43 protein-coding genes, 1 tRNA gene and 1 pseudogene (1 of these 45 cut by a window edge) are annotated in these 57,671 nt (G+C 36.9%); 22 read left to right on the forward strand and 23 right to left on the reverse strand.

The features are described from left to right. Positions 1-656 carry the 3' portion of a peptidoglycan editing factor PgeF gene (gene pgeF / locus ACFINI_RS02120; RefSeq protein WP_375645500.1) on the forward strand. The gene continues 136 nt to the left of window position 1, outside the view, so the window shows 656 of its 792 coding nt (coding positions 137-792); its start codon lies off the left edge, out of view; it ends in the stop codon at positions 654-656. A gap of 473 nt (positions 657-1,129) precedes the next feature. Next, complete coding sequence (locus ACFINI_RS02125; RefSeq protein WP_375620696.1) at positions 1,130-2,062, forward strand: ribose-phosphate pyrophosphokinase; 933 nt, start codon at positions 1,130-1,132, stop codon at positions 2,060-2,062. Here ACFINI_RS02125 and ACFINI_RS02130 read toward each other — a convergent pair. Next, positions 2,059-3,558, reverse strand: coding sequence for a helicase HerA domain-containing protein (locus ACFINI_RS02130; RefSeq protein WP_375645501.1), 1,500 nt, complete (start codon positions 3,556-3,558; stop codon positions 2,059-2,061). The two genes, ACFINI_RS02125 and ACFINI_RS02130, sit on opposite strands and share 4 nt — an antisense overlap. A gap of 292 nt (positions 3,559-3,850) precedes the next feature. Here ACFINI_RS02130 and ACFINI_RS02135 point away from each other — a divergent pair, with 292 nt between their 5' ends. Both ACFINI_RS02135 and pth read left to right on the forward strand, forming a co-directional pair. Further along, the gene (locus ACFINI_RS02135) at positions 3,851-4,480 is read left to right on the forward strand and encodes a 50S ribosomal protein L25/general stress protein Ctc (protein WP_375611180.1); all 630 of its coding nucleotides are present in this window, start codon (positions 3,851-3,853) and stop codon (positions 4,478-4,480) included. Between the two features lie 75 nt (positions 4,481-4,555). Further along, entirely contained in the window at positions 4,556-5,137 is a 582-nt protein-coding gene (pth, locus tag ACFINI_RS02140; protein ID WP_375631640.1) for an aminoacyl-tRNA hydrolase, read from the forward strand. A gap of 221 nt (positions 5,138-5,358) precedes the next feature. On the opposite strand, the gene ACFINI_RS02145 is transcribed toward pth, so the two are convergent. Continuing rightward, a complete protein-coding gene (locus ACFINI_RS02145) occupies positions 5,359-6,102 on the reverse strand; it encodes a L,D-transpeptidase (RefSeq protein WP_375638071.1) in 744 nt (247 codons plus the stop codon). A 265-nt stretch (positions 6,103-6,367) separates the two neighbouring features. Between ACFINI_RS02145 and ychF the strand changes: the two genes are divergently transcribed. Next, entirely contained in the window at positions 6,368-7,471 is a 1,104-nt protein-coding gene (gene ychF / locus ACFINI_RS02150; RefSeq protein WP_375634283.1) for a redox-regulated ATPase YchF, read from the forward strand. Positions 7,472-7,630: 159 nt separating this feature from the next. Here ychF and ACFINI_RS02155 read toward each other — a convergent pair whose 3' ends face one another. From ACFINI_RS02155 to petA, 4 genes are all read right to left on the reverse strand, one after another. Then, positions 7,631-8,071 (reverse strand): PRC-barrel domain-containing protein, encoded by a 441-nt coding sequence (locus tag ACFINI_RS02155; protein ID WP_375611176.1) that lies wholly within the window; start codon positions 8,069-8,071, stop codon positions 7,631-7,633. A gap of 110 nt (positions 8,072-8,181) precedes the next feature. Continuing rightward, complete coding sequence (locus ACFINI_RS02160; RefSeq protein ID WP_375645502.1) at positions 8,182-9,078, reverse strand: cytochrome c1; 897 nt, start codon at positions 9,076-9,078, stop codon at positions 8,182-8,184. Then, positions 9,072-10,328 (reverse strand): cytochrome bc complex cytochrome b subunit, encoded by a 1,257-nt coding sequence (locus ACFINI_RS02165; protein ID WP_375645503.1) that lies wholly within the window; start codon positions 10,326-10,328, stop codon positions 9,072-9,074. The genes ACFINI_RS02160 and ACFINI_RS02165 overlap by 7 nt, the downstream gene beginning before the upstream one ends. A 4-nt stretch (positions 10,329-10,332) precedes the next feature. After that, positions 10,333-10,881: a ubiquinol-cytochrome c reductase iron-sulfur subunit gene (gene petA / locus ACFINI_RS02170; protein ID WP_375620691.1), complete on the reverse strand. Its 549-nt coding sequence runs from the start codon at positions 10,879-10,881 to the stop codon at positions 10,333-10,335. A 725-nt stretch (positions 10,882-11,606) separates the two neighbouring features. Here petA and ACFINI_RS02175 point away from each other — a divergent pair. Further along, entirely contained in the window at positions 11,607-12,083 is a 477-nt protein-coding gene (locus tag ACFINI_RS02175) for a tRNA (cytidine(34)-2'-O)-methyltransferase (RefSeq protein WP_375606355.1), read from the forward strand. Between the two features lie 485 nt (positions 12,084-12,568). Here the strand turns inward: ACFINI_RS02175 and ACFINI_RS02180 are convergent, their stop codons facing one another. Continuing rightward, the gene (locus ACFINI_RS02180) at positions 12,569-13,822 is read right to left on the reverse strand and encodes a CCA tRNA nucleotidyltransferase (protein ID WP_375611172.1); all 1,254 of its coding nucleotides are present in this window, start codon (positions 13,820-13,822) and stop codon (positions 12,569-12,571) included. Positions 13,823-14,067: 245 nt separating this feature from the next. On the opposite strand from ACFINI_RS02180, the gene ACFINI_RS02185 reads away from it, so the two are divergent. The 5 genes from ACFINI_RS02185 to ACFINI_RS02205 all read left to right on the forward strand — a co-directional run bounded on the left by ACFINI_RS02185 (position 14,068) and on the right by ACFINI_RS02205 (position 22,380). Beyond that, positions 14,068-15,099: an AAA family ATPase gene (locus tag ACFINI_RS02185; RefSeq protein WP_375606357.1), complete on the forward strand. Its 1,032-nt coding sequence runs from the start codon at positions 14,068-14,070 to the stop codon at positions 15,097-15,099. After that, positions 15,100-16,011: a DUF58 domain-containing protein gene (locus tag ACFINI_RS02190; protein WP_375645504.1), complete on the forward strand. Its 912-nt coding sequence runs from the start codon at positions 15,100-15,102 to the stop codon at positions 16,009-16,011. Continuing rightward, on the forward strand, positions 16,008-18,806 hold the full coding sequence (locus tag ACFINI_RS02195) for a DUF4159 domain-containing protein (RefSeq protein ID WP_375645505.1): 2,799 nt from the start codon (positions 16,008-16,010) through the stop codon (positions 18,804-18,806). Before ACFINI_RS02190 ends, ACFINI_RS02195 begins: the two co-directional genes overlap by 4 nt. Beyond that, positions 18,803-20,899 (forward strand): glutamine amidotransferase, encoded by a 2,097-nt coding sequence (locus tag ACFINI_RS02200; protein WP_375645506.1) that lies wholly within the window; start codon positions 18,803-18,805, stop codon positions 20,897-20,899. The genes ACFINI_RS02195 and ACFINI_RS02200 overlap by 4 nt, the downstream gene beginning before the upstream one ends. Before the next feature lie 596 nt (positions 20,900-21,495). Beyond that, entirely contained in the window at positions 21,496-22,380 is an 885-nt protein-coding gene (locus ACFINI_RS02205; RefSeq protein WP_375611167.1) for a metallophosphoesterase family protein, read from the forward strand. Between the two features lie 1,376 nt (positions 22,381-23,756). On the opposite strand, the gene ACFINI_RS02210 is transcribed toward ACFINI_RS02205, so the two are convergent. The 12 genes from ACFINI_RS02210 to ACFINI_RS02265 all read right to left on the reverse strand — a co-directional run bounded on the left by ACFINI_RS02210 (position 23,757) and on the right by ACFINI_RS02265 (position 38,212). After that, entirely contained in the window at positions 23,757-24,581 is an 825-nt protein-coding gene (locus ACFINI_RS02210; RefSeq protein ID WP_375612993.1) for an outer membrane protein, read from the reverse strand. A gap of 451 nt (positions 24,582-25,032) precedes the next feature. Beyond that, complete coding sequence (locus tag ACFINI_RS02215; RefSeq protein WP_375645507.1) at positions 25,033-27,957, reverse strand: bifunctional [glutamine synthetase] adenylyltransferase/[glutamine synthetase]-adenylyl-L-tyrosine phosphorylase; 2,925 nt, start codon at positions 27,955-27,957, stop codon at positions 25,033-25,035. A 90-nt stretch (positions 27,958-28,047) separates the two neighbouring features. Continuing rightward, positions 28,048-29,430: an ATP-binding protein gene (locus ACFINI_RS02220; RefSeq protein WP_375645508.1), complete on the reverse strand. Its 1,383-nt coding sequence runs from the start codon at positions 29,428-29,430 to the stop codon at positions 28,048-28,050. After that, positions 29,427-30,113, reverse strand: a complete 687-nt coding sequence (locus tag ACFINI_RS02225; protein WP_273791552.1) for a response regulator transcription factor — start codon at positions 30,111-30,113, stop codon at positions 29,427-29,429. The genes ACFINI_RS02220 and ACFINI_RS02225 overlap by 4 nt, the downstream gene beginning before the upstream one ends. A gap of 72 nt (positions 30,114-30,185) precedes the next feature. Further along, positions 30,186-31,697, reverse strand: coding sequence for a Do family serine endopeptidase (locus tag ACFINI_RS02230; RefSeq protein ID WP_375645509.1), 1,512 nt, complete (start codon positions 31,695-31,697; stop codon positions 30,186-30,188). Positions 31,698-31,914: 217 nt separating this feature from the next. After that, a complete protein-coding gene (locus ACFINI_RS02235; RefSeq protein ID WP_375611162.1) occupies positions 31,915-32,325 on the reverse strand; it encodes a cytochrome c-type biogenesis protein CcmH in 411 nt (136 codons plus the stop codon). A 1-nt stretch (position 32,326) separates the two neighbouring features. Continuing rightward, entirely contained in the window at positions 32,327-34,306 is a 1,980-nt protein-coding gene (locus ACFINI_RS02240; protein ID WP_375645510.1) for a heme lyase CcmF/NrfE family subunit, read from the reverse strand. A 7-nt stretch (positions 34,307-34,313) separates the two neighbouring features. Next, positions 34,314-34,793, reverse strand: coding sequence for a cytochrome c maturation protein CcmE (gene ccmE, locus ACFINI_RS02245; protein WP_375629456.1), 480 nt, complete (start codon positions 34,791-34,793; stop codon positions 34,314-34,316). Positions 34,794-34,865: 72 nt separating this feature from the next. After that, the gene (locus ACFINI_RS02250) at positions 34,866-35,636 is read right to left on the reverse strand and encodes a tetratricopeptide repeat protein (protein ID WP_375612997.1); all 771 of its coding nucleotides are present in this window, start codon (positions 35,634-35,636) and stop codon (positions 34,866-34,868) included. A 234-nt stretch (positions 35,637-35,870) separates the two neighbouring features. Then, positions 35,871-37,289 carry an ATP-binding protein gene (locus ACFINI_RS02255; protein ID WP_375645511.1) on the reverse strand — a complete coding sequence of 473 codons (1,419 nt, stop codon included), beginning with the start codon at positions 37,287-37,289 and terminating at the stop codon, positions 35,871-35,873. Beyond that, positions 37,289-37,954, reverse strand: coding sequence for a response regulator transcription factor (locus ACFINI_RS02260; RefSeq protein ID WP_375611293.1), 666 nt, complete (start codon positions 37,952-37,954; stop codon positions 37,289-37,291). Before ACFINI_RS02260 ends, ACFINI_RS02255 begins: the two co-directional genes overlap by 1 nt. Before the next feature lie 21 nt (positions 37,955-37,975). Further along, positions 37,976-38,212: a hypothetical protein gene (locus ACFINI_RS02265; protein ID WP_375622279.1), complete on the reverse strand. Its 237-nt coding sequence runs from the start codon at positions 38,210-38,212 to the stop codon at positions 37,976-37,978. Positions 38,213-38,558: 346 nt separating this feature from the next. On the opposite strand from ACFINI_RS02265, the gene ACFINI_RS02270 reads away from it, so the two are divergent. The 9 genes and pseudogenes from ACFINI_RS02270 to ACFINI_RS02310 all read left to right on the forward strand — a co-directional run bounded on the left by ACFINI_RS02270 (position 38,559) and on the right by ACFINI_RS02310 (position 50,434). Further along, positions 38,559-40,709, forward strand: a complete 2,151-nt coding sequence (locus ACFINI_RS02270; protein ID WP_375645512.1) for a transglycosylase domain-containing protein — start codon at positions 38,559-38,561, stop codon at positions 40,707-40,709. Positions 40,710-40,726: 17 nt separating this feature from the next. Continuing rightward, a complete protein-coding gene (locus ACFINI_RS02275; protein ID WP_375645513.1) occupies positions 40,727-41,323 on the forward strand; it encodes a DUF1214 domain-containing protein in 597 nt (198 codons plus the stop codon). Next, positions 41,316-41,855, forward strand: coding sequence for a hypothetical protein (locus ACFINI_RS02280; RefSeq protein ID WP_375645514.1), 540 nt, complete (start codon positions 41,316-41,318; stop codon positions 41,853-41,855). The genes ACFINI_RS02275 and ACFINI_RS02280 overlap by 8 nt, the downstream gene beginning before the upstream one ends. Before the next feature lie 529 nt (positions 41,856-42,384). Further along, positions 42,385-43,170: a DUF1499 domain-containing protein gene (locus ACFINI_RS02285; RefSeq protein WP_375645515.1), complete on the forward strand. Its 786-nt coding sequence runs from the start codon at positions 42,385-42,387 to the stop codon at positions 43,168-43,170. Positions 43,171-44,250: 1,080 nt separating this feature from the next. Beyond that, a pseudogene (locus ACFINI_RS02290) lies at positions 44,251-44,652 on the forward strand (DUF1499 domain-containing protein); the annotation flags it as partial. Positions 44,653-45,044: 392 nt separating this feature from the next. Then, positions 45,045-45,764, forward strand: a complete 720-nt coding sequence (locus ACFINI_RS02295) for a hypothetical protein (protein WP_375645516.1) — start codon at positions 45,045-45,047, stop codon at positions 45,762-45,764. Next, positions 45,761-48,979 carry an autotransporter outer membrane beta-barrel domain-containing protein gene (locus tag ACFINI_RS02300; protein ID WP_375645517.1) on the forward strand — a complete coding sequence of 1,073 codons (3,219 nt, stop codon included), beginning with the start codon at positions 45,761-45,763 and terminating at the stop codon, positions 48,977-48,979. Before ACFINI_RS02295 ends, ACFINI_RS02300 begins: the two co-directional genes overlap by 4 nt. Before the next feature lie 34 nt (positions 48,980-49,013). Further along, positions 49,014-49,970: an HlyD family type I secretion periplasmic adaptor subunit gene (locus ACFINI_RS02305; protein ID WP_375645518.1), complete on the forward strand. Its 957-nt coding sequence runs from the start codon at positions 49,014-49,016 to the stop codon at positions 49,968-49,970. Further along, on the forward strand, positions 49,970-50,434 hold the full coding sequence (locus ACFINI_RS02310; RefSeq protein WP_375645519.1) for a toxin-activating lysine-acyltransferase: 465 nt from the start codon (positions 49,970-49,972) through the stop codon (positions 50,432-50,434). The genes ACFINI_RS02305 and ACFINI_RS02310 overlap by 1 nt, the downstream gene beginning before the upstream one ends. Positions 50,435-50,663: 229 nt before the next feature. On the opposite strand, the gene ACFINI_RS02315 is transcribed toward ACFINI_RS02310, so the two are convergent. Continuing rightward, positions 50,664-50,738: transfer RNA gene (locus ACFINI_RS02315), tRNA-Gln, on the reverse strand. Between the two features lie 874 nt (positions 50,739-51,612). Here ACFINI_RS02315 and ACFINI_RS02320 point away from each other — a divergent pair. Continuing rightward, positions 51,613-52,215 carry a superoxide dismutase gene (locus ACFINI_RS02320; RefSeq protein ID WP_375622288.1) on the forward strand — a complete coding sequence of 201 codons (603 nt, stop codon included), beginning with the start codon at positions 51,613-51,615 and terminating at the stop codon, positions 52,213-52,215. Between the two features lie 83 nt (positions 52,216-52,298). Here the strand turns inward: ACFINI_RS02320 and ACFINI_RS02325 are convergent, their stop codons facing one another. Then, complete coding sequence (locus ACFINI_RS02325; protein WP_375645520.1) at positions 52,299-54,392, reverse strand: S9 family peptidase; 2,094 nt, start codon at positions 54,390-54,392, stop codon at positions 52,299-52,301. Between the two features lie 855 nt (positions 54,393-55,247). On the opposite strand from ACFINI_RS02325, the gene ACFINI_RS02330 reads away from it, so the two are divergent. After that, positions 55,248-55,685 carry a MucR family transcriptional regulator gene (locus ACFINI_RS02330; protein WP_012754848.1) on the forward strand — a complete coding sequence of 146 codons (438 nt, stop codon included), beginning with the start codon at positions 55,248-55,250 and terminating at the stop codon, positions 55,683-55,685. 98 nt (positions 55,686-55,783) lie between these two features. Here ACFINI_RS02330 and ACFINI_RS02335 read toward each other — a convergent pair whose 3' ends face one another. Both ACFINI_RS02335 and ACFINI_RS02340 read right to left on the reverse strand, forming a co-directional pair. After that, entirely contained in the window at positions 55,784-56,194 is a 411-nt protein-coding gene (locus ACFINI_RS02335) for a SufE family protein (RefSeq protein ID WP_375645521.1), read from the reverse strand. A gap of 108 nt (positions 56,195-56,302) precedes the next feature. Beyond that, on the reverse strand, positions 56,303-56,677 hold the full coding sequence (locus ACFINI_RS02340) for a DUF5330 domain-containing protein (RefSeq protein WP_375645522.1): 375 nt from the start codon (positions 56,675-56,677) through the stop codon (positions 56,303-56,305). Between the last annotated feature and the right edge of the window lie 994 nt (positions 56,678-57,671).

Genomic DNA, 57,671 nt, shown 5'->3' on the forward strand with positions numbered 1-57,671 from the left:
CAAATGATCAACTTGAATATATTGTACAGAATCGTCTTTTGATTGCCAATTATTTTTCTATTGAAGCGCAAAATTTAGTCACAGTTAATCAAATACACTCCTGTAACGTTGTCGTAGCTCATCAAGCAACTATCGGTGCACCTCCTCAAGCTGATGCTCTGGTTACAACCACCCCAGAACTCGTTATTGGGGTTCTTACAGCAGATTGCGGCCCCATTCTGTTTGCTGATCCACAAGCTAGAGTCATCGCTGCAACTCATGCTGGCTGGCGTGGAAGCTTAAATGGAATTATCGAGAAAACAATTGCTGTTATGGAAAAACAAGGAGCCAAAAGACAATCAATAACAGCAGTCCTTGGACCTTGTATTGGCCCTTATCACTATGAAGTAACAAATGAATTTTACGACCAATTTATTGATTACCACAGCAAATACCAAAAATATTTTTTAAAAACAGACAAAATAAATCGCTTTTATTTTAATCTATGGGCATTTATTATAAACCAACTCAAAGAAGCAGGTGTTAATGCTTCTTGTGTAGAGCTTTGTACCTATCAAGATGAACAGCGTTTTTTCTCCTATCGCCGTGCAATACACCGCAACGAACCCGATTACGGACGGCAGATTTCTGCTATTATGCTGAAAAACAAAAGATGAGCCTCTTTATGCTTGAGAACAATACCAAAACTGCAAAACTAAACTTTTTACCCAAATGTAAAAATAAATCCCATTGTACTTTGCTTTTTTCACGAAATTATCTACCAGCCCATAAAATATGATAGCCTTCGCTATGATTATTTTCAATGTTTGGTTATAATGATTGAAGGCAAGATGATACTTCTTTTTATTACTCCCCTTCATTCATCTTAAATATGAAGCATTCCCCATATTGAAAGTATTTTTATAAAGTAATAACCAAAAAGCTTAATCAATATGTATTTCTTTGCCGCATGGAGAAAAAACTTTGCTCTAAAAGTAATAAACTTTTGGAAAAAGAGAAAACATACTGCATAGCTCTTTAATAATAATCGATAAAATTGTAAGGCTTTTGTAATTGTTCTCTTGCAATTTAATAAAAAGAAATTAAAAACCGTGTCGCATTCCCACCATGATGATTCAGAGGTTCTACTATGAAACTTTTCTGCGGAAATTCTAATCCACGCCTAGCTGAAGATGTTGCAAATTATTTGAACATCCCCTTAGGCAAAGCAACTGTAAAGCGCTTTGCTGATCAAGAAATTTTCGTAGAACTGCATGAAAATGTACGTGGACAAGATGTTTTTGTTTTGCAATCTACATCCTATCCTGCAAATGATCATTTGATGGAATTACTCATCATGATTGATGCCCTTCGTCGTTCTTCTGCGCGTCGTATTACAGCTGTTATCCCCTATTTTGGCTATGCCCGCCAAGATAGAAAACCAGGACCACGAACTCCTATTTCTGCAAAACTTGTTGCCAACCTAATTACTGAAGCAGGGGCCCATCGTGTTTTAACATTGGACCTTCATGCAGGACAAATTCAAGGTTTTTTTGATATCCCTACGGATAATCTCTATGCTGTTCCTGTCATTTCTCGCGATGTCAAAGTGCATTATTCTCTTGAAAATGTTATCGTTGTTTCACCTGATGTGGGTGGTGTGGTGCGCGCGCGCGCGCTCGCCAAGCGCTTGAACAGTTTGCTCGCTATTGTGGATAAACGTCGCGAAAGCCCCGGTGAATCAGAAGTTATGAATATCATTGGAGATGTATCGGGAAAAGATTGCCTTTTGCTTGATGATATTGTTGATTCAGGTGGAACTTTATGCAATGCAGCAAGTGCTCTGCTTAAACATGGTGCCAATAGTGTCACGGCTTATATCACGCATGGTGTTCTTTCTGGTAATGCAATCGAGCGAATTGCCAATTCAGAGATGACAGAATTGGTTATTACAGATTCAATTATGCCAACACAAGCTATTGAGAAAACCCATAATATTCGTGTTTTACCCATTGCCGACCTTATGGGAGAAGCAATAGCAAGGACAGCAGCAGAACAATCGGTTTCCAGCTTATTTGGTTAAAGTGGTTTCTTGGGGTCTCCCGGCGCTGTTTCAACACCAAGATCAGGAAAGGCAACAATACGTTGACCACTAAAATGCGTGTGAATAACAATAAGTCCACGCTCTTCAAAGTAGGTTAAAAGTCGGCGTGCACGGCTTAAAGAATGAGTCCCATAAAGACGTGCTAAAAATGCATCAGATGGACAAGGCTTTCCCCCTAATGCGGCCTGTGCCACGTTCAAGAAGACTCCTTGAACATCTTCTTCCAAACTTTCTGATATCTGCAAAATATGTTTCCAATGTTCACTGACAGCCGTTTGTTCATCAACAAAAGCCTGAGCAATAGCCAATTTACGCCGAAATTGTGAAAGATTAAAAGGAACCTTTGACATACCATGGATACGACAACGAACTGAAAAATCTTGATAAAGCACCGCTGTTGAACGATAAAAAGCTTCAGAATCCTCAAGAATTTCCCGAATAATATGTTCTGCTTGCCCGTCACGCTCAACATCAGAAAGTTCAGGAAATAAACTTGGGTTTTCTTCTAACAACTCTTGTTTTTTATGCACGACCTCCTCTAACATCTCGTGCATTGACTTTTCCCTCATCGGCTCTCGTGTTTGTTTAAATGGCGTTAAAATTTCCTCTGGTGAAGCAGTAAAAACGAGCTCTTGCACATCATCCCGCTCTGTTGGAAGTGGCATTAATTTAGGGCTAGAAGAGCGTGCCAAAGTTTCAACAGAACCGATAATAATTGGTAAGGGACGTCGTGATAAAGCAGGGCCTAAAGCTATAAAATTTCCCCGTTCAAGATCTCTAAACATTTCCGCTTGGCGACGCTCCATCCCCAAAAGATCAGCGGCGCGCACCATATCAATATCTAAAAAAGTCCGCCCTATTAAAAAGTTTGAAGCTTCAGCCGCAACATTTTTGGCAAGCTTAGCCAAACGTTGTGTCGCAATAACACCAGCAAGACCACGTTTACGTCCTCGACACATCAGATTGGTCATAGCGCTCAAAGAAATTTTACGCGCTTCATCAGAAACTTCTCCTGCTGCAGTTGGAGCAAACAATTGTGCTTCATCGACAACGACAAGCATAGGATACCAATAATCACGTTCCACATCAAACAGTGCCCCAAGGAAAGCCCCTACAGCACGCATCTGTTGTTCAGTGTCCAAACCTTCAAGATTAAATACCACCGAAACCCGATGTTGTCGAATGCGATGCGCAATACGTGTCAATTCTAGTTCGCTCCGTTGAGCCTCTACAATAACATGACCAAATTTATCTGCCAAAGTTACAAAATCGCCTTCTGGATCAATTACACAATGCTGCACCCACTGAGCACTTTGCTCCAGAAGACGGCGTAAAAGATGTGATTTCCCTGAACCAGAATTACCTTGTACAAGAAGACGTGTCGCCAATAATTCTTCCAAATCAAGAAGTGCTGGCATCGATTTATGCAAAGCACGACTTTCTGACATCTCACCCAAGGCAATCTCAACCTTCATAACATCTCCAGTGTTTGATTTTGAACATATCAGTGCCAGCACATATTGGTTGATTCTCCATCCACACCGTAATTTGTAACATTTCCTCCTTTTTAACGGTAGAAATCATCGATTTTTCCCACAACTCTTGCATCTATGAATAGTTTGAACTATAGAACAAACTTCTGCGTAGACACCCTTGGAGGCAACGTAGAATGGAGTGATCGCTGTTGGTTAGCGCATATCTTCATATCCATGCAAAAACTATTACTGTTTTTGAAGGATCTCCAATCATGTAAAAAGGACTTAAATTATGAGCAAAAGCTACACTCTTAAGGCCGAAAAACGCGAGCGGGTTGGTAAGGGGTCCTCCCGTGAACTTCGCCGCAACGGTCTTATTCCTGCTGTCATTTATGGTGAAAAACAACCACCTTTGGCAATAACAGTTCCCTATAAAGAAATTTTCTACAAAATTCATGCTGGTGGCTTTCGCACCACCATTGCAACGATTATTCTTGACAAGCAAAAAATTATGGTTTTGCCAAAAGATTATCAATTAGATCCCGTGCGTGACTTTCCCCTCCATGTAGACTTTTTGCGCATTTCAGCAAAATCCGTTGTAGAAGTGAATATTCCTGTCCACTTCCTCAATGAAGATACGGCACCTGGACTTAAAAAGGGTGGTGTCCTCAATATTGTTCGGCACGAAATTGAATGTACAGCTCCAGCAAGTGCTATTCCTGAAGCTATTGAAATTGATCTCTCCAGCTACTCTATTGGTGATTCTATTCACATTTCAGCAGTGCAACTGCCAAAAGATGTGACTCCCATCATCCAAGATCGAGACTTTACCATTGCAACCATTGCAGCTCCTGCTGGCATGGATGTCAGCGATGAAACTTCTGAACAAGAAAATGATGAAGAAGACACACAAACTTCATAAAACTCAAAAGGCGGGAATTTTTCCGCCTTAATTTATGAGACATTACCCTTACTCATACTTTGACTGAAGATACACATGTGGCTTATTGCTGGTCTTGGCAATCCTGGTTTACAATATCAAAATAACCGCCATAATATCGGTTTTATGGCTGTTGATGCCATTTATCAGTCCTTCTCTTTTTCTCCATGGTCAAAGAAGTTTCAAGCAGAAATCTCCAATGGTTTCATAAATAATGAGAAAATTTTTCTTATAAAACCACAAACTTTCATGAATCTTTCTGGTCAAGCTATCGGTGAAGCTTTGCGATTTTATAAATTAGATTTAAAGAATTTGATCATCATTTATGATGAACTAGACCTGTCACCGGGGAAAGTTCGTATAAAAATTGGTGGAGGACATAATGGGCATAATGGCATTAAGTCTATTGATGCCCATTGTGGTACTGACTATTGTCGTATACGCATAGGAATTGGTCATCCTGGAAGCAAAGAACTTGTTCATCAACATGTCTTGGGGAATTTTACCAAATCTGATCAAGAATGGTTATCCCCTCTCTTAGAGACAATTGCAAAAAATATCGCTCTCCTTATAAAAGATGATAAATCCCTCTTTATGAATGAAGTTTCACAAACGATAAAACACAATCAGAACCATTAGCTTGCGTGCCCCTGTCGCGTGAAGAATATGAATAAGAACTCTTAAAAAAATCCTCTTATAAACTTTCTCAAAGGCAAAATCTGTTGGCAACGTGAGAAGCTAGAAAATAGAACAGAATACAAGCTTGTATACACCTTTGAAGAAGAAAGGCTTATATTCTCTTTTGAGAGAAAGAGAAGATTGAACAGCAAACACAGCTCTCTCCAATCTTCTCCCCTAAATTAAAAAAAATCATTTGGCTGAATGGTCGACTGTAGCGGATCGTAACCATTTGATTGTTGACTATAAACTGCAGGAATACTCCTATTGTTTTGCAATACCACAACACGCGAACCAATGGGAACACGATCATAAAGATCGATAATATCTTGATTAAGCAAACGGATACACCCACTTGAAATAGCACGCCCAATTGACCACGATTCGTGTGAGCCATGAATACGGAAAAGTGTATCTTTCCCATTTTTGAACAAATAAAGTGCCCGCGCACCTAATGGATTATCGGGCCCTGGTGGCATTCCTTTCCCAAGATGACCATAACGTTCTGGTTCTCGAGCCATCATAGCTGCAGTAGGAGCCCAATTTGGCCACCGACGCTTGCGCTGTATAACCCCCTCACCTTCAAATGCTAGGCCTTCTTTACCGACACCAATCCCATAACGCAAAGCTTTTCCATTTTCACCAATAAGGTAAAGAAAACACTCTTGCGTATCTATAACCAATGTTCCAGGCGCATAAGATGTATAATAAATCACCTCTTGTCGCCAATATTTTGGATCAATTGTCGCAAGATCAACAGCAGGTAACGAATAGGTCTCATTCGTTACAGGACCATACAAAGCCTGTATTTCTGGTGGAATGTATCGAACTTGTTGAAAAGGTACCGATGACATATCTGACTGACGTGTAGCACATCCAGCCAAAGCCAAAAGTGCTGCAATTAAAAAGGCACAACGAGATAACACTCTTCTATTTTCTCCGATTAATTATTTATGCAGATTTGCATACCATGAAAAACTTAGCACAATATTAACATTAATTCGAAGTTTTCTTATCCTTGTAACTAAGGAGAACAATAAGGTAAGAAGAACTAAGGTAAAAAAGTAGATACCTATTACTTTAGACTTTTTTCTCACTTATCGCAAGACCAGGACTATAACTCTTCTGAAAATATGCTATAAAAAGGAAGCTTTATCTTGACCATAAAATTAATAGAAAAGAAAGACTCTCATGGGCTTTAAATGCGGTATTGTCGGATTACCTAATGTCGGGAAATCAACTCTTTTTAATGCATTAACAAAAACAGCCACTGCACAGGCTGCCAATTATCCTTTTTGTACCATTGAACCCAATACCGGAGAAGTTGCTGTTCCAGATTTACGAATGGAAAAAATTGCATCAATCGCTGGTTCAAAAGAAATGATTCCTACACGCATTAACTTCGTCGATATTGCGGGGCTTGTGCGAGGAGCTTCAAAAGGCGAAGGTTTAGGAAACAAGTTTTTAGCCAATATTCGCGAAGTCGATGCTATTGTCCACGTTTTACGCTGTTTTCAAAATGAAGATATTACCCATGTAGAGGGACGTATTGATCCTGTTTGTGATGCGACAACGGTTGAAACCGAACTCATGCTTGCGGATCTTGAAAGTCTTGAGAGACGAATCATACAAATCCGTAAACGAGCAACCGGAAAAGACAAAGAAGCTCTCACAATTTTACCTATTATAGAAAAAGCATTAAACATACTGCAACAGGGAAACCCTGTCCGGTTATTACTCAAAGATATTTCTTCCGATGAACACCACATTCTTAAGAGTTTGAATCTTTTAACCTCCAAGCCTGTACTTTATGTTTGTAATGTAAGCGAAAATGACGCCGCTCATGGAAATAGCTTTACCCAAACAGTTGAAAAAATGGCAACAGAGCAAAATGCGCAAAGCATTATCATTTCTGCTTCTATCGAAGCGGAAATTACACAACTGAGTGATGCTGAAGCATCAGAATATCTCAATGCTCTAGGACTCTTTGAACCGAGTCTCAATCGCCTCATTCGCGCTGGTTACCATTTACTTGATCTCATTACTTACTTCACCTGTGGGCCTAAGGAAACGCGAGCATGGACAATTACGCGTGGTACAAAAGCTCCCCAAGCAGCTGGTGTTATTCATTCAGATTTTGAGCGCGGTTTCATTCGTGCCCAAACCATCAGCTATAATGACTATATTGCTTTGGGTGGAGAAAGCGGTGCAAAGGAAGCAGGAAAAGCCCGCGATGAAGGAAAGGAATACATTGTGCAAGATGGCGATATCATGTTATTTAAACATAATACTTAAATCTTCACTCTGTCTTAATAGTTTATCTTGAAAACTTTGGTAATCGCTCCTTGGAATCTTGTCGCAAAAATTCTCAAGAGTTTTTAGAACAAAAAAACTGTTGCTAGCATATGATTGTGATAGCAACAGCTTGATCCATTAAAGAATAGAAATATAAAATTAGCGTGTCCAACGCCCTTCGTATTTAAATGTTGGAGCGTTCTTTAAAGAATCTTTTGTTGCATTTGTAATGAGTTTCCATTTACCATAATCATTTGTCATCTGGATTGTTTCTGGAGAAACGACCACATAACTCTCGCCTATGCCAAGAAAACCACCAACAGCAATAACAAATCCTGCAATATTATTTTCACGCAAAATAATATCTTTTACTTCACCAATATTTTCATCTTCTATATTATATACATTGGCGCCTATAAGACTGGAAGCAACAAAATCCGTTGCTAAAGGTGTCACATAACGCACAGACTTATCTATCCCCACCTGTACAATACCCGTCGAAGAGATCATTTCAGGTTTTGAAGGCACTTCAAAAGACTGAGCATAAGTACTAGAAACCATCAAAATTGACATAAGAGTAGTACATGCAATTTTTTTCATTTTAACATCTCCATTTTTACTTTGCTTTTACTTTATAAAACCTCAATGCATCATAAAAAGATTTGTTCCTTATGCTCTTTATACTCTATACTCTTTTGAGCCTTATCACTTTACCCTTTTCTCTTTATTTCGTCTTTTATTTCTTTCTCTAATTCTTCTTCTAAACGACACCAAATACGATTTTTTAAAATATAAACAAACCCTGCAAAAATGATTAAAAATAAAATAACACGAAAACCGGTTTTTTTACGAATTTCCATATGAGGATCGGCAGCCCACATCAAAAAAGCAGAAACATCGCGCGCATAATGTTCAATGATTTCTGGGGTTCCATCTTCATAAGTAACCATACCATCACTCAAAGGAGGAGCCATAGTTAAAGAATTACCGGCAATAAAATAAGGATTATACCAATAACCATCAGAAACTTTTACCTTCTTCGGCGCTTCCTGATATCCTGTTAAAAGAGCTGTAATATAATCTGGACCAGCCGTATCATAATGAGTCAAAACATCCGTAATTAAAGCAGGAAAAGGCAAAGATACCCCACGTGCACGTGCTATCAATGTCAAATCTGGAGGATAAGCACTATTCAAAATAAATCTTGCTTCTTCTTCATGTGAAAAGGGAGAAGGAAAATAATCCGTTGCAACCCCAGCACGTTTAAAAAATTTTCCTTCTCGATTAGGACCATCGCGCACTTCATATTGCCCCGCCAAAGCTTTGATCTGTTCTTGATCATACCCAAGATCTTTTAAATTGCGAAAAGCCACATATTTTAGCCCATGGCAGCTGGAACAAACTTGTCTATAAACCTTTAATCCGCGCCTCAATTGCGCCTTATCATAAAGCCCAAATGGACCTGAAAAACTCCATTCTTGTTTTTTAGGAACCTGTAAAGGAAAAGAAATAAATCCTTCTTCCTGATCAGAGGCACCACCCGCTAAACTCTGAGCAGAAAAACTCATAGCAACAATAACAACCAGCCCGACAAAAACATTTACCATAGTCTCTTTTTTTTCTGTTTTAAATCTTGCATAATTGAAGAAGGAAGAGAACAATTTTTTTCAAACGCTGGCAAAATCGGCAAAATAACCAAAAAAAATATAAAATAATAAACCGTAGCCAATTGTGTCCATAAAAGAATTTTGTCACTTATTTCTCTTGATCCCAACCAACCAAGAAAAACGACATCAATAACCAACGCCCAAAAGAAAATTTTATAAACAGGTCGATATCTTGCTGAACATATTTTAGAGCGGTCTAACCATGGCACAAAAATTAAAATGCAAATCGAACTGACGAATAAAACAAAGCCAACAAAGTTTGAAGAGAAAATACCAATATCAAAAGTTATAGCACGAAGCATCGCATAAAAAGGCAAAAAATACCATTCTGGAACTACACGAAGAGGTGCCTTTAAAGGATCTGCCACACTATAATTTTCAACCTGCCCCATATAATCGGGCATATAAAACAAAAACCAGGCAAAGAAGATGAGAAAAACAGTAATAGCAAAAATATCTTTGATCAGTGCATAAGGCGAAAATGGAACCGTTTCCTTATCTGACTGTATAGCAAGACCCGTTGGATTTCCTTGCCCAACACAATGGATTGCCCAAATATGAAGCCCCACAAAAAGAAGCAAAACAAATGATAAAACATAATGGAAAACATAAAAACGATTCAACGTTGGTTGTCCTACGACATAACCACCCAGAAGTGTCTCATGCAACCATGACCCCACTAAAGGAATCGTTTTGAAAAGCCCTGCAATCACTGAAGCGGCAGAAATAGACATCATCCCCCAAACAAGCACATAACCAAAAAATGCTATTGCCATCATGATGATATAAATAAAAATACCTGTAACCCATACCATTTCTCGCATATTTTTATAAGAACCATAATAAAGTCCGCGCGCCAAATGGATATAAACAGCAATAAAAAAAAATGAAGAGCCTACACTGTGCCATGGACGAAAAAGCCAACCAAACTGCCTTTCACGCCGAAATCGTTCACTGGTTTCAAAAGCCAAATGAATATCCGGAACATAATGCATAGCCAAGACAATACCAGTCAAGAGCTGTGATAAAAGCATAATGGTTAAAATACCGCCAAATGTGTAAAAGTAATTAAGATTACGCGGAACAGGAAAAATCACAAATGCATTATAAAAAAAACGAGGAAGAGGAAAACGCTTATCAAACCAACGGGCAAGAGCACTTTTAGGACAATAAGGAGGAAACCTTATCATGATTTTATCCTATTTTGAGCAAAGTATCAGAAAGAAATTGGTAAGGTGGAATAGTCAAATTATAGTTAGCTGGACCTGACCGCACTCTTCCAGCAGTATCATAAACAGACCCATGACAGGGGCACAACCATCCTCCAAATTTACCCGATTGCCCAAGTGTTACACAGCCTAGATGCGTACAAAGATTAATAACAATAAGCCAATTTTCACGTCCTTTACCTGCTGAACGCGCAAAATCTGTTGCTTCCTTTTCACCTTCAAGATTAGGATTGCGCGCTTGACGATCTTTTAGAAGTCTCAATTCAGTAGCGCGCGCATCAGCAATTTCTTTTGCCGTACGATTTCGAATAACAACAGGCTGTCCTCGCCACTTTACCGTTACTGACATCCCCTCTTCAATACCAGAAAGATCAACCTCAACAGAGGAAGATGCCAAAACAGCTTCATCTGGACGCAACTGACGGATAAAAGGCCACACAACCGCTCCCATTCCAACTGCTCCTGCAACAGCTGTTACCAAAAACAGAAAATCCCGCCTCGTTTGCTCACCCATGGACTTAACTTAAAGAGACACTTTGCTAAAACATTCTTTTACCATACCCTCTCCCATTGTACAATGCTTGATCACTCCGTTACCTCAACCATAAAAACATCCCCGTAAAAAACTCCTGCCATTTGTATGGTTTATACAAAAAACTGTTTTATAATGATAATTCATCGTTTTACAGAGTGAATGAAATCCCTAAACACCGTAAGGTTTTTTCATTTCAAACCTATTCATATTAATCAATCAAAATTACTCCCCCGCCCGTGAAAATCAGAGATAGCATGTAAATAAACACTTCTAAAGAAAGAAACATAGTCTTGTTATGACCATATCTCAGTAAACAAGTTGAGCTTATCGGTTATTTCTTTAACACATTTACAGCATCTCTCCCTCCCTCAATTCCAACTGGTTGCATGAGTATTTTTTTCGCTTCTGTTTTTGCATAAAAAGCATATTTTGTTGATTTTAATTAAAATGGATGATCCAACCTCATTAAATATCCCACTTTTCAACATAATGAGCCAATCCATTCATGGATCGCTCAATAAAATGCAGTCCCGAATAGGGAGCTTCTCTCTTATCCCAAACAGATCTGTATACATAACTTTTTCCCTGAAATTTAAAGGGTATAAAAATTAACCGTAAAAAACATGTATTTCTCAAAGCATATTCTTCGAATAAATTGTGGTATTTCTTTACAAAGTCGAAAGAAAAATCATATTACAGAGAACATGACACTTCATATAGCTCTTTTCCAACCTGATATTGCTGGTAATACTGGAACGATTTTACGTCTTAGCGCTTGCTTTGGTTTACATGTGCACATTATTGAACCCGCAGGCTTTAATCTGTCGGATCGTAATCTCAAACGCGCAGGATTGGATTATCTCGAATATGCGTCCTTAGAACGACACATTGATTGGCAACATTTTATAAGCTCCATGAAACACTTTAACCGCCGCCTGTTGCTTTTAAGTACAAAAGCAAAAACATGCTATACGCAGATATGCTATCAAAGAAATGATGTTTTACTTTTTGGTCGGGAATCAGCTGGAGTTCCCGATTATGTTCATGAAACGGCCGATTACACACTGAAAATTCCCATGCAACCACAGGCACGCTCTCTCAATCTCGCCATGAGCGTGGCTATAACAACAGGAGAAGCATTGCGCCAAATTGGTTATTATGAAAGAAAATGTATTTTATAAAAATATAAATTATCACGAAAAACAATAATACAACATATAAAGAACAGTTAGAGCGTATAATGCCTATCATTTTCAAACAATTAAGTGCTTGTAAAATAAACATTTCTTAGTACCCATCACATCCATTTCATATCACCTCATATCACCACCTATGAATGATTAAATACTCCTCATAGTAAAAATCCAGTGAACATCCCCCTCTTTATGGTCATACAAGGTGCAAACCGCTACCACTATTCTCTTTATTCGTTCTCATTTTCGAGAATCCTTATCTTTGAGATGATTCATAAGAGACATTTTTCCTCTCTGTAATCATTTTTCCTCACTTGTGACGTGTAAGGCAATAACTTTGATTGATGTAATATGAACAGGTTTGAAATAACCTTACAATATTGTGGACTCTTCTTTCACATGAATAATGATTATTATAAATTAATATGTTGACTTAAAAAATATAAAAAACAATGGGTTTATAAACAGAAATATTATAAATCAATTTTTTCTAATAGTGCATGACGATCCATTAAAAATCCGCTTTCAATCCATATCATTTCTAGCTCTTTAAGCTTTTTTCCTAAAAGTATACCTTTCGTAAAACCTTTTTTTATTAAATCGTTACCATTAATAGGAAAAGTTGGAATTTGCCATTTTTTGGCAAATTGATAAAGCTTGACATAACCCTCTGCTTTTTGCAAAGCATCACTTTTTTCCAGATGATCAAGATGTGATGCAGCGACAGACAACGATAATTGATCTAAAACTGGCTGTCGTCCATGAAAATAAATCAGTTTTTGCACAAAATGATCAGAACAGTTTTGGTTTATTATTTCTAACTCTGCCCATTCTTTTAATCGCGTTGTTTCCTTAAGAGAAAAACGCAAGCGCTGTGCCATTTCATGAAGACGCATGGGATCAGGAGGAAGAAGGCTTTCTAGCCGTAACAATGGATCAACTTTCCAACCAAAAGCCTGTTCTGTCTTCACCAATGCGTGAATTGCATCAATACCCCATCGTTCTGTTTCAGGAAAAATGAGTGCCAAAATTCTGCTTTGTCGCATCCATAAAAGAGCACGCGTTGGATCAAACGCCGCAAGAAGCTTTTTCATTTCTGCCCAAATACGTTCAGAAGAAAGTTTTTTTAAACCGTGTTTTAAACGAACACATGCCTTCAATCCTTGCACATCAGGTCGCCCTGCTCCATACCACGCAAAAAAGCGAAAAAACCGTAAAATACGCAAATAATCTTCGCCAATACGATCTTCTGCAACCCCAATAAAACGAACTGTTCGGCTAGCAATATCACTCAAACCTCCCACATCATCATAAAGGTTGCCAGCAGCATCACAATAAAGCGCATTTATCGTAAAATCTCGCCGTTCAGCATCTTTTTTCCAATCACGACCAAATGCCACTTTTGCATGACGACCATCTGTTTCAATATCGCAGCGAAGCGTTGTAACCTCATAAGAACATGAATGAGCAACTACTGTTATTGTACCAAAAGCAATCCCTGTAGGAATAGCTTTAAATCCTGCTTCTTCTACACGTGCAATAACCTGTTGCGGCAAACAGGTTGTTGCAATATCAATATCACTAATAGGCTGCCCTAGCAGTTGATTGCGCACTGCTCCCCCTACAATACGCGCCTCTTCCCCCTCCACAGACAAAACACGAAGAAGTGTTTGGATATCACTTTGTTGTAACCACGCAACCTGTTTGAAGTTCTGTCTTATATTCACCCTTTAACCTTTCAAAAAAGTTGTCTTCATTGCTTTAAAAAACTCTCTTCATAAAACAAATTTTTTAAGACATCCCTTATAAAGCACGTCTATTCTTCCAAAGAAACTTTTCTCTTCTATACGAATATGAAAAAAAACGGCATATGATACTTCATTTCTTCTCATTTTCTGTTACAAACAATAAGATATCCATTATCATGCAGAGAAAATTACCATTTTTGCGACAAACGCCTTAAGGAAGAAATATGAGTCAACATGATCCATCATCCAATTCTATAAAAAAGGTCAATATCAATCATGAAGCTCAAGTCATTATTGATGATATTGATACGGCACACAAAGAGTTGGATATTTTACAAAAAGAAATTGACAAAGTTATTTTTGGGCAAAATCAGGTAATCGAATATGCTTTAATCGCTATTTTTGCTGGTGGTCACGCCCTTCTTGTCGGGGCTCCAGGACTTGCAAAAACACGTCTTGTTGAAACATTGGGAACAGTCTTAGGGCTTGATGAAAAACGCATCCAATTCACTCCTGACTTAATGCCATCGGATATTATTGGTTCTGAAATTATGGATTCCGATAAAGACGGTAAACGTTCTTTTCGATACATTCAAGGTCCTATTTTCACGCAACTTCTCATGGCCGATGAAATCAATCGTGCTTCCCCACGGACACAGTCAGCCCTTTTACAAGCTATGCAAGAATATCATGTTACTGTTGCAGGTACCCGTTATGATTTGCCACAACCTTTTCATGTTCTTGCAACGCAAAATCCTCTCGAACAAGAAGGGACCTATCCACTTCCTGAAGCACAACTGGATCGCTTTTTGATGCAAATCGATATTGACTATCCTGACCTCACAACAGAGCGACGGATTATTTTAGAAACAACAAAAGAAAAAAAATCAAATGCAAAACCAATTTTATCCGGCAAAAAATTGCAAAAAATTCAAAATATCGTTCGCAAAATGCCTCTTTCAGAAAATGTGATTGAAGCTATTTTAAAAATTGTCCGCTCATCTCGCCCTCATAAAGACAATAGCCTTGCTAATACTTATGTTTCTTGGGGACCTGGTCCACGGGCATCACAAGCCCTTTCACTTTGTGTTCGCGCTCGTGCTCTTTATTATGGACGCTTAGCCCCTTCACTTGATGATGTTGAAGCATTGGCCTATCCCGTATTACAACACCGCATGGCTCTTAATTTTTCTGCCCGTGCTGAAGATATAACCGTAAAAGATATTATTAATAACCTTGTGAAAGATGCTCTTTGAATGGCTCTTGGCAAAAAAGTTTTACAAAAGCCTCCATTGTCGCTGGCAAATGAACTGCATAAGGATACTGGCAAAATGCCATATTTCCTTTTACAAGCGCGTCATATCGCTAATACATTGATAACCGGATGGCATAGACAACGTAAAAGCGGTAATGGGGAAAACTTTTGGCAATTTCGTCCCTATATGGAAGGAGAATCCATTAGCCGCATTGACTGGCGTCGCTCAGCGCGTGATGAAAATACATATCTCCGTGAACATGAATGGCAAATGACACAAACCGTTTGGCTTTGTCCTGATCAGAGCGCATCAATGCATTACTGTTCGCGCTTTTCTAAAATCTCTAAAGGTAATCATGCCACTCTTCTTACCCTTACCTTGGCATCCCTTCTTGAACGCAGTGGCGAACATATTGCTATTCCCAACTTAATGTCCCCCACAATGACATCCAATGTCGTAGAACGAATAGCCTTTGCTTTAGAAAATCATTCAGATGAAAATTCATTTCCGGATTTTTCAACGATTACACGCTTTTCACATGTCGTTATAATGAGTGATTTTCTCGACTATCCTGAAAAAGTCATCCAACATTTAACCGCTTTAACTACAAAACAGGTAACAGCGCATTTAATTGAAATTTCTGATCCCGCAGAAGAAAGCTTCCCCTATACAGGTCACACAGCATTTTTGGATCCTGAAACGAAAGAGAAACATGTTTCCACTAAAGCAGAAGATCTTCGTAAGAGCTATTGTAAACTATATCACGCAAGGCGACAAGAATTGGTAAATTTTTGCGCACGCCAAGGATGGTCTTATCACGTTAGTACAACGGATCAACCTTTAACAGAGACCATTTTTCATCTCGCAAATACAATGAGCGACTCTCCATTGCAAAAAAGGAGGGCACTTTGAGTTTTGCTGCTCCCTTTCTGTTACTAGGGCTTTTGTTCCTACCGGTCATTTGGTGGCTGTTGCGGATAACTCCTCCATCTCCGCGTAAAGAGCTTTTTCCCCCTTTTCGCTTCTTACCCAAACCAACTCATCAACAAGAAACAGCAAAACATACACCTTGGTGGTTGCTCTTGTTGCGTTTAACCATAGCGGCACTTGTTATCATAGCTCTAGCACGCCCCACTTGGAATCAAAAACCAATAAGCTTTTCTGGGTCTCAACCCCTTGCACTCATTATTGATAATGGTTGGGTTTCTGTAAAAGAATGGAAACAGCGCATCTCTATCGCTGAAATGCTCCTTGCACAGGCAGAAAAACAGCAAAAAAATATTTATCTTGTTGCAACGGCTGAAAATAATATCTCCAATATAGAGCCCCAACCAGCCAAGATTATAAAACAGCATTTAATGCATTTGCAACCGCGTCCTTGGCCTGTCAACCGTGTGCATGCCTTCAAAAAACTCAGCGAAATAACCAAAGGAAAACCTCTTGATATTGCTTATTTAAGTGATGGATTACAAACAAATGAAGATGAGCAAGCTTTTGCTCTTCTTGAAGAATTAAAACCTAGAAACTTCTTGTGGTATTTGACTGATATTTCCGATTTAACCGGCATAACATCCATAGAAAATAACAATGGAAACATGGGCGCGCGTATTATCCGCTCAACAACACACAGTAATACTCCCGCTATACTCAGCCTTTACGATTCAAATAATCAACTTCTCGGTCAATTTACGAACAATTTCTCTGAAGGAGAAACAACAGCACTTGTTCCTTTTAATGTACCACTTGAACTACGCAATGATATCGCTTGGATAAAAATAAACAATCAAAACCATGCTGCTGCAACCTTCTTGGTAGACAGCCATAACAGGATAAGCCGTGTTGCTCTTCTCTCACCCGATACTAATGAAATGGCACAGCCTTTACTTGCTCCATTTTATTACATTATCAAAGCCTTACAAGGTCATACACAGCTTATAACAGCCGGTGGAAGAGAACTTTCAACGGATATTGATCATTTGCTTAAACAAAATCCATCTGTTTTGATTATGGGTGACATTGTTAACATACCCCCAAAAGCAGAAAAAAAACTTTCTGATTTTGTGAATAAAGGGGGAACACTCATCCGCTTTGCAGGAGAAAAACTCAGTAGCGCAGAACATTACGATAACCTTCTTCCGATACCACTGCGCCCAGGTCAACGTTCCCTTGGAAGTATTATGTCTTGGACAAAACCACAAAAGCTTGCCCCTTTTGCAAAAAATAGCTTTTTCTTTGGTCTTCCCTTTCCAGGAGATGTTACTGTCTCGCGCCAAATCCTCGCAGAACCAACCCCAGATCTTTTTGAAAAAACGTGGCTTAGCCTTTCGGATGGAACTCCTCTTATTACCGCAGCAAAACGTGGTAAAGGAACCCTCATTCTCATTCATGTTGCTCCTGACCCAACATGGTCTAACCTTCCTCTTTCTGGCTTTTTTGCACAAATGCTGCAAAAATTAATCACATTAGGTTCTAACGAAAACACAAACCTAACACACAGAGAAAAAAGAACAGTGATACAAAACCCTTGGCGAACTATAGCCGTTGACGGACAATTACAAGTACCACCCTCTGATGTTGTTCCTTTGATCTTTGACTCTCAAAATCCACCCCATCCTTCCTACCATACTCCCCCAGGACTTTATGGTGCCAAAAACAATTTTTATGCACTCAATCTCTTAACTCATTCGTCGCACTTGATGAAACAATCATCATTGCCAACTTCTCTTAATAAAAGCCCTTTATCTTACGATACAAAAGAAAAAAATCTTATCGGTCCACTTTTAGGATTAGCCATCTTATTATTCGCCTTTGACAATTTTCTCATTTTATGGATGGGAGATATTTTTTCTTTCATGAAACGGCGTAATATGTTTCTCGTCCCCTTTATAAGTCTTATTGCCTTGTTTTCATATGATCCAACTCTTCATGCACAAACGAAAGAAAATCATCATGATAGTGTACAAGCTGCTGGCGCAACACATCTTGCCTATGTTATAACCAATAATCATGAAATTGATACAACGAGTAAAAGTGGTCTAGAAGCGTTAAGTCAATTTATCGCAGAGCGCACAATGCTTACCCTTGGCTCTGTTACAGCACTTGATCTCGATAAAGATGAACTCTCTTTTTATCCTCTTATTTACTGGCCAATTGATGTTAAGAGTCCTATACCAACCCCCAAAAGCCTTGAAAAAATAAATAACTTTATGAAACATGGGGGAACAATTTTATTTGACACGCGCGATCAGATAAAGAGCAATCTTAATCTTGAAGGAGACGCTACTCCAGAAACGCAAAGATTACGAGATATCTTAAAAGAGTTAAATATTCCATCCATTGAGCCAGCATCAACAGATCATGTTGTTGCACGTTCTTTTTATATTATGCCAGATTTTCCTGGTCTCTACCGTGGTTCACCTTTATGGGTTGAATCCTCATCAACAAACAAAAAAAATAAAAACTCTCTTGCCAACGGCGATAACGTAAGCTCCCTTCTCATCACCGCAAATAACTTTGCTGGGGCTTGGGCACTCGATGAAAAAGGGGCATGGAAATATCCCCTTGTTCCCAATGATCCAATGCAACGTCTATGGGCATTTCGTGCAGGTTTAAATATTGTCCTTTATGTGCTTACAGGAAACTATAAAGCGGATCAAGTGCATGTTCCAGCACTCTTGGAACGCTTTAAAAGAGAAAGAAGGCAATGATATCATTTTTCACTTTTCAGCCTTTTTTACCACTCTTTTGGATTCTGCTCTTAAGCGGAATATCGATTCTTTTTGTCGTTGTTGGTCTTGTTACGCAACGGCAAGGTTCTTTATTTCGTCTGATGACATTAAGCGCCCTTATCCTTGCTTTGCTCAATCCAATGATCATAAAAGAACAGCGCGAACCACTGAAAAGCACAGTAGGCATTGTCATTGACCGCAGCAAAAGCCAATCATTTGGAACACGTACAAATGATAGTGATGAAGCGCGCAGGCAATTAGTCGAAACACTGGCGCATTATCCACAATTTGAACCACGCTTTATTGAAGCTGGGAAACTTGCTGATAATCAATATGCACCCTCAACGAATTTGTTTGAAGCTTTAACACAAGCATTATCTGATGTACCGTTCTCTCGTTATGCAGGAACCATTTTTATCACCGATGGACAAGTGCATGACATCCCTGACCTATCAGATCTTCATCATGAAGCACCTCTCAATGCCCTGATTACAGGATACTCAGATGAATTTGATCGCCAAATCAAGTTTATTTCTCCTCCACGCTTTGCCCTTGTCAACAAACCACAAACGCTCTCCATTTTGGTAGAAGATAAAGGCCTCGCCAAAAAAACAATATCAGAGAAAGCAAATATTACACTAAGCGTCAATGGACAAGACATTGGCCATTATTCTGTAACTCCTGGCGTGATTTTTCAAACTGAAATTACCCTTCCTCATGCTGAAAAAAATATTATCCAAGTTATAACTGATCCACACAAAGGTGAACTAAGCTTGGAAAACAACCGCGCCATAACAATTATTGAAGGAATCAGAGAAAATTTACGCGTTCTTCTTATTTCAGGTGCTCCTTATAATGGAGAACGGACATGGCGAGACCTTTTGAAAGGTGACTCCAATATTGATCTTGTTCACTTTACTATTTTGCGTCCCCCCACCAAAGCAGATAATACGCCCTCAAGCCAATTATCCTTAGTGGTCTTTCCCACAAGAAAACTCTTTGTTGAAGAAATTAATAACTTTGATCTCATCATCCTTGATGGCTACCAGCACTCTACTGTTCTCCCCTTAATCTATTATGATTATATCGCCCAATATGTACAAAAGGGGGGTGCATTGTTGATGGTAACAGGACCTGAATTTACCCAAAAAAACTCACTTGCGAAAACACCTTTAATAAGCATTCTACCGGCATTGCCCAATGGAACTATTATTGAAAAACCTTTTCGCCCCACATTAACCAAAGAAGGTGAGCGCCATCCTGTCACAAGGGGTCTTGCAACACTTAACCTTCCCGCTTCTCAATGGGGGCAATGGTTGCGACAAATTGCTATTCAAAACATAAATAACGGAATCGCCCTCATGAAAGGAGCGGATGAACAACCACTTTTACTTCTCTCCCATGTTGATAAAGGACGTGTGGGCATGTTGCTTTCTGATGAAAGTTGGCTTTGGGCACGAGGTTTCGAAGGCGGTGGTCCTTATGCTGCTCTTTATCGTCGTATTGCCCATTGGCTCATGAAAGAACCAGAACTTGAGGAAGAAAAATTAAGTGCGACCAGCAGCCATCATCATTTAACAATTCGCCGCCAAACTCTAAAAGACCATCCAGAACCCGCTGAAATAATCTTTCCCTCTGGAAAAAAAGAAAATATTACTCTGACCAAAGAGAAAGAAGGCCTTTTTACTGCAACTGTGACCACTGATGAGACAGGAATTTTTAACATTAAAAATGGCGGTTTAACAATACTTTCTTCTGTAGGGATGCTCGATAATCTTGAGTTGTTTGACTTGATTTCAACACAAGAAAAACTAGCCCCCATTATTAAGCACACTGGTGGCTACATCGGACGTTTACACCCTGAAGGAAAAGACAACATTCATCTTCCTCCATTTAAGCTGATTCAATCAAAAATAAGTCCGTCCTCTTCCCCAACACATTCAATTGTTCTGAAAGAAGCAACAGAAACCCGTTTAATCAATACCTTTTATTTTTCGATATTTTCTGGTTTTTTTGCACTGCTTGCTTGCCTTTTACTGTTGAGCAGCATGTGGTATTATGAAGGCCGTTAAAAAGTCTGAGATTTCGTATAATAGTTTTTAAATTTAACTTATCCTTTTACGTATTTACTTGTCTTTTATAATTATATAACGTATTGATTTATAACTAAAAATACAGTGGAATTCTCCTTATTTCCAATGTCCTCATATTAAAACAATAAAAAACATTCTCTTGCGTATTATTAGAAGAGATGCTGTATGGATAGAAAACATCGAAGAAAAGAGTGAAATACCTCTTATGAATCCTCTTAAAACAAAGCTAGGATTTTCATAAAATTGGGGGAAAATAGTACGATGTTTTTTATTTGCACCTTGTATAAGCGTAGAGATGGTAGTGTACAGTAAGCCCTATATAGTTCACAGAAGCTTTCTATTATAGTATCGAATACCGGTCGTGAAATTAGCTCAAACGCATTGAGAAATGTTTTTTTACAAATATGTGAATGTATAACACAATGATATTTTATTAGGGATATTCTATTTAGAACATTCCGCTTGAGACATTCTTTTTTGCAAGCTAATTTTCATTTTACAATCTTTCTTGCCTTTAAGCACTAACTTATCTTATGTTTATTCTTTAAATCGTTTTTAATACTCTACGAGCTTTTATGTTTTATCTTGCCCATATATCGGATGTACATCTTTCCCCTCTCCCGCAACCTTCCCTTTTTGAACTTTCTGGGAAACGTCTTACCGGTTATCTGAACTGGCAAAAAAAACGTAAGAGTCAGATGGCAACAGATGTCCTAGAAACTTTAATAGATGCCTTGAACAAAACAAAACCTGATCACCTTGTGATCTCTGGTGATCTTGTAAATCTTGCTCTCGATAAAGAATTTGTACAAGCTCATCGTTGGCTACTTAACCTAGGAAAACCTCAAGATATTTCTTTGACATTTGGAAATCACGATGCCTATGTCCGGGGCGCTTTACAAAAAGCATGCACTCTCTTTAAACCTTGGATTACAGGTGACATCCCTCAAAAAAGTGCCTTTCCTTATATGCGCATTCGCAAAGATGTTGCCATCATAGCAGCTTCTTCAGCCATTGCGACATTGCCTTTTCAAGCTTCTGGCTATTTTGGTAAAATGCAAGCGCAAACTTTACCGCTCTTTTTAAAGGAAGCAGCACAGCGCAACCTTTTTCGTGTCGTCATGATTCACCACCCCCCCTTTCCAAAGGCAACGTCTTGGCATAAAAAACTACGGGATATAAAACGTTTTCTAGACATTATCAAATACCACGGTTGTGAGCTTATTCTTCACGGACATACTCATTTACCCACATTGAATTACATTGAAGGACCAATTAAAAAAATTCCTATTGTTGGTGTTCCTTCCGCATCACAAGCTTTTGGTGATAAAAAACCGCCCGCAGGCTTTAATTTATTTTCCATTGAACGCTTACAAAATCAATGGCATTGCCAATTACAACGTTATAGCATTATCAACCCCAAAAACGAGATTGCATGTACTGAAACAATTAATCTTTAAACACCTTCATAGTTGCCCAAACAACAAAAAATAAAAACATTTTTATTTCACATCCCTTTGGAAATCATAATTCTTATTTCCCTTTTTCTCCTTAAAAGATAAAGTTTCACCTTCTCTGTCAATAGATCAATTTTTCTCAGACAGTTCCATCTGCTGCCCCACTTATGTGACTAGCTTTTTACAAACTTATCGGTTTTCTTCCTTCCCGCTCTAAAGGACGAAAATTCTACCACATCTGATTTATAAATAATTCGGATTCTTGTCTCACGGGTTCCAGCTGCTAATTGCGCATGTGATTTACTTCACAAAGCTCTACACATAAACCCTGCTTTGAATTTCATCATCCACTCCTCCAAAAGCATCTAATGCCTAAAATCCTTATATTATTACAATGATGATATTTTATAGAATAATAGAGACGCTCATTCAGCTTCTATACCTGAAAATCAATGGCTAAAAAAGCCAAATAATAACTAAAGTATATAATTTAAATAACCCAACCTACTTGTGATTCATAAACAAATGATGTTGATTGATTTATCGTAAATAGATTTGAAATGATCCATTACTATTTCACTCGAAATTTATTATCGTACATTAAAAAATTAGGAAAATAATAGATTATATTTCGATAACAGACATAGGTAATAATGTTTTTTATGTCTCAATAAATTCCTAATTTTCTCTCTATTTTTTCCTATAAATCACTTTATAATACTCTTTATAATTATTTTATTATTGAATTATATTGCGGATGTAATTTTACGTTCTTTAGAATTTTTTTGCGAGCTTTTTGTTATTAAATAAAATATTTTACGATACCGCAAAACAGAAAAGTTGATTGTATGAAAAATCTTTCAAATAAAATAAAATGCCATTAGCTTGCCAATTCACATGTTGGTTTAAAAAAGCATCTTTTAAAGCACCCAAACCCATTTCCCGACGGTACCTATGAATGATGTAATGTTAAGTCCATTTAGCAACACCATCTTCACGTTTATGGAAAAGCAAGCTAGTATCAAAATCTCACACTTTGCCACCCCCTAATGTAGCGACAGCCTTTAGCACTTAAAATGGTTCATAAGAAGCATTTTTATTCTTTCTTTAATGTTTTTATCTCACGACGCCCCCTCTTTTTGACGTGCAAAAGACATGGTTTTGATCGGTTCAATATGGTATAGGTTTAAAATGAGAAAATCTTATGACACTTGGGTCTCTCACTCAACATGACAAAAAGTAATTTATGTTTACAAATCAAAGTATTGTTCGAATAAAATAGTAGCTCTTTTGAGTAAAGGATATTTACTAGAACATATCTGAAAAATAAAAGCCTCATTCGAAAATGAGACTTTTGAAGTGTTTAATTCTGCAAAAAATTAAAATTTATAAGCTACACCCACACGAAAATCATTTGTCTTGTAGCCCATTTCAAATTTATCCTGTATGAACTTCTTTTTGCCAAAATCTGAATAACGATATTCTGCACGTACAATAATATTATCAGTCATTGCAAAATCAATACCACCTCCAAGGGTATAACCAATCATGGTCTTTTTTTCATCATGCAACCAATCAGAAAAATCAACTTCTCCATTTTTGCTATCAGCTACTGCCGCAAAAATATTCTGAAGCTGCGTATAAGCAATCCCTCCAGAAATATAAGGCATCATACGCTCAATCGCAAAACCAACTCTCACCCGTGTAGCACCAGCCCATTTTTGTTTTAAAGTATGACGTACAGCTTTAATAGGTGTTGTCGAATCCTCCTCATGCAAATCTCTTGTTAGACTTGTTTTTTCTACAAGTTTTGGTGTTTCTTCAGTTGGACTTTTTTTCGGTAGATTGACATCTTTAGAATCCTTTTTACCAAACCACATAATATCTGTATCAATACCTATAATAAAACTATTATCGATATCAATATTGGAACCTGCATAAACTCCCCCGATAAAACCAGAAAGTTTAGGTAAATTCTCCTTTCCAATTGGATTCCATATCCCTGTCTCATGTTTTAAATAACTTGCAGTTGTTTTACCTGAAAAGTTACCAATCTGTCCTCCAAGATAAAATCCTGTCCAAGACAAAGCAGGTGCTGGAATAACAGGAACAGGTTGTTCAGGAATAACGATATCCGACGCCTGTACTACAGAAATTGAAATTAAAGAAAATATAGATGTTGAGGCTAAATACTTTGTAATCATAATTGCTCCCCTAAAAGCTAATGTGATACATAAATAATGGTAAATCGTTTCACAATTTTTTGAAAAAATCTATAGCAAAAATGACACAGTTAAAAAATTAAAATTAGTTTTAAATAAAGCTTAAATATTATTTATAATTTCCAGAAGCTATTAATCTATAGCATCTTTTATAGCTTCATATTGATCATTATTATCTGAAATTATATAAATAATTATAATGTCAATTTTTTGAAAAAATGAGATAACGCTCATAAAAAATATGATTCACTAAATTAATCACTCATCGCTTTTTGTATAAAGAATGATACCTAGAATGGAGAATTTTTTCATCACACTTGAAAAAACAGTAGAGAACTTCACTCTAACCCTCTCAAGCGTCTATGAAATGAAAGACAAAAATTAATATATAAAAATGGAATTAATAATTTTTATTTATTCTTATAGAATTATTTTAATATTTCATGATTTTTGTAAAAACTGAACAGACCAATTGCCCAGTTTCTGCAATTAATTTTTCCACACGAAGCAAATCAGGTTCCCCAACACTATTCAACAAAAGATCACTTAATCTAGGTGGCATGTCATTGGGATCAAGAGAATCATTTAAGCAAAGCCGTATAATTTGACTCAAATTTGTATAAAGACGATAGGCATAATGTAAATCAGCAATACATGACTGATTAAGAAAACTGTTTGGTAAGTGATCTAAAATATCCGCTGTCGTCGCTCCAATTTGAAACTCCATGACATGCGTAATAAGAGAAAATTGAGCAATAAACTCCAAATCCATAATGCCACCAGACATCGTTTTTAAATCCCATTGATTTTTTGGCGGCTTTTCTTTTGCAATCAAGGCACGCATTTCACATACTTCTTTTGCAACTTCCTTCTTATCACGAGAAATAGCAATAATTGCACACACTTCATTTTCTAGCTTTTGTAAAAAATCAGGGTCTCCTGCAATGCCTCGAGCCCTTGTTAAAGCAAGATATTCCCATATCCATGCTTCTTGGCGATAATACTTTTTAAAAAATGGAAAAGAAACAGCAATAGGTCCTTTATTGCCTAATGGCCGTAACCTTAAATCAACGACATAAAGAATACCTTGGCTTGTAAGAGTGGATAAAGCAGAAACGAGGCGTTGTGCTAAACGCGTATAATATTGAGAGATATAAAGAGGCTTTTCTCCATCAGATATTTCTGCATCATCATCGTGTTCATAAAGCAAAACGAGGTCAACATCGGAATCTGCTGTTAATTCGCGACTTCCAAGCTTCCCCATACCCAATATGCCAACACGCCCCCCTTTAATACGACCATGAAGACGAGAAAATTCCTCTTGAACGGTAGCAAATGTTTTTGTAATCATAAGATCAGCAAGCGCAGTAAAAGCAAAACCCGCTCTTTCTCCTGTAATTGTACCGTTTAAAATTCGAATACCAATCAAAAAACGTTGTTCATCTGCAAAAATCCTTAAATGGTCAAGAATTTCCTCATAAGAAAGAACATTTTCAAGAAAATATTCAAGCCGTTTTTCTAAGTACGTTTTGGTCGGTAATTCTGAAAGAATATTCGGATCTAACATTCCATCAAAAACATGGGATCTGCGTGTAATAATTTCTGCAAGACGTGGAGCAGCACCCATAATAAGGACAAGCATATCCAAAAGAGAGGGATTAGACTGCAAAAGACTAAAAAGCTGAATTCCTGAAGGTAAGCCCTGTAAAAAACCATCAAAACGCAACATCGCCTCATCAGCTCGTTTTGTCCCACCAAAAGCTTTCAAAAGAGCTGGTGTTAATTCCGTTAATCTCTCGCGTGCTTCGGCTGATTGCGTTGCTTTATAACGACCAAAATGGAGCGTGCGCATAATACGACAAATATCACTTGCTCTTTCGAAGCCTAAACGGCTTAACGTTATTAATGTCTCCGGATCATCTTCTTCACCGGTAAAAACTAAATTACCAATTTCTAAACCAAGTTCTTGCTCATTCTCAAACAGTGCTGCATAATGTTTTTCAACAACCTGAAGTGTTTTTAATAAATCACGGATAAAATTGCTACTGTCTTGATAACCCATTAAATAGGCAACACTTGTGAATTGAGCAGTATCATTTGGAAGAAGATGTGTTTGTTCATCGAAAAGCATTTGAATACGATGTTCCACATTTCGAAGAAAAGCATAACTTTTTATAAGGCTATTTCTCGTTTTCTCACTGATCCAACCAAGCGTGTGAAGTTCTGCTAACATTGCAACTGTCTGACGTCCACGTAATTGAGGAAAACGTCCACCAGCAATGAGCTGCTGTGTCTGAACAAAAAACTCAATCTCACGAATACCACCACGACCTAACTTTATATTATGCCCATAAGCTGCAATTTGACCGTAATTTTTATGCGCATGAATTTGACGTTTGATCGAATGAATATCAGCAATAGCAGCATAATCTAAATATTTCCGCCACACATAGGGAAAAAGCTCTTTGAGAAAGTTAAAACCTGCCCTCTTATCACCAGCAACTGGACGTGCTTTAATCATGGCTGCTCGTTCCCAATTTTGCCCACGCCCTTCGTAATAACGCAATGCAGTCCTTACTGGTAAGGCCAAAGGGGTTGAACCTGGATCTGGACGAAGACGAAAATCAAGACGAAAAACATATCCTTCCGCAGTGCGTTCTTGAATGATACGGATTAATCGGCGTACCATTTTAGAAAATACGTCAACACTTTCAGAAAGATTACCAATATGAGGTGATGTTTCATCAATGAAAACAATAAGATCAATATCAGAAGAATAATTAAGTTCCCCTGCTCCTAACTTTCCCATCCCTAAAATAATTAAACCACAGTCTTTTTCTGGATTCTCACGGCTTAATAAATTGATCTTACCATGATCATGCGCTTCTCTTAATAGAAAACGTAGTGCTACACTTAATGCTGCTTCGCCCAAACGTGTCAACCAAGCACATGAAACTTCGTAAGTAAAAACACCACCCAAATCAGCTAAAGCAATAAGAACATGCGCTTCTCGTTTTTTGCGCCTTAAAGCAGCCATCAATGAAGTTTCATTTATAGCTTCATCCTTATCAATAGCTGTAATATCATCTATAATTTCGCTCAGCCTTGTTTCTATATCAACATTTAATAAAGCACTAAGATATGGTGTGTTGGCAATTAAAACCTCACGCAAAAAAGGAGATAAGGTCATAACCGAACTGATAAAATCAATCTGCGTTCCACTCTCTGAAATGATGGAAACAAGCGATTCTAAACCTTCTTTCCTTGCTTGTTCTTCCATGTCTTTTAACCATTGGGAACCACTTTTATCGAGAGGACATAAAGGGAGAAGCTGTGTTTTTAAAAAAGCTTGTTTCATCTCTGCTCCCTTGAAAAGCATTTTGCTTTCCTTTCTATTGCTTTATACTTTTAAAATAGTTGTGACCTATGAAAGTGAAGAAAAATATCTTTAAGGAAATAACAAAACAGCCCTAAGCCCTGGATTTGCATTTTCAAGTAACAATTCACCCCCGTGAAGCTTCATAACCGCTTTTGCTATACTTAAACCAATCCCAAACCCAGGTTGTGTGCGGCTTTCTTCAAGACGAACAAATCGTTCTGTCACTTTTTCACGTTTATCCTCTGCTATTCCTGGTCCATTATCGCTCACAACAACTAATAAATGTTCATCACGATATTCCATTGATAAGCAAACCTTCGCTTGCCTTCCACCTTTAGGCGCATATTTAATTGCATTATCTATAAGATTAAAAATTGATTGCGCAACAAGCTCACGATTCAATTTTAGCTCTTTATCAAATATATCTCCCAACTGAAGTAAAACACCTGACTCTTCAGCAAAAGGTTCGTAAAGCTCAACAGCATCCTCAAGGATCAGTTTCATATTAATCATTTCAAGATGTTCAATTGCACTGCTGGCCTCAATACGTGAAATCATTAAAATCGCATTGAACGTACAAATAAGTTGATCTGATTCTGCAATAACCCTATCAAGGACCTGACGATATTCAAGCTTTGTCTTATTTCCTGAAAGCGCTTCTTCAGCGCGATTTCTAAGACGCGTTAACGGCGTTTTCAGATCATGAGCAATATTATCTGATACTTGACGTAAACCAATATTTAACTCTTCAATGCGGTCTAACATAACATTAAGATTGCTTGACAATCGATCAAACTCATCCCCTACTCCAGAAACAGGTAAACGCCCACTGAAATCACCATCCATCAAGCGCTGTGATGCAGCCGTTACATGATCAATCCTTTGTAAAGCTCTTCTGCCAACAAAAAACCATATGAGTAAAGCGCCTCCAACCATTGCAGCAAGTGCAATGATCACAGCTTTGCGAATAACAACAGCAAAACGTTCTGGCTCATCCAAATCACGTCCTATAAGAATCTTCATAGCATTAGGTAAATCAACAATAACCGCCAAAGCGCGATGTTCACTTGTTTTGCCATGTTCTCCAAAACGGGAATACAAAAAAGAGGTAGAAATAAAACCACTCTGATTCAAAAGACCTAATTCAATACGTGCTACATTTCCAGCTAAAATACGCCCCATAGAATCTGTAACAAGATAAAGAAATGCTCCTGGTTGTCTTGAACGATAATCAATAGTGCGCATTAATAAGGATAATCCCCCATAATTATAAGCATTTTCAATATACTTTAATTCTTCATGTAAAGCCTGTTCAGTTTGCTCTGTTAACAATGAAGCAGAAAATGCCGTCATATAAATAGAAAGTCCTGTTGCCACCAATCCAAACAATAAAATGTAAAGTGCTGAAAGCCTTAGCGCCGTCGTGCGCATTATATTAATCAAACGATTCATGCTTTGTTATCTGGTACTTTCAGCATATATCCAGCTCCACGCACTGTATGGAGAAGGGGAACATCAAAATCTTTTTCAATTTTGGCTCTCAAACGAGAGATATGGACATCAATGACATTCGTTTGTGGATCAAAATGGTAATTCCAAACGTTTTCCAAAAGCATAGTGCGTGTAACAACCTGCCCCGCATAACGCATCAAATATTCAAGTAAACGAAACTCTCGTGGTTGCAATAGAATGTTTCTATCACCTCGTTTTACCGTATGTGCTAACCGATCAAGCTCAAGATTACCTACACAGTAAACAGTTTCTGCTTCTTTAGGATTTTTCCGCCGTTGTAAAACTTCAACACGCGCAAGAAGTTCAGAAAAAGCATAAGGCTTTGTTAAATAATCATCTCCCCCTGCACGCAGCCCCGTTACACGATCATTAACTTGCCCTAAAGCAGACAGAATAAGAACCGGTGTTTCATTGCCTTTAGCGCGCAATTCAGCAATAATAGAAAGACCATCACGATGCAAAAGCATTCGGTCAACAACCATAACGTCATAATTTTCCGTGGTTGCTAAAGCGTATCCCGTATCTCCATCATAAGCAACATCAACAGAATGCCCTACTTCCAAAAATGCTTTTTCGAGATAATGCCCCGTCTCATGATCATCTTCAATAACGAGTATCTTCATAAAACGTATCTCCATTATTTTATTATGTTGTAGGACAAATGTTTAATAAACATTTGTCCTACAACTAAAGCCTTATTTTTTGAAAATTGGAAGAGCAACAAAACGATTTTGATCATTTGTTCGCACTTGTAAGAGTATAGCCTTTCGTCCTAACTGCTGAGCATTTTTCATTGTGTTAATAATATCAGAGACTCGTTTAACTGGTTTATTATTTACTGTCACAATGATATCACCAGGGCGTATCCCTTTATCTGCAGCATCTGAATCGGTATCGACATCCGTTACGACAACCCCTACACCATCATCAGAAGGCATAACAATCAAACCATAATCTTCCAATGTTTCATCTAAATCACTCTGTCCATTTGAATATTTTGAAGTCTCTTTCTTACTTTCATCTTCAGACATTGAAGCGAGTTTAACCTTTATACTCTCCTCCTTACCTGATCTCCAAATCCCTATGGTTACCATTTCTCCTGGTTTAATATTTGCAATACGTTTCGCCAGCTCACGCGCATCAGCAACTTTTTCATTATTCACTGAAATAATTACATCACCCGCTTTAATACCAGCCTTTTCTGCCGGTCCTTTTAACGGATCAGTAACCAAAGCACCTTTGGCTTCTTTCAATCCTATTGAATCGGAAATCTCCTTTGTTACCGGCTGAATCTGAACACCTAACCAACCACGTTGAACTGAACCTTTTTCAATAAGTTGTTGTACAACCTGTTTTACAGTCGCTGCTGGAATAGCAAAAGCAATCCCAACATTTCCTCCAGAAGGAGAAAAAATTGCTGTATTAACCCCAACAACCTTTCCATTAAGATCAAACGTTGGACCACCAGAGTTTCCTCTATTAACAGCAGCATCAATCTGAATAAAATCATCGTACACACCAGTGCCAATATCACGTCCACGTGCAGAAACAATACCTGCTGTCACAGTTCCACCAAGACCAAATGGATTCCCAATGGCAACAACCCAATCCCCAACACGAAGCTTTGAATCATCACCAAAATCAACATAAGAAAATTTTCTTTTATCATTCACTTTTAATACGGCAAGGTCGGTTTTTGGGTCTTTCCCAATGAGCTTTGCGTTCAATTCTGTACCATCATCAAGAACAACAGTATAACTTGTTCCGTCAGAAATCACATGATCATTGGTCACAATGTAACCATCAGATGAAATAAAAAAACCCGATCCAAAAGCAACAGGACGGAGTCTCTGCGATTGGTGCGGAAATTTATTTTTAGGTTTATCAAAATCATAAAACTCTTTAAAAAATCTTTTTAAAGGATGCTGATCTGGTAATTGATCAAGTCCTGGACCACTAAAAAAGTTGCTAAAGAACCTATCTTCTTTCTTTTTATTGCTCTTTACTTGTACTGCCACAACGGCTGGTTTCACTTGAGCAACAATATCGGCAAATCCCTGTTGTTGCATTAACGAAGTAAATACAGAACTTGCATGAGCCTTTGTCATCCACAAGCTTGATGTACATCCACTAAAAAACAGTGCACTTTCCAATATCGCAGAAAAACTCACTGCGACAAATGTTTTAAAGAAAGCCTTTTTAACCATTTATTCTATGCTCCTATTCAATCATACCTTTATTTCAATTCCGATCACTTATAAAATACCAGACCTTACCATTTTCTGTCTAAATTATTAAAGTTTTGTAAGGTTTCAGTATTCCCTAATATAATTACAATAAGATTGTCTGCTCATTGCAGATGATCTGATTTTTTCTTTTATGTAACATTTTTTTTAATGCAATGACATTTTTGACTGTTCTTTTTCATTCACATAACGCATGATTATTCCGTTTGAAGTGGAAAAATATGATACTTACGCCAATGATAATAATGATCAAAGGCGAGAACCATAAAAACCAAGTTATCTTATTCAATGGTGGTTTCAAGAGAATAAATTCACCATATCGCTCAACAAGAAAGTCAGTGACTTGCTGATTACTATAGCCCATTTTTAGCCTTTCCCGAATTAAAAGCCGTAAATCACGTGCTAAAGCAGCATCTGAATCATCAATTGATTGATTTTGACAAACCGGACAACGTAAATGCGATGAAATATGGCGTGCTCGCGCTTCAAGAATCTTATCCTTTAAAATCTCATCCGGCTCTACTGCTATTGCTAATCGAAAAGGAAATGTTGCAATTAAAAAAAATACAATCCAAAGAATTTTTTTCATCTCAATGTCTTTTCCAAAAATTTAAAGCAAGCACTACCCTATTGTACATGCCAATGCGAAACCAATACCCCAGAAGAGAAAGACATCCCCCCATAGCCATCATGAATGCCCCTAACCAAATACATATTACATAAGGCTTCCACCATACGTGCACAACGAGACCCCGATTATCAATATGTCCTGGTACAATATATAGCTGTGATAAGCCATGATTTTTAAGACCAACTTCTGTTGTTGATGTATTTTGGCTTGAATAAAATCGCTTTGAGGCTGTTACATGACCTACAATGTTTTTATTTTCATATATTTTAAAATAAAACTCCATTGTCGAATAATTCGAACCAACACCATCATACACTGCATCAAAATGAAGCGTTTTATCCGCTATCGTCACCCTATCCCCTACGTTCATGATTAAAATACGTTCTTGCCCAAAACTTGCCACGCAAACAATACCAAATAATGTAACGCCTAATCCCATATGTGCTATTGCTGCACCAAAAGTAGACCATGGCAATCCAAGAAATCTCTTAACGCGTACTGAAAAAGCTCTCTTACCATATCCACTCTTTCCCCATAGATCCGCTAAACTGCCTAAAAAAACAAACGCTGAAAGCCCAATCCCTAAAACTGCAAAAATATCACGCACAGATGTCGCATAAAATATTATAAAACAGACGATACCAACCAATACAAAAACAAACCACAACCGTTCAAAAACTGCAAGAAAATCACCGCGTTTCCATGCCACCATTGTCCCAAACGGAACAAACAACAACAGCAAAACCATTAGCGGTCCACAGGTAAGGTTAAAAAAAGCAGCCCCTACAGAAATTTTTTGCCCTGTTAATATCTCAATAAAATAAGGATAAAGCGTACCAATCAATACTGTTGCTGTTATTGTTGTCAGTAACAAGTTATTTAAAACAATAAACCCTTCACGTGAAATTGGTTGAAAAAATCTTTCTGTTTTTAAAATAGGGGTACGCAAAGCAAAAAGAAGAAAAGCAGCTCCCGTAAAAAAAAATAAAAGAGCAAGAATTGCTTGCCCGCGTGCTGGATCAACAGCAAAACTATGAACAGAAACTAAAAGCCCAGAACGCACAAGAAAAGTTCCCATCAGAGAAAGGGAAAAAGTAAGCAGCGCTAAAAACAGAGTCCAACTTTTCAATATTTCTCGTTTTTCGAGAACAAGAGCAGAATGTAAAAGAGCCGTTCCTGAAAGCCATGGCATAAACGAAACATTTTCAACAGGATCCCAAAACCAATACCCCCCCCATCCTAGCTCATAATAAGCCCAATAAGAGCCAACCATAATACCCAATGTCAAAAAACACCAAGAAAGTAAAAGCCACGGACGAATCCCACGCGCCCAAATTCTATCAACATGTCCCATAATCAATGCCGCAACGGCAAAAGAAAAACAAAGTGAAAAACCGACATAACCTAAATAAAGTAGCGGTGGATGAATTGCTAATGCGATATCTTGTAAAAGAGGATTGAGACCATTTCCCTGCAATGCTGGTGGATTTACGCGTAAAAATGGATTGGATACAAAAAGAATAAATAAAAGAAAAGCAGTTGTAATCCAACTTTGGCAAATTAAAACAAGCGTCTTAAAATCTTCTGGCAAATGTTGGCTAAAAAAAGCCATCAATGCGCTAAAAAAAGCAAGACTTAAAACCCATAACAACACAGAGCCTTCGTGGTTGCCCCAAACACCTGTAATTTTATAGAGCATCGGTTTTTCTGAATGAGAATTCTCAACAACGTTCAAAACAGAAAAATCAGATACGACATAAGCATAAATTATCACTAAAAAAGATAAAAGCAGTAATGTAAAAGTGATATATGTTAGAGGAACAACTGTTTGCATTAACAAACGCTCTCTCCACCAAAAACCTAAAGCAGGTAAAAATGCCCCTAATAAGCTTACTGAAAATGCTGCAGCTAAAAAAATATGACCTAGTTCGACAAGCACAATCGAATTATTTCTCCATAATGTAATGTTTTTTCAAACGATCAGCTGTTTCTTTAGGCATATAAGTTTCATCATGTTTTGCTAAAATACGCATCCCTATAAAAAAGCCCTGTTTATCGAAATGCCCTTCTACGATCACCCCCTGACCTTCACGAAAAAGATCCGGTAAAGCACCATTGAAAATTACTTTTTCATGTTTTTTGTTATCCGTTACAAAAAAAACAACGCCTCTCTCTCCAACATATTGAACAGTTCCCTTTTCAACAAAGCCACCCAAACGCAAAGGGCGCTCCGTTAAAATATCTTCTCTTGTAATTTCAGAGGGCATTCTAAAAAAACTGACCGCATGACGCATTGCATACACTATGAGACTTGCTGCAATTGTCATAACCAAACAACATAATAATATGATCAGTAAGCGCTTTTTTTTTCGCTGCTCTAAAATAACCTTCCATGAGGCAGAATTCTTTAAAGATTGACTGTTCATAGACACTCTGCGAAAAAATTTACGTTATAATTAAGTATCAATATTTTATTTTTTAAAAGCTTTGCACATCTTCTACATAGGTGCAAGATTTCTTTTCTTTGTATGCTCACTCGATAAATCACGTAACTGAATTATCATTTTTTTAACACGTGATTGTCCTGAAAAATTTTCAGGCATTGTGTCAAGAAAGCTTTGTAAAAATTGCACTGCCTGCGCAGTTTTTCCTGCTTGATGCAATGCATCAGCCAACAATAAACGTGGATAAAAATCTGTTGGCGCTAAATCTGCTGCTTTTTGAAAAGCATTTTGCGCTTCTTGCGTTATCACTCCCCCTTCATAACCAACCAATGCTAAACCGTATCCTACAAGCCTTGGAGCTGTTTCTCCATTCAAACGAAGTGCATCTAAATAAGTATTCACTGCTTCTTGAAAAAGGCTTTCTTCGAGATACCCTACCGCTAACGCATCTGCTAGCTTGCCATCATGAGGTGCACGGAAAAAAAGCACTTGTAAACGAATAAGCTTTTCTTGCTTACTAAGAGTTTGAGGATCCTTATCCATTAATTCGCTAAAAAAATAACTTTTCACTTCTGGATTGCCTGTCAGCCCATAAATATTCCATGTCATAAGGAGAACAAACAAGATACTTAAAGCCTTAAGAATATTTCTTTTTTTATAATGCATATAAAGCTTGTTAAACTCAATCATACGCTTATGGCTTCTATAACCACCCACGGTTTGAACTTTCCATTCTTTTTTTATCTCATCATCAAAACGTAGTGAAAGAAAAAGAACACTTGCCAGAAAAATCAGAAAAAATGCTGCAAAAATCAATAAGAGCATATCGTTTTTTTCCAATACGAACAGAGAATAACTCGCTTATATTTTATCCTCTTCATGAGAAAAGTGATGTGAATTAATAAAAATTCATTTTTTCATGGAGAATATTATAAAATCTATTGTATATATCAATTAAATAAAGAAACTAAAAACAATGTTTCCCTACTCTTTGATGTATTATCTGAAAATACTGCTTTACAAACTTTATAGACATTTCTTGCTTAAGGAAAAAATATGTTATTCTCCCATCTTAGGTAATAAAACTTTTGCATACAACCCACCCAAATCAGAACGTGATAAAAAGAGATTGCCACCATATTCACTGACCATATCTGAAACAATTGCTAACCCTAAGCCTGACCCTAGTTTACTTTCATTAAACCGCCACCCTCTTTTTAATGCTTCATCAATTTTGTCTTCTGTTAAACCAGGACCATCATCTTCTACAAAGATACTAAAATATTCTGTTTCTTCAGCATTTTCTTCTAAACAACAAGAGATCAAAACCTTTGCGCGAGACCACTGAGTAGCATTTTCAATCAAATTCCCTATAATTTCTTCTAAATCTTCCTTCTCTCCAGAAAAAACAATATCATCAACATCCATAATAAATTGAATTTGTTTTTCAGGATTAAGCTTTTTCATAACCCGTACCAAGCGTTCAAGCACACTGCGAACAGACGTATGATAGACAACACTATCGCATTGTGCTGCAATCCGCGCACGCTGAAGATAATGATTGATTTGAGCTTGCATTATTTGCGTTTGCTCTCTCAACAAACTAGCCTTTTCTCCGCGCATCTTATCTGTCTCATTCATAATCACGGATAGAGGCGTCTTCAATGAATGCGCGAGATTACCAACCTGTGTGCGAAATCGCTCGATAATACGCTGATTATTATTAATGAGAGCATTCATCTCTTGTACAAGCGGCATCACTTCGCTTACTAAATCCGTATTCACATAATGAACTCTTCCTTCGCGAATATCATTCAATGCACGTCGAATAAGCTTCAACGGTTGAAAACTAAAGAAAATAATAGCAATATTAATAAGAACACTCCCGATACCGAAACTCCAAAGAAAAATTTGCAAAGTTCGCTTAAATTCCTTTACCTGGGCATGAGCTTCATCGATATTCCCAACAAGCCGAAAACGTGCAATATGATTTTTATTATCAAGAACAACATCACTCTCAATCACTTGTAGCTTTTGACCATTGTTCCCCGTTATCCGATAAGAGCGAAAGAATTTATTGTCAAAAGGTATATCAACATCACTTGGTGTAAATATCTCGCCTGTTCCCAATGAGGGAGATGTCAATCTTCCTTTTAAATTATGGGATATCGCAACAACTTCCCAATACCATCCTGTTGTTGGATCAGAATAACGAATATCATCAATCCCAGCCCCTCCTATCAAAGTACCTTCCGATGACACCGTCACTGTTGCAATAAGACTGTAGAGTTGAGCAGAAAGGATACGCTCTAGGCTTTGTTCAGTCGAACGCTTATAAAATAAAATACTTACTGCAGAAATCGATAAAAGAGAAATAACAACCCATAATGTTGATAAGATCATAACACGTAAACTGAGAGATCGAGTAATTACAAAAAAGAACCTCCTATACCAATTATTCTCTTCAAAAACATTCATTAATCACCTCGCGTTCTCACGCGATATCCCATTCCTCGAATAGTTTCAATCAAATTCACTCCAAGCTTTTTCCGTAACCGACCTACAAAGACTTCCACCGTATTCGAATCCTTATCAAAATCCTGATCATAAAGATGTTCAGTAAGCTCTGTTCTTGAAATGACCCTGTCACAATGATGCATGAGATACGAAAGCAGTCTGAATTCATAAGATGTTAGTTTAATCAATTGACCATCCACAAAAACACGAGACGTCTTTGTATCCAACAAAACATTTCCGCAACATAATGCACTTGTCGCATGTCCCGTAGTGCGACGAATTAATGCTCGCAAGCGCGCCATCACTTCCTCCAAATGAAATGGCTTCACAACATAATCGTCAGCTCCAGCATCAATACCGTGCACCTTATCAGACCAACGGTCTCGCGCCGTTAGCATTAAAACAGGCATGGAGAGCCCTTCTTGACGCCACTTTTCAACAACACTAATACCATCAATCTGCGGTAAACCTATATCAAGTATCACCGCGTCGTAAGACTCTGTGCTCCCTAAAAAATAAGCCTCTTCACCATCGAAAGCACTATCGGAAACATATCCTGCACGTCTTACAGCTTCTGCTAATTGATGGTGAAGATTCCGATCATCTTCAACGATTAAGATACGCATCACAACACCATCTGCTAAAGACTAATCAGCAGGAACAAAAAACTCAACACGACGTAACTTTTCACCATTACGGGCTGGTACAACAACTACAATTGCACACATGTCCTTTCCATCCTGAACAACCGGTTTTGAACGGACGAGAACCCCGCTCTCTTGCGCGGCAGCCTTCTTACCTACTTCAGCACACCCAGAAGCTAGAACAGAATCTGCTTCTAAAAAAGCTGCTATTATTACGAATAAGAATTTTTTTTTCATCATAAATATTTCAATAACCCATCTCTTCTCTTCCTTGATAAAGGGTAAAAGAAATAATGGTTTTTTTTGGTCGATTAAAAAATCACAAATGGAAATAATTTATCCTCTATCTTACAGAATAACATATTAACATTACTCCAAATTTTTAAAAAATCAAAAAAATATTTTTAATAATGAGAATAAAATTTATTCAATAAAATAATAAAATATTAATATACTATCTTACAAAAAATGAATAATTCTAAAACAAATTCTTTCTCTGTTAGAACTATAGAAAAAAAATACTTCTACTCCATATAATTATTGTAGATTTGTTTGGTTGTATTGCTTTGCCATAGGCTCTCTTTAAATGTTTGATTTTTTTAAAAAAAAGAAAGGGCAACACCGTAAGCCATTCCATAGTCCTGCTCTCATTGAATTAGACGCACGATTAGACACAGCGCTTTATCACATTCGTTCTGCTAACAGTTTTTTCTGGAAAAAGGCAAAAATCGTCTCACAAAATTTTCATCTTCAAGGATGGAAACGTTTTATCGTTGAAGTTCTCGATGAAATACTGACATTAGGGTTGATGGGATTTACTCTTTTCACTATTTTGGGCATTTCTGTTTTTGAACTGACCAAAACAGATTGGTCTTCTCCTAAAAACTTTTCCATTCTTTTTCTAGATCGCTATGGAAATTCCATTGGGCACCGTGGTGCACTGCCGGCAATCTCTGTCCCCGTTGAAGAAATGCCTGACACTGTCATTAAAGCGGTTCTCGCTACAGAAGACCGTCGTTTTTTTGATCATTGGGGCATTGATTTTCAAGGACTTACACGGGCAATTTCACAAAATATGCAAGCTAAAGGTGTGGTGCAAGGTGGTTCAACTCTCACACAACAATTGGCTAAAAATTTATTTTTAACAAACGAAAGAACCATAACACGTAAAATCAAAGAAGCTTATCTTGCTCTTTGGCTAGAAGCAAATTTTAGCAAAAAGCAGATTTTACAACTTTACCTTGACCGAGCCTATATGGGAGGAAACAATTTTGGTATTGCCGCAGCGGCAAAATTTTATTTTGGAAAAAACATACGTCATGTCTCTTTAAGTGAATCTGCTATGTTAGCAGGACTCTTTAAAGCTCCAACAAAATATGCTCCTCATAGTCATCTCTTTGCAGCTCAAACACGTGCCAATATCGTCCTTTCTAATCTTGTTAATAGTGGCTTTATGACGAAGAGCCAAATTATCAATGCGCATCGCCACCCTGCTAAGGCACTTCCCCAAAGAGAAAATAATCAGCCAGATTATTTTCTTGATTGGGCATTCGAGGAAGTCAAAAAAATGCGTAATCAACTTCCAAGCCATAGTTTAATTATTCAAACGACCCTTGATCCGAATATTCAAAAAGCAGCAGAAGAATCAATTGCATATCATTTACATCAGTATGGTCAACAATATCGCGTAACCCAAGCTGCCACCGTTATACTCGATAATAACGGTGCCGTATGCGCAATTGTTGGAGGACAAGATTATAAAAAGAGTCAATTTAACAGAGCAACACAAGGCGGACGGCAAACTGGTTCTTCATTCAAACCTTATGTTTACGCAACCGCACTGGAACACGGACTGTCTCCCTCGACAATCGTTTTAGATGCTCCTATCAATTGGGGAGGTTGGACACCAAAAAATAATTCTGGCCGTTATTTGGGGAAAATTGATTTAGCAACAGCTTTAGCTTTTTCTATTAATACAGTCCCTGTGTATCTCACCTATCAATATCTTCACCGCGATACCCAACCTATCATAGATCTCATCAAGAATATGGGGATTAACGCGCATATTTTATCACACAAAACGATGGTTCTGGGCACTTCCAACATGACCCCCATGGATCAAGCAACTGGCTTTAATGTCTTTGCGAATGGCGGGATAGCTGGTAATCGTCATGGGTTTACGCAAATCAAAACAATTGATGGTCGTGTCGTGTGGGATTTCGAACATAACGGAAAAAAACTACACCGAGTTCTGAGTGAACAATCAACAGCTTATATGAACCAAATGATGGTGGGTGTCACGACACGAGGATCTGGTAAGCGTGCTGCTCTACCCATGACTCTCGTCGCTGGGAAAACTGGAACATCACAATCTTATCGTGATGCTTGGTTTGTTGGCTTTACAGGCAATTATACAGGAGCGGTATGGATGGGAAATGATAACTTTTCACCGATGAATCGTGCTTTTGGGGGTGGCGTTCCTGCCATGATATGGCATCGCATCATGCTTGCTGCACATCAAAATATCATGCTCAAACAGCTCTATGGTGTTAAAGATTCTCTCCTTCCTTATCAGCCCCCAGTACTTTCTTCCCATGCAGATTCTGAAATTCCTCCTCCAATACCCTCTACGCTTTCTCCTGAAACATTAAATATCGTGCGATTGATTAACAAAGATCTGAAAAAAACATCTGCAATTTCTTTGAAAATGAAAACAACTGGAGATTCAACATTTTGAATTCAAGATATTCACTGATGTTTTTTAATATCACCATTTTCTTTTTTATCTTCGCTTTTTCCATTTTATGTGGAACACTGAGTGTCGATTATGTGCTCAATTCCTTTCCTCATTTTGGACTCTTTAGAATTGGAAAATGGAGTGCTTATCCCCAAATGGGAACCGCCAATATGGATCCTTATACCCGCGCCCGCACCGCTAAACAAGGCATTGTTTCACTCGGACGAACTGAAGGTATTCAATTCCAGATTTGGCAAGATAACCAAGGGCGTCCACTCCACCCCCACTGTCATTATTTACTCAAAGGCACCATCCCTGAAACCCGTCTTTTTACCCTTTATACAGCTGACAAATCCCTAAAACCCTATACTTCATCCAAAGAAATACCTTTTGAACTCGACACGAACGCTATTATTTATGAGCATGATGGCTCATTGCGCATTAATATTTCACCCACACCGCAAACTGGCAATTGGCTTGCAACAGTTAGTCAAAAAGAATTCGGGCTTATTCTTACCTTATACGATACCTCAATCATCTCTGCAACGGCATTACAAAAGCTTACAATGCCATCAATAGAACAAATTCCATCAGGACAAATAAATTGTGACTAGATTTATTCATACCGCACTTCTTGCAATCATTGGCGCTATTATCGTTCATATTTGCGTTCTCTTTCTGATCCCCTATTGGGCACAGGATAATATATGGACAGCACTTAAAAAATCCGGAGCCCCTTATCAATTTGTTGCTTTTACTCCCGATAATCCTATTCAACAATCTGCTGATCCCCTCTTTCTTCTTAAAGTCTGCAGATTTAACCTTGAAAATGGACCTGTTCATTTAAAAGCTTTGAAAACACGACAATTTTGGTCACTAGCAGCCTACACACACAACGGAATTATTTTCTATAGCCTTACTGACCGAACAGCCCCTGATGCGACACTCGATCTTATCATTGGAAAACCAATACAAATCATACAACTCAAAAAATCAAAACCTAAAAAAAATACCAATTCAGTTTTGGTTGCTAAAAATTTGAATGAAGGGTTTGTTATTTTACGTACTTTTGTCCCTTCTTCCCTTGCGAAAAAAGAAAGTGAAGCTTTCCTTTCATCTGCGACCTGCCGTATATTTTATGAATAAAAACCGACTAACCTCTCATTTGTACAACACCTTACTTTCTATACAAAATACATGAAGCCTATCAAAATGGTTATCTTTTTTCTCTATTAATTGAATATTCAAATTTATCTGATTATAAATCCCTCAATTTTTTATTGAGATATAATGAAATCTCTATTGCACATCATCATATCCTATTTGATACGCATTATCTGACAGAAAAAACTCCCCGCAATCAGAAGAGAAAAATCAAGAGAAAAGCTCTAAAAAAATATGCTGCTAACAATTGTAAAACTTGTTATTTGAGTTTATTTCTTTTTATTTACAAACATTCCCATAAAATTCGCATCAATGACATGATAAACTATAGAAGAAATACTGTTTACCTTCAATAAAGTGCGAAAATAATCGCTGGAAACTTATAAGACATTACGCATCCTTGACCTCAAAAATAAGTGCTTTATTTTTCTCTTATAAGCAGAAGCTTTTTGTACGATAGGCACTCTGAAAAAACTTGGCTTATAGTTTACAATTGAGGGGAAAAAACTTCATGAAGAAGAGATATGTTCGGTTCGTTTCAAGAGCAGCAGTATGGTCCCCTCGATTTGGTGGATTGTCGTTCTTTATTTTATTATTTTCAGTCATTTTACAACGTTTTTCCGTTATTAACGTAACCGATTTCATAATTTTGATAGGTATCTCTACTGGCTGTGTAATTATTTCTCTTTTTCTGGCTATTAAAGCACTTCATAGTTTATGGTTATATGGTGCTCTAGGCGGAATGAAAGCTTTAAAAGGGATCATTTATTCATTAATAACGGCTACACCACTGATGCTCTTTTTGGGACTTTGGTTTACCTTACCGGCTCTTTACGACGTTTCTACCGATACACAAAAACCGCCGGCTTTTTTTCGCACAATACGTCCCAGCGATGCTTTACCGCTCAAAAGTGTTTTGACTGAACAAGCAGCAATACAGATGTCACAATGGCCAGAAATATCGGGGCGCCGTTATGACGGCTCACCTGACCGTATTCGCGAATCCGTTCTTAATGTTTTAGCTGCGTATGATTGGCCTGTTGTAGCGCAACGAGAATTCAAAGGCGAAGAAAATGAAATTTATATCGAAACGAGAGCAAAAACTTTTTACCTTGGCTTTATTTTAGATATTGTTATTCGTTTAACTGATGAAGGGGATACAACTTTTGTTGATATGCGTTCTGCTTCTCGTTATTTGCCAAGAGATTTGGGGACAAATGCTGCTTTTATTATCGATTTTATGGATGCACTTGATACAGAAATCGCCTCACTTCCTCTTTCTGAAGATAATGAGTAGAGATTAGAAGTATAGTAAGTTACATTTACTAGATTAGCTTATTTCAAAAATAAATTTTGAGACGTGCAGAAACGCACAAAACATTTATCGTCTCTCGACGGTCATAAGCATTACTGAAAAGTTCTTTAAACACCCAAAAGCAACTTATAGACTCTTTTTAGCGCGTGACATATAGATAAAATATTTGAATTCAAATTCTAAACTTAAATACTATAATTGATTTTACATATATTTTTTATGCTCAGAAATCTCATCATAAAAGTAGGAAAGAAGACTTCTCTAATAAGGAAATTAAGCATTTCTTACAGGCGCATTTTTCCAATGAAAATAGAAAAATACACCCTCATCAAAAAAGATGAAATACATTTATCATAAAATATGATGCATATGTAATATAGTTACAGAAAAAATTAACAATAAAATACATATAAATTCATCTGTATTTTACAATAAATGATTATTTCAATTTTATAAAGAAATTTCATAATAATAAAAAAAATATATATATTATTACAAATAATATAAACTTATTTAAATGAAAATAATTTTTCATCAAACATAACTTAAATATAAATACTAATATCTAATATATTTAAACGCAACATAAATAAAACAAAATGCCAAAAATAACCCACTAAATGTCTTAATTGCTTCCTTTATACTATTTTTCCAACTGTCACCACTTTATATATAACTTAATAAAAATATAAAAACAAATATTGAAAATAAAATATCAAAAACATTATTATATAAAGATAATAAATAATCATTTTTCATATAAATAACATAACAAATAAAAACTGTTATAGAAAGTAATATAACAAATATAATGAACAAAAATGTGCTTAACAACATTTTTTTCACAATTTCTTTGTTACTATAACCTTTAAATTTATACCGTAAAAACATTGCATAGAAAAATATAAATAAAGCACATGTAGAAGATAATAATTCTGCAATAATACGAATAATATCACTCATAAAAAAATCCAAATTAAATATATAATTTTGTAAAATTATGCACCTAAACCTTCCTGTCAAGTTTGTAGACACATAATTATGCCTACAAGCTTGTTCATTGCTTTACCGCTCAAAAGTGTTTTGACTGAACAAGAAACATTACAGATGTCACAATGGCCAGAAATATCGGGGCGCCGTTATGATGGCTCACCTGATCGTATTCGCGAATCTGTTCTCAATGTTTTAGCAGCCTATGATTGGCCTGTTGTGGCTCAACGAGAGTTTAAAGGTGAAGAAAATGCGCTTTATATTGAAACAATAGCAAAAACTTTTTACCTTGGGTTTATTTCGGATATCGTGATACGCTTAACTGATGAAGGGGATACAACTTTTGTTGGTATGCGCTCTGATTCACGTTATTTGCCAAGAGATTTGGGCACAAATGCTGTTTTTATTATCGATTTTATGGATGCGCTTGATACAGAAATCTCGTCACTTCCTCTTTCTCAAGATGATGAGTAGAAACTTGTACTTACTTCCAACAGAAAAATCCCTACCAACCTGTCATTTGTTTCCACTATTATTACTTATTACTGAAAGTGCTTTTACTCTTTCAAGACAAAGCTTTTAAACGAAAATATCTCAATCCTAAATTATTTCATAACAAAAATATTGTTTTCTCTCTCATTTGATGTTTTTTTTAAAAGATTTTAAGTATTAATATATATTTAAATATTAATATAATATGTATTAAACAATAAAAATGATTTATTTTATTAAAAAGTAAATTTATAATATTTTACAAATAATAACGAATTAACTAATAGGTAAGTATTGTAATTAAAATTTTAATTGTTTATTTTTCTTACTTCTAAGCGGGGAGAACATGCGGAGCTTATAAGGGAGGAACAGCTATGTCTAAAAAATCTTTACTCTCCTGTACAGCTGTCGCAGCAATTATGCTTTTTGGCAAAAATCTCAACGTACATGCTGAATCTCTTGAAGTTGATAAAGGAGAAGTAAAAAACGTATCAAACAAGACTTATGAATATATTCAAACAACAAATGGTGGAAAAGTCATCGGTAAAAATTTAACACTGACCGGAGGTCATCCAATAAACAACGATTTGGATGCTGTAGTCCTTAGAACCAAATCTTCAATTGAGTTATGGGATACAACCATTAAAAGTGCAAACGATACTCAGCTGCATAGTGGTGTTGGAATATGGCATGGTAGTACATTTAAGATGATAGGAGGTGTTATTGCAGCCGATTATGGCGTTATATCAGACACTGATGACAGTAGCACAACGATATTGGAAAACGTGAAATTATCAAGCGGTAAAGACAACACTTCGATGAGCAAAGGAATCTCCGCTAGAAAAGGCATAATTACTTTAAAAAATGTAACCGTTAATGAAGCAGATTTATCCGTAGCAGCATCTTCTGATGCACATGTGATAATATCTGTCAGTTCCTTTGGCGGTGAGGTACAAGCTAAACAACGCAGTACCATTACTTTAAACGATAATGTCACAGTAACATCTAAAAATGACGGACTCCATGCAGATGGTGAACAATCTAAAATCACAATAACTGGAGGAACTGTAAAGGGGAAAAAAGTGCTCTGTTGACAGAAAATGGCGGATATATTGATGTCGCCGATATCACTCTCACCGTATATAACAGAGGAACAGGCGAAAAATCCACTGGTCCTAACAGCATGATTGATTTGCATAATAATGCAACCATTAAAGAGACTGTCATTGGACTTGAAGCAAAAGACAATGGTGTCATTCAAATGACAGGAGGATCTATTGAGGTCACAGGCGGCCAAGCAGTAGGTGCATTATTCCTTGACACCGCAAGCAAAAAAAACACGCTGAAAGATGTGAAAATATCAAGTGGAAAAGATGGCTTTCTTATGGAAAAAGGAATAAATGCTGATAATGGAAGCACTGTTACTTTAAATAATGTAACCGTCACAAAAGCAAAACGCAGCATCTATGCAGATAACAAATCTCAAGTAATGGTTTCTAGTGGATCTTTTGAGGCAAAAGAAGATGCAATCAATGCTCAAAGCGGTAGTACCATTACTTTGGACAATGAGGCTAAAATCACATCATCTGAGGGTGATGGCTTCCATGCAATTGGTGAGCAATCAAAAATTTTTATGACAGGGGGAACTGTTACCGGTAGCAATAGTGTATTATATACAAGAGCTGGTGGATATATTAATGTTAAAGACGTTGCTCTCACAGCAAATGGAAAAGGAACAAAATTCGGCGCATTTGCAAGAGGTTCCAGTACCATTGAATTGAATGGAAACACAACAATTAAAAATGCTACGATCGGTGTTAAAGCCCAAAGTGATAATGCGACAATCAAGATGACAGGAGGATCTATTGAGGTCACAGGAGGCGAAGCAGTAGGTGCATTATTCCTTGAAACCACAAGCAAAGAAAACACGCTGAAAGATGTGAAAATATCAAGCGGTAAAGATGGCTTTCTTATGGAGAAAGGAATAAGTGCTGACAAAGGAAGCACGGTTTCTTTAAATAATGTAACCGTTAAGAATGCAGAAAAAGCTCTCTTGGCTAATGATAATTCCCAAATAACAGTAACGGGCGGAGATTCCTTTGGTGGAGAAGTACAAACTCTGCAAGGTAGTACAATTACTTTAAATGATAATGTCACAGTAACATCTAAAAATTACGGACTCCATGTAGATGGTGAAGAAGCCAAAATCACAATGACGGGAGGGAGCGTAAGTGCAAAAGGAGCAGCATTTGTCGTAAAAGATGGCGGACATATTGATGTCACAGATATTTCTGCAAAAGCACAGCGCAATGGGATACGCTCTGATAACTCAAAAAACGATCAAACTTTAGAAATAAACTTGACCAATACAAACCTTCTCATCGAAGATGGAACGGGTATTGTTGCCAACAATTCATCAAATGGTAAACTCAACCTCAAAGATTCAGAAATCAGAGCCGATAGGTTATTCGTAGGGATAATCCATGATACACCAAAACCTAATCAAATCTTTTCACTCTCCGCAGACCGTTCTGTCTTACAAGGTGGTGTAAGAAATGACGAAAATGGACAAACAAGCTTTGATCTCAAAAACAATACAACATGGTTTGTGAACACCAGCACAAAAGAAAAAGATGATGCGGGCAAGTTACTTGATATCACTCAAAGATCACGTTCTGATGTTTCTGCACTCAACCTCAATGACAGCAAAATTGTTTTTGAAAAGCCAGTAGAAAACCATTACCACACATTACATATCGGTTCTGGTAAAAAAGATACTCCAGAGATCTATAACGCTTCTGGAAACGCAGAAATCCACTTTAACATGGCATGGAGAGATGGGGTTGCTGTAGATGATCAAAAAACCGATCGCGTTCTCATTCATGGCGATGCATCAGGTACAACAACAGTTTATATCAAGAGTGATGTAGGGGATAAAAACAGTGTAGAAAATGCTGTGGCCCCCTCGAATACAGGCGGTATTTCCCTTATCCAAGTCTCTGGAAAAGCGATGGAAGACTCCTTCAAATTAGCCAATGGTTATATCACAAGAGATGGTTTGCCTTATAAATACACACTAACTGCTTATGGACCAGAATCAAGCCATGGCACAGCCAATATTGAGCAAAACCTCTTTGATGAAAAAAATGAAAACTTCTGGGATTTTCGCTTGCATAAAGCATTTCTTGACTCCGGTGGCGGTAGTGGTTCCGGTGGCTCTGTCCCTGGTCCACATGTGGAAGCTGTCGTACCGCAAGTGGCAAGCTATATCGTGATGCCTAACGCTCTCTTCTACGCTGGTTTTACCGACATTACTAAGCAAAGCAAATTGTTAGCTGATATCCGTACAACACAAAATTATTCTTTCTTCTTTTCACCCTATGGTAGCAATGCTACCTTAACCTCTGAGCGTGGTCCCTTCAAATATGGCTATGGCGCTGATATTCCCTATGCTGCCGTACAAGCAGGTGGTGCATTAGCTGCAATGGAAAGCCAAAATATCACCATGCATTTTGGACTTATGGGAACCTATGGGAAACTCTCTTTCACACCTAAGGATATGGAGGGTGCAAACAAAAGCACACTCAATAAATGGGCGGTTACAGCTTATGGCAGTATACAACACAACAATAGCTTATATGTCGATGTCCTAACTTCCTATGGCATGATCGATGGAAATATCACTACGGCTGATATCAAGAATGCCGCAAACTTGAAGGGTGCCAAAACCTTGAGCGCTTCGGTTACCATTGGAAAAGAATTTGCTACAGGAATGGAAGGGATAGAGTTTGAGCCACAAGCACAAATTGTTTATCAACAATTGTCGTTTGACACCATGAAAGATGCTGATAATCTAGAAATTGATATGAAAAATCCTTCCCAATGGTTGGTTCGGATTGGCGGACGTTTAACTAAAACTGTTTCTGCCGAAAGCGATTATCCCTTTTCTTTTTATGGAAAAGTGAACTTTCTTAAAACCTTTAGTGATGATGGGAAAATACAGATTGGTAAGGAATTTGACCTTGATCCTGCCGGAACTGCCATTGAAGGCGGTTTGGGCATCAATGCACAACTCTCCCACAATATCGTACTTCATGGTGATGTTAGTTACCAACAAAAGCTACAAAAAACGGGTATAACAGGAGCGAGCTTTTCTGGTGGAATACGTTTATCAGTTCTAAGAAAATGCTGTAAAGTGAGCGTTATTTTCCCATTTGCTTGCATAAAAAGGCTGGACAACTCCATACTGTGTGGCCTTTTTGATTTGCACAAACCTACCGTGGAGTACCGGTTATTCTTTTCTTTATAACATACCTACAACACTTCTTGCTGAAAGCAATCCTTTGGATAAAGATTTTGTGACCAAAGGACTTGCCTATCTGCCAGTTCCTCCCTCTGGCAATCAGACTGCAAGAATAGAAGGAGAAATACTTATTAGCGCTACCCTTCAATCTCTCCAAGATAAATTAAGAGCGCTAAAAGCACAAGCGGACCGCGTCGAGCGCAGCGGTGCAACACAACATGCGCAATTAGATAGGTTGGAAGATGATCGTCAATTAAGCCAAGGAAAATTAAAAGCTGCAAAAAGCCTGATGGAAACAAAAGTCATTAGCCAAGCCGTTTATTTAGAGCGTTTACATGATTTTAAAAATGTCGAGCATGAAATTTTAACCAATCAAAGACGTTTGGAAGAAAATGCCGCCGAAATAAACACCCTCCGCCAACAACGGAAAAGTCTCATTTCCGATGAAATCGCCCGCTATCGGCAACTTTCGCGTGAAACAGAACTGAATCTTCAAGGATTAAAAGCAAAGCTTGATAGCACTCAATACCATCTTGACCACTTATCACTCTATGCGCCTGTTGATGGACATATCGATGATTTAAGTATCCATACTTTGGGCGGCTTTGTAGAAGCTGGTAAAACGCTTATGCGTATTGTCCCTGATGCAGGTGGTCTCATTGTTGAAGCGTTTTTTGATAATCGAGATATTGGTTTTTTAGAAAAGGGTCAACGTGCTTACATCAAGTTTTCTGCCTTTCCACCTGAACGTTTCGGTGTTATCCACGGTACAGTCGTTAATGTAGGCGCTACAGCGCGCTATAATAAAGAAATTAATGGTGTCTATGCTGTTTTAATCAAAATTGACCAAGATCACATCACTTTGAATAACAAACATCTTAAATTTATCCCTGGCATGACTGTGGCAACGGATGTCATTACCTCAAAACGGCGTCTCATTTCCTATTTCTTTGAACCTATTACCAAAGTTTTAGAACAATCTCTAAAGGAAAGATAATGTCTGTAAATGAAAATTCATCACCATCATTCATAGACCCTCTTACGGCTTTGGGTGCCATGGTTGTTTTAATGCTCACATCTCCCTTATACCGCCGCTGGCGAATCTGGGATATCGAACGAAATTTAGGACCAGCTTTACAGACTGGGCAATACAAGCTCTATAAAAATGAACGTGGAGAATTTTGTGCCTTTATCACTTGGGCTTTTTTAGATGAGAAAAATCATCAATCTATGCTTGATAAGGGAGAATTTTTACCTGATGCCAATTGGCAGAATGGAAAATACGTATGGTTTATTGATTGTGTAGCACCCTATGGCCATACTGCTCATATTGTACGCGATATGCAACGAAATATATTTCCTGATCAGCGTTATTGTTATGCTGTACGACGTAATGAAGATGGTGGAATACGAAAAATTGCACGCTGGTGTTGCTATAGAGCGCAAAATCCAGCCAAATAGTTTTTCTAAAGCAAGTGCGCATAAATCATTTACCCCTCGTCTTATAGAAAAGAATCTTTTAAAAGAGCTCTTTAAGCGATAGCTATAGCAAGAGAACCTTACCATATTTAGAGCTAACCCGCTACAAATAGGTGTTTTTCAGCTTACCAGACTTTCTATGAATAGCAATAGATAGTTAAGGGGATTGATCCACTCTCAAGCCGAACTTTTATTAACATTTTACCGGAACTGGCTGGGGTACCTGGATTCGAACCAGGGAATGCCGGTACCAAAAACCGGTGCCTTACCGCTTGGCTATACCCCAAAAAAACACGCTTTATAGCGACTCTTGCACCTTATAGCGATTCCTGTGATTGGACGCAATATCTGAAAATCAAAGACTTTACTTTTTTATCATAAAATTTCTGAGTCTTGTATGGCATTGCCATCGATACAAATTCGTAGCAGAAACTAATATACAGTTGTGATTTTAACATAAGTAGGAACCATTTATCCATCAATTATTTTGCTCTTTGTATTGATTTTCTAGGAACATAAAATGAAAATCTTGCAGTTTACTCATGTATCTAATAAATTTGCATATGATTTACTTTTCTTGATATATTAAAATCCCATCTTGCTCAATTTAAAAAAAACTGTCTCCACATTGGCAACCGGTAAGTGTATGATAGTGCTGCAGTGCTCTTGCATTAAGCATAAAGATGGTAATGTCCACTAATTTTTACATTATATTATTCATGGGTAGCACCATAAAATGAAATCAAGCACATTGAAAAATATTTCCTAAAAAATAACACTTAATATTCTTTTGAAAACATTATGATACACCAATAAACTGGAGGAGTTTTGCAAAAATTAAAAACATTTTATATGGTATTTGAAAAAATAGAGCTACAAAAACAAGGAATAATAGCTATTTCCATTTACTTTTTATTCAAAAGATAATGATATTTATTACCCACTCATAGATGTAAAAAAATCTTCAGAAGCAATCTTTATGTAGACCAATACCCTTTTTGATTGATGAATATACATTTCCTAAAAGCTTCTTTTACAAAAAGAGAGACATTAAAACTATTTCATACAAACTAGGTATTCAACATTTGCTTTTAAATTCGGTAAATGGCAAATTAGGCTTATGAAATAAGCTTAACAATTAGAATCGAGGAGATTTTTAAATGGCTTTTGAATTGCCCCCGTTGCCTTATGATTACGATGCCCTTTCGCCTTATATGTCACGCGAAACGCTTGAATATCATCATGATAAGCATCACCTTGCTTATCTTACCAATACCAATAATTTTGTGAAAGAGTTAGGCTTAGAAAATGAAAGCCTTGAAGATATTGTTAAAAAAAGTTTTGGAAAAAATATTGGTTTGTTTAATAATGCAGCACAGTATTACAATCATAACCATTTTTGGCTTTGGATGAAAAAAGATGGTGGTGGTCAAAAACTTCCTGAAAAGTTAGCAAAAGCTATTGACGCTGATCTAGGTGGTTACGATAAATTCCGCGCTGATTTTATTGCTGCTGCTGGTGCCCAATTTGGTGCTGGATGGGCGTGGGTTGCTGTTAAAGATGGCAAGCTTGAAATTATGAAAACACCTAATGGTGAAAATCCCTTAGTGCACAATGCTCGCCCTATTTTGGGTGTCGATGTGTGGGAACATTCCTATTACATTGATTATCGCAATGCTCGACCGAAGTACCTCGAATCCTTTGTAGACCATTTAATTAATTGGGACTATGTTTTGAAACTTTATGAAGAATGTGAATTTTAAACTGTCTCAATAATTTTTTAGTGTATGAAAGTCTCTATAATCCAATAAATTATCGGAGACTTTCATACAGAGGTATCTATGGATTAGCAAAAGTCTTTTCCTGCTATCTTTAGAATATATGCATAGATATAGGCAACTTCTTCTAGCTTTGAAAAACGTCCAGCTGCACCAGCGTGCCCTGAATCCATATTAATACGTAATAAAACTGCATTATCGTCTGTTTTTAGGTCTCGTAATTTTGCCACCCATTTTGCAGGCTCCCAGTAAGTTACACGAGGATCTGTTAATCCTGCCATCACAAGTATAGGGGGATAGTTTTGAGCTTTGACATTATCGTAGGGGGAATAGGAAGCAATAAGCTTATAATCTTCTTCTGATTCAAGAGGATTCCCCCATTCGGCCCATTCTGGAGGTGTGAGTGGCAATGAAGCATCTAACATTGTCGCTAAAACATCAACAAAAGGCACATTCGCTACGATCCCAGCAAAATCCTGTGGAGCTATATTGGCAATAGCTCCCATCAACATCCCCCCTGCTGAACCACCATGAGCAATCAGCCGGTCGTGAGAAGTAAATTTATTGTTTACAAGGTAACGCCCACAAGCAATAAAATCTGTAAATGTATTGTGCTTAAAGAGATGTTTTCCTTTCTCATACCATTCTACTCCCTTTTCTTTTCCTCCGCGAATATGAGCAATGGCATAAATAAAACCTCTGTTCACTAGAGAAAGTACATTACTATTGAAACTGGCAGGAATAGAGATCCCATAAGCACCATAACCGTAAAGCAGACAAGGCGCACCACCGTCAAGGGGAGTGTTTTTGTGGTAAAAAAGTGAAATAGGAATCTTCTCACCATCATCTGCTATTGCTGTAATACGTCGTGTTACATATGCATCTTTATTATGCCCAGAGGGAATTATTTGCGTTTTTAAAAGCATTCGTTTACAATTCTTCATCTCATAATCAAACACTTGATCAGGTGTTGTCATAGACGAATAAGAAAAACGAATAGTTGGACTGTTATATTCTGCAACTCCTTGCAGACCTAAAGAATAAGCCTCTTCAGTAAAAGCAATAGAATTAACTTGTTTAGTGGTACGTTCCATTACTTTTATACGTGGAAGCCCCTCAAAACGTTCGATCCAGACAAGAAAATCTTGATAAGCATCATGGGATAATATTAGGCACCCAAGCTGATGTGGGACAAACTCAGACCAATTTTCTGATTGTGGAGATGTATATGGCGCTACCATAATTTTGAAATCTTTTGCATTATCTAAATTGGTCAAAATATAAAAGACATCACCACCCTCTGTAAGTGAATATTCAATACCTTTTTGTCGTTTCCGTACACATTTTGGAACAGTAAAAGGCGCCTCAGCTGGAATTAACCAGATCTCGGATGTTTCATGATCATGAATATTAATATAAATAACATCATGAAGCTTAGAACCGCTTACATCTAAGAAAAAACCTGGATTGTCTTCACGAAAAATAAGCTTATCTTGTGATTGATCTGTGTTTAATTGATGATAATAGAGCTCTGAAGGTCGGTGGTTTTTATCCATCTTAGTATAGAAAAAACCTTCAGATCTAGCATCCCATACAATTTGACCAGATGTATCAGTAATTGTCTCCATACAGTCAGACAATGTCTCAAAATTACGAATTTTAGCTGTATAGAATTCTGATCCTTTGTCATCATAGGTCCATACCACATGTTTATGGTCAGGAGATTCTTGAACTGAACCAAATTTGAAATATTCTTTGCCTTCTGCTAGGACATCACCATTAAGGTACACGTTTTTTTCTCCGCCATTCCTTGGTGTCCGAAAATAATGTGGTTGTTGGCCTCCGGTAACATAAGAGAATCCGTAAGCAAAAGCACCATGTTTTATAGGAACAGAACTATCATTCTCTTGGATCCTGTTTTTCATTTCGGTAAAAAGCAAATCTCGTAATGGTTTTGTATCAGCCATTTGAGCTGATTGATAAGCATTTTCTTTTTCAAGATAATGTCGAATATTGGGATCAAGACAGTTAGGATTTTTAAAAACATCTTGCCAGTTAGACGCACGTAACCAATGATAGGGATCATCACGAAAAATACCATGATATATTTCTTTATGAGTGATTCTAGATGCTTTGGGAGGAATTGCAAAAGTGCGAGTCATACACAATCCTATATTAAAATATGTTAACAGCTTCGTTTATATGTTAGAATCACAATGATTGATGCAAGTGTAAAAATCTATAAGTTCTATTCACTTGCAAAAATAGCACCATGATAATTTTTAAAACTAATACCTTTCTGTTCATTACATATCACAGCTATTGTTTTCTAGGGATATAACACCACTTTTATAATGAAAGTGACTGGTAAAACAATTAAACTATTAGAAAAAGAATTGATTTTTTTTGAAACAGTATAATCGCATAATTTTACAGAGATGAATAAATATATCTAAAATATTATTATTACTGTATAAAAAATAAAAATATCCTACCTCCTTTTAATGAATAGTTTTATATTAAAAATAATACTATTATGTCATTTTTATAATATAGCATGTTTTTTATTATTAAATTTTGTAAATATAAAAAATAAAAACAAATTTAAAACTTATTAAAAATAAATTTACTAAACTATAATTATTCAAAATAAAATATAATAATTTATATATTATATTTTTATAATTAGTAATTTTATTTTTACGTTCTCAAAAAAAATAAATAAATTTTATCATATATTTTTTTATATTTGTGATGTATTATATATTATGTATGATATGTTATAGGATAAAAATATATTTTAGCATGTAATAATTTCGTTTTTCTTATTGTATATTATGACAAAAAATGGGTATTTATTTGATTTTTTTGTGTTTTGGCAATTTTATAGAATAATTGAATTGACAAAAAAGATTTTTGTACAATATGAAACTCATGTGCATGAGATCTTTATATCATGAGTATATGCACTATATCTCGATTTTGAATTACTCAATTTTAAATTAAAGGAAACAAGAATGGAACATCGTGCAGTCTTAGAGACTGAAAGCAATTTAGTTATTACATTGGTTGCTGATATTGTTGCTGCCTACGTGAGTAATAATTCTATTCGACCGACTGAAGTGCCAAGTTTAATTGCTGATGTCCATGCTGCTTTTCGTAAAGCAGGGAATCTAGAGTTAACAGAAGTCGAAGTTGAAAAACAAAGGCCTGCCGTTAATCCGAAGCGTTCAGTATTTCCTGATTATCTCATTTGCCTTGAAGATGGAAAGAAGTTTAAATCTCTAAAGCGTCATCTCATGACACATTATGGAATGTTGCCAGAAGAATATCGTGAAAAATGGCAGTTAGATAGTTCTTATCCTATGGTGGCGCCTAATTATGCAAAAACACGATCGGCTTTGGCCAAAGAAATGGGGCTTGGACGCAAAAGCAAACGGAAAAAAACTAAATAATCTTATTTTGCGAAAAAATGGTTTCGTGTATAAAGTTGATTTTAGTATACATGTTTTGTGTGAAGCTTTTGTATATATAGCAATTTCTACCAAGGGGATTACATATAGCTTTCGTTACGAATCCGTTTAATCATTGATTTCAAACCATTTGATCGTTGTGGTGTAAGATTTTCATTTAAACCAAGTTTTTCAAAGAGCTCTTGAGCATCAGAATTGCGAATTTCAGAAGCTTTTTTGCCTGAATAAAAAGCAAGAAGTATGTAAATGAGTCCACGCACAATATGAGCATCGGAATCACCTTGAAACGTCAATATTGGATCTTTTGAGTTATTACGTGAAGATAAAAGCCACACTTGGCTAACACAACCAGGAACTTTGTGAGCATCATTTCGAGCGCTTTCTGGAAAAGGTGGCAATTCATAGCCAAGCTCGATGACATAACGATAACGATCTTCCCAATTATCCAAAAGCGAAAAGTTCTCTATAATATTACCGATTTTTTCCGCCATTATTTTAGTCCTGTTTCGTTTGAATAATCATTCTTGAATACACTTATAAAAAATAAATATTTATTCTTCCTAACATAAATAACACGAAGAACGTTAAAAATCCTTATTTCAAGATAACATTGCATGGTTTTGTAAGAACTCTTGTATTTCGATTTTGTAAGAAACATTAGGGGAAGTCTCTGATATCATTTTTTTTCCTAATATGTTCCCTAAATATTCATAAGCAGCTCTTGCACCGTAATATGCGCGCTCGCCAAGTGAACTTAAAAAGGATTTTCCTACTTTGCAGGTTTTTATATTACGGTCACAAAATGCGCCTAAGTCATTTAAGGCTTCCTTAAAAGCAATAATCACATCGCTCGTTGTTGTCTCATTATTTTGGGGGCTAGAAGAATGGTTACTGCTTGGATCTGCTACAAAAAATGAAATAATGACAAAAATAAAAAATAAAAAAAATGATAATTTGATTAAAAAACGTATCATGGACAATCAATGTACCGCAGTGGTAAATACAATAAAAGAAGCATTTTATATACTGTTGCTTTATAAACAATTTATAAAATGTGCTTTTTATAAAATTGAGTATTCATGTATTGGATCTATATCATTGGCTTTTTTATAAATATGGCACAATTCCGCTGTATAAAATGGGATACATTGTCTATTCAGTAAAAAATTAACATCAAAATTATACACTTACAAGCTGGTCATGTTAATGAACATACTATGATAAAAAATGAGAGAGATAATCATGTTGTGTACATAATTATTTTAAATAATAGTCCACCATCTTAGCTTAGTTGAAAAGGCTAAAAAGAGTAAACTCTGTTATTCTGACTCTAGTGTCGATAAAATATTTATATTATCTATAAAATTTTTACTGAAATGTTATGAAAATGGTCAACCTGTCGATAAAAACATCAAAAAACAATTGCATCTCTTACGATTACATCTCAAGCCAGTTTTTTCTATAACATTGTAAACATCAATTTAATTAATACTTATGAAAATAATTTAATAGAAGGAATTTATACCAAAATATAATAATATTAAGAGATAATTATTATTACCAAACCGTTTATGGATAAGTAACCATCTATATGTAAATTATAAAGAATAGATAATGATTGTCATCTTTTTAGCGTTATAGGCAAATATTTTCAATTTTATTTTAAATAATAGGCAAACATATGCCCCAAAATGAAGAATAACGTGGCATTATTGTTTAGATAATTATATGTGATAATGTAGTTTGCAAACACCAAAATGATCTTGAATGCTAATCATTTGGTGCTCTCTTTATACACATTAAAGATTTGTATAAAATAAAATGAATAAACGTTGATAAGAACTCTTGTTGATTTATCAACTTATAAATTGATATAATGAAGCTGCTCATTCTAGGAGTTTGAAAGGAAAAATCAATAATGTCAATGCACTTCTCTCTGGCTGGAAGTAAAAACTGATTCATATTCGT

The sequence above is a fragment of the Bartonella sp. AA56HLJMS genome (assembly GCF_042197145.1).
Classification (GTDB): domain Bacteria; phylum Pseudomonadota; class Alphaproteobacteria; order Rhizobiales; family Rhizobiaceae; genus Bartonella.

What these genes read in the sequence shown, in the direction of transcription:
- ACFINI_RS02190 (WP_375645504.1), top strand. Translation starts at nt 15,100, where the DNA reads ATGGCTCTTGGCAAAAAAGTTTTACAAAAGCCTCCATTGTCGCTGGCA.
- petA (WP_375620691.1), bottom strand. Translation starts at nt 10,881, where the DNA reads ATGGGTGAGCAAACGAGGCGGGATTTTCTGTTTTTGGTAACAGCTGTT.
- ACFINI_RS02320 (WP_375622288.1), top strand. Translation starts at nt 51,613, where the DNA reads ATGGCTTTTGAATTGCCCCCGTTGCCTTATGATTACGATGCCCTTTCG.
- ACFINI_RS02325 (WP_375645520.1), bottom strand. Translation starts at nt 54,392, where the DNA reads ATGACTCGCACTTTTGCAATTCCTCCCAAAGCATCTAGAATCACTCAT.
- ACFINI_RS02250 (WP_375612997.1), bottom strand. Translation starts at nt 35,636, where the DNA reads ATGCTCTTATTGATTTTTGCAGCATTTTTTCTGATTTTTCTGGCAAGT.
- ACFINI_RS02165 (WP_375645503.1), bottom strand. Translation starts at nt 10,328, where the DNA reads ATGATAAGGTTTCCTCCTTATTGTCCTAAAAGTGCTCTTGCCCGTTGG.
- ACFINI_RS02310 (WP_375645519.1), top strand. Translation starts at nt 49,970, where the DNA reads ATGTCTGTAAATGAAAATTCATCACCATCATTCATAGACCCTCTTACG.
- ACFINI_RS02135 (WP_375611180.1), top strand. Translation starts at nt 3,851, where the DNA reads ATGAGCAAAAGCTACACTCTTAAGGCCGAAAAACGCGAGCGGGTTGGT.
- ACFINI_RS02270 (WP_375645512.1), top strand. Translation starts at nt 38,559, where the DNA reads ATGTTTGATTTTTTTAAAAAAAAGAAAGGGCAACACCGTAAGCCATTC.
- ACFINI_RS02225 (WP_273791552.1), bottom strand. Translation starts at nt 30,113, where the DNA reads ATGAAGATACTCGTTATTGAAGATGATCATGAGACGGGGCATTATCTC.
- ACFINI_RS02125 (WP_375620696.1), top strand. Translation starts at nt 1,130, where the DNA reads ATGAAACTTTTCTGCGGAAATTCTAATCCACGCCTAGCTGAAGATGTT.
- ACFINI_RS02295 (WP_375645516.1), top strand. Translation starts at nt 45,045, where the DNA reads ATGTCTAAAAAATCTTTACTCTCCTGTACAGCTGTCGCAGCAATTATG.
- ACFINI_RS02215 (WP_375645507.1), bottom strand. Translation starts at nt 27,957, where the DNA reads ATGAAACAAGCTTTTTTAAAAACACAGCTTCTCCCTTTATGTCCTCTC.
- ACFINI_RS02330 (WP_012754848.1), top strand. Translation starts at nt 55,248, where the DNA reads ATGGAACATCGTGCAGTCTTAGAGACTGAAAGCAATTTAGTTATTACA.
- ACFINI_RS02285 (WP_375645515.1), top strand. Translation starts at nt 42,385, where the DNA reads ATGAAGAAGAGATATGTTCGGTTCGTTTCAAGAGCAGCAGTATGGTCC.
- ACFINI_RS02230 (WP_375645509.1), bottom strand. Translation starts at nt 31,697, where the DNA reads ATGGTTAAAAAGGCTTTCTTTAAAACATTTGTCGCAGTGAGTTTTTCT.
- ACFINI_RS02335 (WP_375645521.1), bottom strand. Translation starts at nt 56,194, where the DNA reads ATGGCGGAAAAAATCGGTAATATTATAGAGAACTTTTCGCTTTTGGAT.
- pth (WP_375631640.1), top strand. Translation starts at nt 4,556, where the DNA reads ATGTGGCTTATTGCTGGTCTTGGCAATCCTGGTTTACAATATCAAAAT.
- ACFINI_RS02185 (WP_375606357.1), top strand. Translation starts at nt 14,068, where the DNA reads ATGAGTCAACATGATCCATCATCCAATTCTATAAAAAAGGTCAATATC.
- ACFINI_RS02260 (WP_375611293.1), bottom strand. Translation starts at nt 37,954, where the DNA reads ATGCGTATCTTAATCGTTGAAGATGATCGGAATCTTCACCATCAATTA.
- ACFINI_RS02255 (WP_375645511.1), bottom strand. Translation starts at nt 37,289, where the DNA reads ATGAATGTTTTTGAAGAGAATAATTGGTATAGGAGGTTCTTTTTTGTA.
- ACFINI_RS02275 (WP_375645513.1), top strand. Translation starts at nt 40,727, where the DNA reads ATGTTTTTTAATATCACCATTTTCTTTTTTATCTTCGCTTTTTCCATT.
- ACFINI_RS02175 (WP_375606355.1), top strand. Translation starts at nt 11,607, where the DNA reads ATGACACTTCATATAGCTCTTTTCCAACCTGATATTGCTGGTAATACT.
- ACFINI_RS02235 (WP_375611162.1), bottom strand. Translation starts at nt 32,325, where the DNA reads ATGAAAAAAATTCTTTGGATTGTATTTTTTTTAATTGCAACATTTCCT.
- ACFINI_RS02205 (WP_375611167.1), top strand. Translation starts at nt 21,496, where the DNA reads ATGTTTTATCTTGCCCATATATCGGATGTACATCTTTCCCCTCTCCCG.
- ACFINI_RS02340 (WP_375645522.1), bottom strand. Translation starts at nt 56,677, where the DNA reads ATGATACGTTTTTTAATCAAATTATCATTTTTTTTATTTTTTATTTTT.
- ACFINI_RS02130 (WP_375645501.1), bottom strand. Translation starts at nt 3,558, where the DNA reads ATGAAGGTTGAGATTGCCTTGGGTGAGATGTCAGAAAGTCGTGCTTTG.
- ccmE (WP_375629456.1), bottom strand. Translation starts at nt 34,793, where the DNA reads ATGAACAGTCAATCTTTAAAGAATTCTGCCTCATGGAAGGTTATTTTA.
- ACFINI_RS02265 (WP_375622279.1), bottom strand. Translation starts at nt 38,212, where the DNA reads ATGATGAAAAAAAAATTCTTATTCGTAATAATAGCAGCTTTTTTAGAA.
- ACFINI_RS02200 (WP_375645506.1), top strand. Translation starts at nt 18,803, where the DNA reads ATGATATCATTTTTCACTTTTCAGCCTTTTTTACCACTCTTTTGGATT.
- ychF (WP_375634283.1), top strand. Translation starts at nt 6,368, where the DNA reads ATGGGCTTTAAATGCGGTATTGTCGGATTACCTAATGTCGGGAAATCA.
- ACFINI_RS02210 (WP_375612993.1), bottom strand. Translation starts at nt 24,581, where the DNA reads ATGATTACAAAGTATTTAGCCTCAACATCTATATTTTCTTTAATTTCA.
- ACFINI_RS02160 (WP_375645502.1), bottom strand. Translation starts at nt 9,078, where the DNA reads ATGGTAAATGTTTTTGTCGGGCTGGTTGTTATTGTTGCTATGAGTTTT.
- ACFINI_RS02220 (WP_375645508.1), bottom strand. Translation starts at nt 29,430, where the DNA reads ATGAATCGTTTGATTAATATAATGCGCACGACGGCGCTAAGGCTTTCA.
- ACFINI_RS02155 (WP_375611176.1), bottom strand. Translation starts at nt 8,071, where the DNA reads ATGAAAAAAATTGCATGTACTACTCTTATGTCAATTTTGATGGTTTCT.